We start from the raw sequence: 57,498 nt of genomic DNA on the forward strand, positions 1-57,498 counted from the left end.
CAGATCTGCGTGTTTGAGCAACTCGGTACTGGTGGTGCCGTCGTCCGGAAACACACTGATGCCGATGCTGGTGGTCATCACCATGCGTCTGCCGGCCAACTCGATGGGCTCTTTGAGTTTAAGCATGATGCGCTGGGCCATGCTTTGAGCTTCATCGCGGTGGTTGAGGCTGACTAAAATGCAGAATTCATCGCCGCCAAAACGCGCGACCACATCATCATGGCTGCGGATGGCACTTTTGATTTGGGTGGCGATGGTCTTGAGCAACTGGTCCCCGGCATCATGGCCCAGGCTGTCGTTGATGCGCTTGAAGTGATCAATGTCGAGAAACATCACCGCCAGCTTGCCGTTGTGTGCCGTGCGCTCGATCAGCTTTTCGGCAAAAATCTGGTTGAACCCGCGCCGGTTGATCAGATTGGTCAGCGGGTCGTAAAGCGCCACCTGCTGCAAGGACACGCGGGCCAGGTCAAGTTGGCTGAGCAGGGCGTTGACCCGTTTCAGGTCATGCTCTTTGTGCTGCAGTTTCTTGTCGACCAAGGCTGCGCTGATGCTGCAGCCAATCAGCAACAAGCTGATCAGGGCCACCATCAAGGCCAGTTGCCAGTGGTTGTTTTCAATGAATGCCTGACCGGTGTCGCCAGAAGGCGAGTAGGTGTGCATCGCCCACATGCCGATGAAGTGCACGCTGAGCAGGGCTGCTCCGGCAGCGAGGCTGATGGCGTATTTGAAAAGCTGATGGGGCAAACCGCTGGTTGAGAGCAGGCAAGAGGTCATCAGCAGCGCGCCATAGCTTGCAGCGACGGCCGTGAACAAGGAGAGAGCGATCAGCTGCGGTTGATAATGGCTCAGGTTGTTGGAGTGCATGGCTGACATGCCGACATAGTGCATGCAGCAAACAGCCACCCCAAAAACCAGCGCCGCCAGCTGTAGCCGGGCACGACTGGGGGCAGGGCTATTGAGGATTTGCATGGCGATGAGGGTGCCAATCCATGCAATGAATAGCGAGACGCTGGTGATGCCAAGGTCGTAGTGGGTTTCGGACTGGGATTCAAATGCCAGCATGCTGATGAAATGCATGGCCCAAATACCGCCTGCCAGGCAGCTGGCGCCAAGCCATCGCCACACGGTTTTTGCCATGGTTTTTTCGCTATTGGCAGTACGTTCCACCATGTGCAGCACGGCTAAAGCAGCCGCACAGGCCACCAGATAGGCGAGAAATACCAGATAAGGGTTATGGCTGCTGTAAAGCAGTTGTCGCCCGTTATCCATGTGCGGACCAAAAAACTGCAAGTCCAGCCATTCCATAGCGCGCCTCGGCACTGATTGCAGATTTGCTAGTCGTCAGGCGCTAGCTCGGTCTCAAGTATAGAGGCTGGAATTTTGGCTGTAGCAATGATGGCAAGATGATGTCTATCATTTTGTTATGAGGATTAGGATCGCTATTCCTCTTAGCGCTAAGGCGGCAAGGGGCAAGCCTCGCGCTGTTGATCACGAGGCTTGAAACCTGCTGCGTGAGCAGGTTGGGCTCCTGCTCAGGGGGAATCAATAAACCCGCTTGCCTTGCGCAAGCGGGTTTTCAATCAGCCTGCGACCAATACGCGAATGGCTTCAAGGCGCAGGGCGGCTTTCTCAAGCATGGCCAGGCTTTGTTCCCGTTGCTTGCGCAAGGCAACCAGTTCGCTGTCACGCACGCTCGGGTTAACCGCTTGCAATGCTGTCAGGCGTGCCAACTCTTCTTCAGTATCGGCGGCCAGGCGACGCTGTGCCTCGGCAACACGTTCTGCGTGGCGTGGCGCGATCTTGGCTTCACCGGCGTTGATCTTCGGCGTGAGGTTGTCACGCTGGGCCTGAATGAACTTGTTGGCGCTGGCACGGGGCACGCTTTCCAGTTGTTCGTTCAAGGTTTCGAAGGCCACGCGTGATGACAGGTCATTGCCGTTGGCGTCCAGCAGGCAGCGCAGAGCGGCAGGTGGCAGGTAACGGCCCAGCTGCAGCGAGCGCGGGGCAACCACTTCGCTGACGTAAATCAGTTCAAGCAGTACGGTTCCGGGCTTGAGTGCCTTGTTTTTGATCAGTGCGACAGCGGTGTTGCCCATCGAACCGGACAATACGAGGTCCATGCCGCCCTGCACCATCGGGTGTTCCCAGGTGATGAACTGCATGTCTTCGCGCGACAGGGCCTGGTTGCGGTCGTAGGTGATGGTCACGCCTTCGTCGTCGCCAAGGGGGAAGCTGGCGTCGAGCATTTTTTCGCTTGGCTTGAGGATCAGGGCGTTTTCCGAGTGGTCTTCACTGTCGATGCCAAAGGCGTTGAACAGGGTTTCCATGTAGATCGGCAGGGTGAATTGATCGTCTTGTTCAAGGATCGCTTCAACCAGCGCTTCGCCTTCGCCCGAGCCGCCGGAGTTCAACTCCAGCAGGCGATCGCGACCGGTGTGCAGTTCTTGCTCCAGACGCTCGCGTTCGGCGCGGGCTTCGTCGATCAATGCCTGCCACTCTTCATCGTCAGCAGCTTCAAGCAACGGCAGCAGGCGCGGGCCAAACGTGTGTTGCAGTGCGTTGCCGGTAGGGCAGGTATTGAGGAAGGCGTTCAGCGCTTCGTGGTACCACTGGAACAGGCGCTGTTGCGGGCTGGTCTCAAGGTACGGCACGTGGACTTCGATAATGTGTTTCTGGCCGATCCGGTCCAGACGACCAATTCGTTGTTCCAGCAGGTCCGGGTGGGACGGCAGATCGAACAGCACCAAATGATGAGCAAACTGGAAGTTACGACCTTCACTGCCGATTTCCGAGCAGATCAGTACCTGGGCGCCGAACTCCTCGTCTGCGAAGTAGGCCGCTGCGCGGTCGCGCTCAAGAATGTTCATGCCTTCGTGGAAGACCGTTGCAGGGATGCCGGAGCGCACGCGCAGGGCGTCTTCCAGGTCCATTGCGGTCTCGGCGTGGGCACAGATCACCAGCACTTTTGTGCGTTTGAGCATCTTCAGCGTGTCGGTGAGCCACTCGACCCGAGGGTCAAAGCGCCACCAGCGTTCTTCTTCACTGGCGTCCGGCTGGGACTGGAAGCTGACTTCGGGGTAGAGCTCGGCATGTTCGCCCAGCGGCAGTTCCAGGTATTCGTCCGGGCATGGCAGCGGATAAGCATGCAGCTTGCGCTCCGGGAAGCCCTGAATGGCTGCGCGGGTGTTACGGAACAGGACGCGGCCGGTGCCGTGACGGTCGAGCAGTTCGCGCACCAGGCGTGCGCTGGCTTCGGCATCGCCATCGTTAACGGCGGCCAGCAAGGTGTCACCCTCGGCGCCGAGGAAGCCGTGAATGGTTTTGTGGGCTTCAGGCGACAGGCGGCCTTTGTCCAGCAACTCCTGCACGGCCTGGGCGACCGGGCGATAGTTCTCGCTCTCGGCACGGAAGGCGGCCAGATCGTGGAAGCGGTTGGGGTCGAGCAGGCGCAAGCGGGCGAAGTGGCTGTCCTGGCCCAGTTGTTCCGGGGTAGCGGTCAGCAGCAATACTCCCGGGATCACTTCTGCCAATTGTTCAATCAAGGCGTATTCCGGGCTGACCTGGTCTTCGTGCCACACCAGGTGATGGGCCTCGTCGACCACCAGCAAATCCCAGTCCGCTGCAAACAAAGCATCTTGAGCCTTGGGGTCGTCGACCAGCCATTCCAGTGCAACCAGCGCCAGCTGGGTATCTTCAAACGGGTTGCTGGCATCGCTTTCGATGAAGCGCTCTTCGTCAAACAGCGCGACTTCAAGGTTGAAGCGCCGGCGCATCTCCACCAGCCATTGGTGCTGCAGGTTTTCCGGTACCACGATCAGCACGCGGCTGGCGCGGCCACTGAGCAGCTGGCGGTGGATGACCAGACCGGCTTCGATGGTTTTACCCAAGCCTACTTCGTCAGCCAGCAGGACCCGTGGTGCAATCCGGTCGGCAACTTCGCGGGCGATGTGCAACTGGTGGGCAATAGGTTGTGCACGCACACCGCCCAGGCCCCACAGTGGCGACTGCAACTGGCGGCTGGTGTGTTCAAGGGTGTGATAACGCAGGGAGAACCAGGACAGCGGATCGATCTGGCCGGCGAACAAGCGGTCGCTGGCCAGACGGAACTGGATGAAGTTCGACAGTTGGGTTTCTGGCAGGGTAACAGGCTCGTTTTGCTCGTTGAGCCCGTGATAGACCATCAGCCCGCCGACATCGTCGACTTCGCGCACGGTCATCTTCCAGCCTTCGAAGTGGATGATGGTGTCACCCGGCGAGAACCGTACGCGCGTGAGCGGTGCGTTGCGCAGCGAATATTGGCGGGTTTCGCCAGTGGCCGGATAGAGCACGGTCAACAAGCGACCGTCCTGTGCCAGAACGGTGCCTAAACCTAGCTCTGCTTCGCTGTCACTAATCCAGCGTTGCCCCGGTTGATACTGCTGCGCCATGCTGCCTGACTCCCGCTTCGAAAAAGCCGAGTATATTAACGGATCAGGGGCCTCAGTCCAAAGGACTCTCATAAAAAGCTGTTCGGCTTTACTTGGGCCGGTAGCGGTTTTCGATGAGTGGCTCACGTTGATCGAGCATCAGGAATAGGAGAACAATCGCCATGTTGCCGCCCATCCTGCCTCTGAGTGTAGTCCCCGTGACGTCTCAACAAGATCCGGTGCGCCCACGGCCGGACATTCCACCGGTGGTGCCCGCCCAGGCAGCTGCGGGTGAAAGCGCGATCAACCTGAGCGATCATGACAGCGAGCAGGCCACGCTGTTGCTGCGCGAGGAGCAGCAGCGTCAACAGCAAAAGCGTCGCAGTGAAGCAGAGGAACAGGAGGCTCAAAGCCCCCCTGATGCTGAAGATGCAGGGCCGCAATTGCCAGCGGTCGATGGCACACAGCGTCTGGGTTTGTGGGTTGATATAAAGGTCTGAGGCGATTTTTTCTGGTCAGGTGTGGCGCGGCGTCGCATTATTGGCCCATTGCCTGAGACCTTTGCGGTCTGCGGTGCACCGACTCAAACACTGACAGTGACCTGATTGCGCTATGAGCCAAGATAACAAGCTGGTCGACCTGGGTGCCGAACGCGCCAAACGGGTGCACGACCTTAAAGAAAAGAAGCTGAATGAAGTACGGCAAGCCTTCGAGCAAGCAATGCCGTTGGCAAAACCCGCAAAAAAGCCGAAGAAAAAACCTAAAAAGCGCTGAACAGCGGCGTTTTAGATGATCTGTGTCAAATATCCCGTCCAAGTCCCTGTCGCCGTGGATCACTATTGATCCTGGTCAAGTTCTACGCCTGCGCGTCTGGTTAATCTAGCTGCAACACACAACAGACCCGCAGGAGGCCGTCATGTTTCTCGATAATGTGGTTATCGCTGGAGTATTTACCGTCGGCCTCATGGTCTTGTTTTTCGCGGGACTGGGCATTTTTATCTGGAAAGACTCCCGCAAGCGCAAATAGCGCAGGTCTTTTCGGGGTATGAGCACGCAAGGCATTTTGGGCGACTTCGGTCGCCTATTTTTTTGCGTGGTTTTTTTGCCCGTACCCCAGGCATAAAAAAAGGTACGACCCGTGAGGGGCGTACCTTTTTTGTTCGACGCTAAATCAGGCGAGCATTTTCGATGCCAGCCAGAACAGCCCCGCAGACAGTGCGATGGTGGCCGGTAAGGTCAGCACCCACGCCATCAGGATGGTTTTGATCGTACTGCTTTGCAGGCCGCTCTTGTTGGCGACCATGGTGCCGGCAACACCCGACGACAGGATGTGTGTCGTCGATACCGGCAGGGCGAAGACATTGGCCAGGCCAATGGCAAAGGCCGTGGTGATCTGGGCCGCCATGCCTTGTGCATAGGTCATGCCTTGCTTGCCGATCTTCTCGCCGATGGTTTTCACCACGCGCTTCCAGCCAACCATGGTGCCCAGCCCGAGAGCCAGAGCAACTGCCAGAATCACCCAGAATGGCGCGTATTCAGTGGTGGCGGTCAGATCTTTGCGCAGTTTTTCGAGGTCCGCTTTTTCACGGGCTTCAAGTGCTGGCAACTTGCTGACTTTCTTCGCGGTGTCGTCCAGGCAAAGCAGGTAGCGACGGATCTCGATACGCTTTTCAGACGGGAGCGAGTGGTAGTCTGCTACGCCTTTAAGCGAGCTCAGTAGCGCGGCGATGGTCGGCTCGGTTTGCTGCGGGTTGCAGCTGAACTGATCCGGCAAGTCGTCTTTTACGCTTTTGCCCAGTGCCAGGAACTCGCTCAGGGAGGCGTTGTTACGCTGATAGAACTGGCTCAGGTGCAGGGTTGCATCGCGAGTCCGCTCGATCTGATAGGTGGTGCTGTTGAGGTCCAGAACGAACGCACTTGGCACGATGCCGATCAGAACCAGCATGATCAGGCCGATGCCTTTCTGGCCATCGTTGGAGCCGTGAACGAAACTCACCGCCATGGCCGAGATCACCAGAACCAGACGGTTCCAGAACGGCGGATGCTTTTTGTCGTCCAGTTTGCGGCGTTGCTCCGGGGTCTTGTGCATCTTGGAGTTAGGACGCCACCACTTGAGACCAACCAGCAACAGTCCCGCAATCACGAATCCGGCCATTGGCGAGAACACCAGCGAGGCGCCAATGTCGATGGCCTTCTGCCAGTTAACACCTTCACTCACCGGAATTCCGTTGATCAGGGCATTGGCCAGGCCGACACCGAGGATAGAGCCGATCAGGGTGTGTGAACTCGACGCGGGAATCCCGAAATACCAGGTTCCCAGGTTCCAGGTAATGGCAGCGGCAAGCAGCGAGAACACCATGGCCAGGCCATGTCCGGTGTTTACATTGACTAGGAGCTCTACCGGAAGCAGGTGGACGATGGCATACGCCACACCGACCCCGCCCAGCAGAACGCCGAGAAAATTGAACACACCGGAAAAGAACACCGCCAGATGAGGCGGCATGGCTTTGGTGTAGATGACTGTTGCTACCGCATTCGCGGTGTCATGAAAGCCGTTTATGAACTCAAATGCGAGAACAAAGGCTAGGGCGAAGAAGAGGCTGATAAGAACCCAGGCGTCCAATCCGCTTAATAGATCGATCATGAAGGTTTTCTGACACGGTCATAAAGGGGTGCGGATTATGCCAGAAAACCCCGCTAATCGATGCACTAGCTGTCCGTTGGTAACATCTATAAATGAAAAAACCAGTGAGGGCTATTCCCGGCAGAGAACCTGAACTCCTCTCCAAGCCGCTGATATCAAAGGCTGTACGCGTTCTTGCAGGGCTGATACCTGCCCTTGTGAAGGCTACGACTGAAGGATGAAATTTCTTCAATCCGGCCCGTGAGAAGGGGTAGTTTCAGCCTCGGCGTCACAAACCACAGCAATGCGCGCGCGAATGGCCAGTCGTCAGGGACCTCCAGCCGCGCTCAATAGCTGCATTCAGGCCAAAGGTTCAGGGTTCCTCTGGCTTGAGCTCTTGTTCAATTTTTTGAATTTCCTGGGAGAATGCCTGATCCAGCAGGCTGGCCCGTTTGCGCCAGGGTTTGCGCCAGGGTTTGCGCTCCGGTTCTGGCTGGGCAGCGTAGATAGTCACTTCGCCACCGTAAACATCCTTGTAACGTTGCTCCTGACGCTCAAGTTCTGCGCGCAGTTCGTCTTTCGTCACAGTATTACCTAATTGAGTTGAGATTAAATCCGGTGAACCATCGTGTACGAGAGGGCGTTCGATTTAACGTGTGTGCTCGCCTTGTGCACGGCCTGTAAGCAATGACAAGGTTAAACAAGCCGTTCTTTGCACGCCGCATGTCATCAACTAAAAATGCAGATCGCCACGGTAAGTGTTCACCCTCGAGGGGGACAACATGCAGTGCACTTGAATGTTAAGCCGCGGGGCTTGTTGAATTCACTCGGCGACTTGGATCCAATAACTGAGGGTGCTTGATTCTGTGCACTCACTTACTTAGGAAGCATGCTGGCCCAAGTAATGTTGCTACTATCGCCCAATAACTTCGGGCGCGTCAACTTTCGGGTGATCGGCGAGTCACGGCACTAAAAGCTTAACTAGATATGATACGAACCTTATCTATTAGTTGAGGGGGCGGGGAGTTGGCTGCACAAGTTTCAAGTCGGCGCCCGGGTTTAATCTGTGCGCTTTATACAGACGGTTTCTATCTGTGTCGGGCGCTTGACACATGAAATGTGAAAGGGCTGGTTTTTTAATAAAGACCGCAGGCGTTGATTAAGTGCGCTGATTGAAGATCATCGATCGGCATGTAAATGATCCCTCCATTACCCGCGCGGGCAAAGGCAGGGCAATGCCGAGTCGATTGCGATTATCGCCCGACAGTTCGATAATCGCCCTCTGTTGTATGGGTCAAACGCGTTCTGCGGGTTGGACAGGTGGTTAATAACAATAAATTCAAGCAGGGGGATTGAAGATGAATGATGTATTGCGCAATGCCGCTACCTGTATAGCGCCTCCGATTGTGGCGTCGCCCGCCAAGCGTATCCAGGCGTTCACCGGCGATCCCGATTTTATGGCGTCATTGGCCCGGGGGCTGGCGGTGGTGCAGGCCTTTCAGGAGCGCAAGCGCCATCTGACCATTGCCCAGATCAGCCATCGCACCGAGATTCCACGGGCCGCAGTGCGCCGCTGCCTGTACACCCTGATCAAGCTCGGTTATGCCACTACTGATGGCCGTACTTATTCGTTACTGCCCAAAGTACTGACTCTCGGTCATGCCTACCTGTCATCGACACCTTTGGCGGTGTCGGCCCAGCCGTATCTGGACCGCATGAGCGAGCAGCTGCATGAGGCCTGCAACATGGCGACCCTCGAGGGTGACGACATTTTGTACATTGCCCGTTCGGCTACCACTCAGCGCCTGATTTCGGTAGATCTTTCCGTGGGCGGGCGGTTGCCGGCGTATTGCACCTCCATGGGCCGCATCCTCCTGGCGGCACTGGATGATGTGACATTGCACGAGTACCTGGCCCATGCTGAGTTTCAGGCCAAGACCAGCCGTACTCTGCATACGCCCGAAGCGTTGCTTGAGTGTTTGCAGCAGGTGCGGGAACAAGGCTGGTGTGTGGTTGATCAAGAACTGGAGCAGGGCCTGCGTTCCATTGCAGTTCCGGTATATGACGCTTCCGGGCAAGTGCTCGCAGCCTTGAACGTCAGTACCCATGCCGCAAGAGTGAGCCGTACCGAACTGGAACAGCGCTTTCTGCCGATCATGCTGAGCTCCAGTCGCGACCTGAGTGCCCAGCTGTTCAGCTGAGGTGGGCGCACTAAGCGTTCGATAAACGCACAGTTAAGCGTTTATCGAATTGCATGCCGGCGGCGGGCTGATTATTGTCCGGGAGCGCCCTGGAATGCAGTCTGCCCAAGCATTCAACCAGGGTTCGCCCACTATAATAAAGAAGAGGCCGAACGCCATGAACACCCCCCACTTCCTGATCTGGAAGCAGTCTTCGACGGTCCTCCCAAGACCGGTTTGACATCCTCTTTTAGGTTTCTTGTGTGAGCAGCCGCTCCTTGGCAGGCTTTCGTTCACCTGCGTTTTCCCGGAATAAAAATAATGAATTCGTCTCAGTCTGCAGCAGGAAACTGCCTTGATGTGCAGTCCTTTATCAATACTCAGCCGCTCTCGCGTTACCAGTGGCGAGTAGTCATTCTGTGTTTTCTGATTGTCTTTCTGGATGGTCTGGACACCGCAGCCATGGGCTTCATCGCTCCGGCCCTGTCGCAGGACTGGGGGATAGACCGCGCCAGCCTTGGCCCGGTCATGAGCGCGGCGCTGATAGGCATGGTATTCGGAGCCTTGGGTTCGGGGCCGCTGGCTGACCGTTTCGGACGAAAAGTGGTGCTGGTGGCGGCCGTGCTGGTGTTTGGCGGGTTTAGCCTGGCCTCGGCCTACAGCACTAATGTCGATCAACTTCTGGTCTTGCGCTTTTTAACCGGCCTGGGCCTTGGCGCCGGGATGCCGAACGCCACCACCTTGCTGTCTGAGTACACACCGGAGCGCCACAAGTCGCTGTTGGTGACCAGCATGTTCTGCGGTTTCAATCTGGGCATGGCAGGCGGAGGTTTCATCTCGGCCAAATTGATCCCGATGTACGGCTGGCACAGCCTGTTGCTGATCGGCGGGATCTTGCCGTTGCTGCTGACATTGGTTCTGGTGGTGTGGCTGCCGGAATCTGCGCGTTTTCTGGTGGTACGCAATCGAAGTATTGAGCTGATTCGTAAAACCCTGGCACCCATTGCTCCGGCCATTGTTGCCGGCGCCACCCGCTTCAGCGTGCCCGAGCAGCAGACCGTCAAGGCGCGCAATGTATTTGCCGTGATCTTCTCCGGGACCTATAGCGCCGGCACCTTGTTGCTGTGGCTCACCTACTTCATGGGGCTGGTGATTGTGTATCTGCTCACCAGCTGGCTGCCGACCCTGATGCGTGACAGCGGGGCCAGCATGGAGCAGGCCGCGTTTATTGGTGCGCTTTTTCAGTTCGGCGGAGTCTTGAGTGCCGTGGGTGTGGGATGGGCGATGGATCGATTCAATCCGCACAAGGTAATAGGTGTGTTCTACCTGCTGGCTGGAGTGTTTGCCTACGCAGTAGGGCAGAGCCTGGGCAATATCACGATCCTGGCCACTCTGGTTCTGGTGGCCGGTATGTGTGTAAACGGCGCGCAATCTGCGATGCCGTCCCTGGCGGCGCGTTTTTACCCGACCCAAGGGCGGGCCACGGGCGTTTCGTGGATGCTCGGGATTGGTCGCTTCGGCGCCATTCTGGGGGCCTGGATGGGCGCAACCCTGCTGGGCTTGGGCTGGAACTTCGAGCAAGTGCTGACGGCGCTGGTGATTCCGGCAGCTCTGGCGACCACCGCGGTACTGATCAAAGGCATGGTCAGTCACGCCGATGCAACCTGATTGCGGGTTGATTAGTCAGCAAGCTAACTATGTGTTCGATTAGCGCACACATAGTCGATTATCGGATTGTTCAGGTTGAGTCGGCGGCTTAACCTGCCAGACATCATTTCGTTGCACCACGCCGTCAAGCATGTAATTGCCGCTCACCGCGGGCCGCTCGATGTTGAACTCAGCGGCTTGCGTGACCGCGCCTACAGCGCTGGCCCGTGGCCAACACCAGGAGAAGCCTGATGCGTGAAGTTTTTATCTGTGATGCGATTCGCACCCCCATTGGCCGTTTTGGCGCAGGTCTGGCCGCAGTGCGTGCCGATGACCTGGCGGCAGTGCCGATCAAGGCGCTGATCGAGCGTAATCCCGGGGTTAACTGGAACGAAGTTGATGAAGTATTTTTCGGTTGTGCCAACCAGGCCGGCGAAGACAATCGCAACGTGGCACGCATGGCTGCTCTGCTGGCCGGGCTGCCGGAAACCATTCCGGGCGTGACCCTTAACCGGCTGTGTGCCTCGGGTATGGATGCCATTGGTACAGCCTTCCGGGCGATTGCCAGCGGCGAGATGGAGCTGGCGATTGCTGGCGGCGTCGAGTCGATGTCCCGCGCGCCCTTTGTGATGGGCAAGGCGGACGCTGCCTTCTCGCGCAACATGAAGCTCGAAGACACCACCATCGGCTGGCGTTTTATCAACCCGCTGATGAAAGCTCAGTACGGTGTCGACCCGATGCCGCAAACCGCCGATAACGTTGCCGATGACTATCACATCTCCCGCGCCGATCAGGACGCCTTCGCCCTGCGCAGCCAGCAACGCACAGCCGCAGCCCAGGCTGCCGGCTACTTTGCTGAAGAGATAGTGCCGGTGCGTGTTGCACACAAAAAGGGTGAAACCGTCGTTGAACACGATGAGCATCCGCGCGCCGATACCACCCTTGAAACCTTGAGCAAGCTCAAGCCGGTCAATGGTCCGGACAAAACCGTGACTGCCGGCAATGCTTCAGGGGTGAACGATGGCGCCGCGGCACTGATTCTGGCCTCGGCTGATGCCGTCAAACGTCACGGCCTGACCGCCCGTGCCCGGGTACTGGGCATGGCCAGCGCCGCAGTGGCACCGCGGGTAATGGGTATCGGTCCGGTGCCTGCAGTGCGCAAGCTGGTTGAACGCCTGGGCCTGGCCGTCAGCGATTTTGACGTGATTGAACTCAATGAAGCCTTCGCCAGCCAGGGCCTGGCGGTTCTGCGCGAGCTGGGGCTGGCGGACGATGCGCCACAGGTCAATCCCAATGGCGGAGCAATTGCCCTGGGCCATCCGTTGGGCATGAGCGGTGCGCGAATTGTACTGACCGCATTGCATCATCTTGAAAAAACCGGTGGCAAAAAAGGGCTTGCCACCATGTGTGTCGGTGTCGGGCAAGGTCTGGCACTGGCCATCGAGCGGGTTTGACAGTCAGGCATTGAGCACAGGGCCGAACCACTGTCTCAGTCGTTCGGCTTACTTGTGGTTGTGGTGATAGTTGTTGCAAGGTATGTCTAACTGCAACTAAACCTGATGAGTAAAAAACATGACAACAGAAGCTCACTACACGGGAGAGGAACGTAGAAAAAGGATTTTTGCGATTGTCGGTGCCTCCTCCGGCAACCTGGTCGAATGGTTCGACTTCTACGTTTATGCCTTTTGCGCAATCTACTTCGCCCCGGCTTTTTTCCCCTCCGATGACCCGACCGTGCAGTTGCTCAACACTGCCGGCGTGTTTGCGGCAGGTTTTTTGATGCGTCCCATCGGTGGCTGGCTGTTTGGCCGGGTTGCCGACAAGCACGGGCGCAAGAACTCAATGATGATTGCGGTACTGATGATGTGCGCCGGTTCGCTGGTGATCACCTTCATGCCGACCTATGACACGATCGGTGCATGGGCTCCGGCTTTGTTGCTGGTGGCCCGACTCTTTCAGGGCTTGTCAGTGGGCGGGGAGTACGGCACCACCGCCACTTACATGAGTGAAGTGGCGCCCAAGGGCGAGCGCGGTTTTTTCGCCTCCTTCCAGTACGTGACCCTGATCGGCGGGCAACTGCTGGCAGTGTTGGTAGTGGTCGTGCTTCAGCAACTGCTGTCAGAGGACGAACTGCGGGCCTGGGGCTGGCGCATTCCGTTCTTCATTGGCGCCGTGGCGGCGCTGATTTCGCTATTGCTGCGTCGTACCCTTAAAGAAACCACGAGCGAGGAGTCGCGCAAGAACAAGGACGCCGGGAGCGTTGGCGCTTTGTTTCGTGATCACAAAGCGGCATTTATTACCGTGCTGGGCTACACCGCCGGTGGCTCGCTGATTTTCTACACCTTCACCACTTATATGCAGAAATTCCTGGTGAACACTGCCGGCATGCAAGTCAAAACTGCCAGTTACATCATGACTGGTGCGCTGTTCTTTTATATGTGCATGCAGCCGTTGTTTGGCATGCTGGCCGACAGAATCGGTCGGCGTAACTCGATGTTGTGGTTCGGTGCGCTGGGTACCTTGTGCACGGTACCGATTTTGCTGACATTGAAAACCATCACCAGTCCATTTCTGGCCTTTGTGCTGATTACCCTGGCCCTGGCTATCGTCAGTTTTTACACATCCATCAGCGGGTTGGTGAAAGCTGAAATGTTCCCTCCGCACATCCGCGCGCTGGGTGTCGGTATGGCCTATGCCGTGGCCAACGCCCTGTTTGGCGGTACGGCCGAGGTGCTGGCTTTCGCGCTGAAAGCCAAAGGTATGGAAAACACCTTCTACTGGTATGTGACAGTCATGATGGCTATCGCCTTCCTGTTCAGCTTGCGTCTGCCGAGGCAGCCCAAGTATCTGCACCACGATCTGTGATGTACCGCGCGCGTCCATAACCGGCGCGCGCCTTCAAAGGAAGGCTTATGAGTGACCGAAGGAGCAATCAACTGTTCGATGCCTACTTCACGGCCAAGTCCATGGGTGAGGTGTTTTCAGATCATGGCCGGGTGCAGGCCATGCTCGACTTTGAAGCGGCGCTGGCCCGGGCGCAGGCGCGGGTTGGCCTGATCCCCCAGGCAGCCGTTGCGCCGATTGACCGGGCGTGTCGCGCTGAACTGTATGACTTTGCGGCGTTGGGCCAGGCGATCGCCAGCGCCGGCAACTCGGCAATTCCATTGGTCAAGGCGCTGGGCAAACAGATTGCCAGCGCCGCACCTGAGGCCGAGCGTTATGTGCATCTGGGTGCCACCAGCCAGGATGTGATGGACAGTGGCCTGGTGCTGCAATTGCGCTCAGCCCTGGGCTTGATTGAGCAGGATCTGGCGCAATTGGGAGCCGTGCTTGCGCAACAGGCTTTGCGCTATGCGACCACGCCTCTGGCGGGGCGAACCTGGTTGCAGCAGGCGACTCCGGTCACCCTCGGCATGAAAATCGCTGGCTGGCTGGGTGCGGTTACTCGCAGCCGTCAGCGCCTCAAGGAATTAAAGCCGCGCTTGCTGTGCCTGCAATTTGGCGGTGCTTCGGGAACCCTGGCCGCCTTGGGCGATCAGGCGATGCCGGTGGCGCAGGCGTTGGCCGAGGAACTGGGGCTGAGCCTGCCGGATCAGCCGTGGCACACCCAGCGTGATCGGCTGGTGGAGTTTGGCGCGGTGCTGGGGTTGATTGCCGGCAGCCTGGGTAAGGTGGGGCGTGATCTCAGCTTGCTGATGCAGACCGAAGCAGGGGAGGTGTTTGAGCCCGCGGCACCGGGCAAGGGCGGCTCTTCGACCATGCCGCACAAGCGCAACCCCGTGGGCTCGGCGGTGTTGATCAGCGCCGCCACCCGGGTTCCGGGCTTGCTGAGTACCTTGTTCAGCGCCATGCCCCAGGAGCACGAACGTAGCCTGGGCTTGTGGCACGCCGAATGGGAAACCCTGCCCGAGATTTGCTGTTTGGTCTCGGGGGCACTGGTGCAGGCGTTGAATATTGCCCAGGGACTGGAAGTGGATGCCGAACGCATGCTGCACAACCTTGATTTGACCCACGGGCTGGTGCTGGCCGAAGCGGTCAGTATCGTGCTGGCACAGAAGGTAGGGCGTGAAACCGCGCACCATCTGCTGGAGCAATGCTGCAAGCGTGCGGTGGCCGAGCAGCGTCATCTGCGCTCAGTGCTGGACGACGAGCCGCAAATAAGCGCGCAGTTGAGCGCACAAGATCTGGATCGCTTGCTTGATCCGGCCAATTACCTCGGCCAGGCGGTGACATGGGTGGAGCGTGCCCGGGCTGAACATTTTGCATTGACGCCATAAAAGGAGAAGTTCGTGGGACCTATACAAGAAGGTGAACTGAACTACCGGCTTGACGGCCCGCAAGGCGCGCCGGTGCTGGTTCTATCTAACTCGCTGGGCACCGACCTGGGGATGTGGGACGCGCAAATCCCGGCGTTTACCGAGCATTTTCAGGTGCTGCGTTATGACACCCGTGGTCATGGCCAGTCACTGGTCAGCGAGGGCCCCTACAGTATTGAACAGCTGGGGCGTGACGTACTGGCGCTGCTGGATGCGCTGCATATCGAGCGTGCGCACTTTTGCGGGCTGTCGATGGGCGGGTTGATTGGTCAGTGGCTGGGCATCCATGCCGGCGAGCGCCTGAACAAGTTGGTGGTGTGCAACACCGCGGCCAACATAGGCGAGCCGTCGGTGTGGAACCCGCGAATCGAAATGGTACTGCGCGACGGTCCGGCGGCGATGGCCGGGCTGCGCGATGCCTCGATTGCCCGCTGGTTCACCGCCGATTACGCCCAGGCACATCCCGAGCAGGTCAAGCGCATCACCGACATGCTGGCCGCGACCTCGCCCCAAGGCTACGCCGCCAACTGTGCTGCGGTACGCGATGCTGATTTTCGTGATCAACTGGCGGCCATCAAGGTGCCTACCCTGGTTATTGCCGGTACCGAGGACGCCGTAACGCCGCCTTCCGGCAGTCACTTTATTCAAGAACAGGTAGCGGGCGCCCAGTACGCCGAGTTCCATGCCGCGCACCTGTCCAACGTGCAGGCGGGTGATGCCTTCAGCCAAAGAGTGCTGGCCTTCCTGTCAGCCGTTTAAGGAGCTGTTTTGTGGACGAGAAACAACGTTACGACGCAGGTCTGAGCGTACGCCGTGAAGTGCTGGGTGATGCCCATGTCGATCGCAGCCTCAATGCCCTGACCGAGTTCAATAGCGAATTTCAGGAAATGATCACCCGCCACGCCTGGGGTGATATCTGGACCCGCCCCGGCCTGACGCGTCACACCCGTAGCCTGATCACTATTGCGATGCTGATCGGCATGAACCGCAGCGAAGAGCTCAAATTGCATTTGCGTGCGGCGGCCAGTAACGGCGTGACCCGTGCCGAGATCAAGGAAGTGCTGATGCAGAGCGCTATCTATTGCGGTATCCCGGCGGCCAATGCCACCTTCCATCTGGCGGAGTCAGTGTGGGACGAACTGGGAGTCGAATCGCGGGAATAACAGCGCCTTCCTGCATTTCTGCAGGAGCGAGCTTTTAACAGCTCGCGAGCAAGCTCGTTCCTACAGGGGCAGCACTACTCAGAAACAACAAACCCGCCAATTGGCGGGTTTGTTGTTTAACCAGAGTGCATCAGGCCTTCGGTGGCTGATCCGAAACAGGCCGGTTTTGCCCGGTTTGTTCGAACCAGCCGCCACCCAGAGCCTTGTACAGCGTGACTTCACTGGTCAGCTGTGACAGGCGGTCGGTGATCAACGATTGCTGCGCGCTGAACAATGAACGCTGGGCATCGAGGAAGGTCAGGTTGCTGTCGATGCCAATCCGGTAGCGACGCTCAGCCAACCGGTAGTAATCCTGGTTGGCGTTCACGAAGTCGGTTTGTGCCTGCAACTGCTGGTTGTAGGTCTGACGAGCTGCCAGGCCGTCAGAGACTTCCTGGAAGGCCGTCTGGATGGTTTTTTCGTACTGTGAAACGGTGATTTCTTTCTGGATTTTCGAGTAGTCCAGGCTGGCGCGCAAAGCCCCTGCGTTAAAGATCGGCAGGTTGATTTGCGGCGAGAACAACCAGGTACCCGAACCGCCTTTGAACAGGCCCGACAGATCCGGACTCAAGGTCCCGGCATTGGCCGTGAGGCTGATGCTCGGGAAGAACGCTGCACGCGCCGCGCCGATGTTGGCGTTGGCGGCCAACAGCTTGTGCTCGGCCTCGAGGATGTCCGGGCGACGTTGCAGCAAGTCGGATGGCAGGCCGGCCGGTACTTCGCTCAACAGATCAGCTGCCAGTGGCTGGCTGGCCGGCAAGTTGTCCGGGATGGTGGTGCCGAGCAGCAGCGCGAGGCTGTTCTGATCCTGAGCGACCTGGCGGGTGTAGCGCGCCAGTTGCACCCGGGCATTCTCGACCGAGGTGCGCGACTGACTGACATCCAGTGCCGAGGCAACCCCTACTTCATTGCTGCGCAGGGTGAGCTTGTAGCTCTGATCGAACGCCTTGAGGGTGTCTTCGGTCAGCTTCAGCAGCTCTTTGTCAGCCTGCCAGGTCAGGTAGGCATTGGCGACACTGGCCACCAGACTGATCTGGGTGGTGCGTCGGGCTTCTTCGGTTGCAAAGTAGTTCTGCAACGCCTGGTCGCTCAGGCTGCGTATCCGGCCGAACAGGTCCAGCTCGTACGCGCTGACCCCGAGGGTCGCCGAATACTGGCTGGTGATACCGGCTTCGCCGGTTTGCGACAGGTTCGCCGGGGTCCGTTGACGGCTGCCGCTGCCATTGGCGCTAACCGCCGGAAACAGGTCGGCACGCTGGATACGGTACTGCGCGGCATACGCGTCGATGTTCAACGCGGCGACCCGAAGGTCGCGGTTGTTGACCAGGGCCGTTTGAATCAGCTGCTGCAGGGCCGGGTCATGGAAAAACTGACGCCAGCCTTGTTCTGCAGCGGCCTGGTTGGCCGCCTCGTTTGGCGAGTAGGCCGGGCCCTGCGGGTATTGCGCCGCTACCGGCGCCTCAGGGCGCTGGTAGTCCGGGATCAGCGAGCAGCCGCCCAGGGTAAATGCGGCGACAGCGAGGGCTAGAAGGGACTTGCTCATTGGCCAGCCTCGTTGTTTGGTGTTTTAGTCAGGTCCACTTTCTTCTCGGAATCTTTTTTGCTGCCAAAGGACGATACGGCGACAAAGAACAGCGGCACCCAGAACACGGCCAGTACTGTGGCGGTGATCATGCCACCGATTACGCCGGTACCAATAGCGTGCTGGCTGCCCGAGCCTGCGCCCGTGGAGATGGCCAGCGGGATCACACCCAGGACAAACGCCAGCGAGGTCATGATGATTGGCCGCAGACGCATGCGGCAGGCCTCAATGGCCGCCTCGGTCAGTGTTCGTCCCTGTTCATGCAGTTCCTTGGCAAACTCGACGATCAGAATGGCGTTTTTCGATGCCAGACCGATGGTCGTCAGCAGGCCTACCTGGAAGTACACGTCGTTGGACAACCCCCGCAGGCTGGTAGCCATAAGTGCACCGATAATCCCCAGCGGAACAACCAGCATTACCGCAATCGGGATCGACCAGCTTTCATACAGGGCTGCAAGGCACAGGAATACCATCAGCAAGGAAATTGCGTACAAGGCAGGTGCTTGCGAACCTGACAGACGTTCCTCGTAAGACAGACCTGTCCAGGAAATACCTACACCGGGCGGCAGCTTCTTGGCCAGGGCTTCGACTTCAGCCATGGCTTGACCGCTACTGTAGCCCGGGGCCGGAGCACCGAGTATTTCCATTGCTTCCACGCCGTTATAACGCGACAGCTTGGGCGGACCGTAGATCCATTCGCCCTTGGCGAAGGCCGAGAAAGGCACCATGGTTCCCTGGTCGTTGCGCACATACCACTTCTTCAGGTCTTCGGGGTTCATCCGCGAGTCAGCTTCGCCTTGCAGGAATACCTTCTTGACCCGACCGTGGTCGATGAAGTCGTTGACATAACTGGCACCCAGACCGATGGACAGGGTGTTGTTGATGTCCGAAAGACTCAGGCCCAGGGCGCGAGCGGCTTCATCGTCGATCAGCAGTTTGTATTGCGGCTCATCGTTCAAGCCGTTTGGACGCACACCGGCCAGAATCTTGCTTTGAGATGCCATGCCCAGGAACTGGTTGCGGGCCTCCATCAGCTTCTCGTGACCGATACCGGAACGGTCTTGCAGGTAAACGTCAAAACCTGTGGCGTTACCCAGCTCCATTACAGCTGGCGGGGCAAAGGCGAAGACCATTGCATCGCGGTAGCTGGAGAACACTTTCTGCGCCCGTGCGGCCAGCGCAAACACGCTGTTGTCCGCATCTCGTTCACCCCATGGCTTGAGCATGATGAACGCCAGACCAGAGCTCTGGCCGCGGCCGGCAAAGTTGAAGCCGTTCACGGTAAACACCGAAGACACAGCGCCCGATTCATCGGTCAGCAGGTATTCGCGCATCCGGTCTACCACCTGCTGAGTGCGCTCTGCAGTGGTGCCCGCGGGAGTTTGAACCTGTGCAAACAATACGCCCTGGTCTTCTTCCGGGAGGAAGGAGGTAGGGATACGGGTGAACAGGAACACCATACCAACCACAATCAGGACATAAGCCAGGAAGTACGGAGCCTTGTGACGCAGAATGCTGCCGACACCTTTCTCGTAGCGTTTCACGCCACTGTCGAAAGTACGATTGAACCAGCCGAAGAAACCGCGCTTGTTCTCGCCGTGATCTCCCTTCTGGATCGGCTTGAGCATGGTGGCGCACAGGGCCGGGGTGAAGATCAGTGCAACCAGTACCGACAGGCCCATCGCCGAAACGATGGTGATCGAGAATTGGCGATAGATCACACCGGTGGAGCCGCTGAAGAAGGCCATCGGCAGCAGTACCGCCGACAGTACCAGGGCAATACCCACCAGGGCGCCCTGGATCTGCTCCATGGATTTCTTGGTGGCTTCCTTGGGCGGTAGTCCCTCTTCGGACATTACCCGCTCAACGTTTTCAACTACCACAATCGCATCGTCCACCAGCAAGCCGATGGCCAATACCATGCCGAACATGGTCAGGGTGTTGATGCTGAAACCTGCAGCGGCCAGGATCCCGAAGGTACCCAGCAATACAACCGGTACTGTCATCGTGGTGATGATGGTGGCACGGAAGTTCTGCAGGAACAGGAACATCACCAGGAACACCAGGGCGACAGCTTCGACCAGGGTTTCGAGAACCCCTTCGATCGATGCCGAAACCACTGGCGTGGTGTCATACGGGTAAACGACTTTCATGCCTTCCGGGAAGAAGGGTTCCAGACCGTTGATGGTTTCACGCAATGCCTTTGCCGTGTCCAGGGCGTTCGAACCCGGGGCCAGCTTGATCGCGATACCCGATGCCGGTTTGCCGTTGAATTGCGCGCTGACGCTGTAGTTTTCACCACCCAGGGCAACATCGGCGACATCGCTCAGGCGTACCTGGGAACCGTCGGTGTTGACCTTGAGCAGGATCTTCTTGAACTCATCTGCAGTCTGCAGACGGGTTTTACCGATGATGGTCGCGTTCAGCTCCTGACCTTTTACCGCAGGCAGGCCGCCCAGTTGCCCGGAGGACACCTGTACGTTCTGTGCGCTGATGGCCGATTTAACGTCCACCGGAGTCAGGTTGTACTTGTTCAGCTTGAGCGGGTCGAGCCAGATACGCATGGCGTACTGGGCACCGAACACCTGGAAGTCGCCCACACCTTCGGTACGGGAGATCGGGTCCTGCATGTTGGAAACGATGTAGTTGGACAGGTCGTCCTTGTTCATGCTGCCGTCTTCAGACACCACACCGATAACCATCAGGAAGTTTTTCACTGCCTTGGTTACACGGATACCTTGCTGCTGAACCTCTTGAGGCAGCAGGGGCGTTGCCAGGTTGAGCTTGTTCTGCACCTGAACCTGAGCGGTGTCAGGGTCGGTACCTTGCTCGAACGTGGCGGTGATGCTCATGCTGCCGTCGGAGTTGCTTTCCGAGGACACATAACGCAAGTGGTCAATACCGTTAAGCTGTTGCTCGATTACCTGAACCACGGTGTCCTGCACAGTTTGCGCCGAAGCGCCCGGGTAGGTCACAGCGATCGAGATGGCAGGCGGTGCAATGCTCGGGTACTGGTTGATCGGTAGTTTGAGGATCGATAGAGCCCCGACCAGCATGATCACCAGGGCAATTACCCAAGCGAAAATCGGACGGTCGATAAAAAATTTCGACATGGTTTACTCCCCTTTACTGCCTGCAGCTTTTTCTGTTGCCGGGGCAGATGCCGGGGTTTCGCCTTGTGGTTTTTCCATGATTTTCACTTCAGCACCAGGCTTGATGAATTGCAGCCCGTCGACGATCAGGCGATCACCAGCGTTCAGGCCTTTTTCTACCAGCCAGTTGCTGCCCACGGTGCGCGAAGCTTGCAGCACGCGCAGTTCTACCTTGTTGTCCGGCCCAACGATCAAAGCTGTCGGTTGGCCCTTGAGGTTGTGGGTCACGCCGATTTGAGGCGCGAGAATCGCATCGCTGTTGATGCCAGCTTCCAGTTGCGCGTGGACAAACATGCCCGGCAACAGAGTGTCGTCAGGGTTCGGGAACACCGCGCGCAGGGTTACGGAACCGGTGGTTTCGTCAACCGATACTTCGGTGAACTCAAGGCGACCTTCTTGCTGGTACTCACTGCCGTCCGGAAGGGTCAGCTTGACCTTGGCGGCGTTATCTCCGGCCCTCTTCAAGCGGCCACTGGCCAGATCGCGGCGCAGCTCGAGCATTTCGACCGAGGATTGGGTCACGTCAACATAGATCGGGTCCAGTTGGGTGATCACTGCCAATGCGTCTGCCTGGCCACTGGTCACCAGTGCGCCCTCAGTAAACAGCGAGCGTCCGATACGGCCGGACAGCGGTGCCAAAACCTTGGTGTAGCGCAGGTTGACCTGGGCGGTATTCAAAGTTGCTTCGGCTTCGAGGCGGGCGGACTCGGCGTTGTCGTATTCCTGACGGCTTACGGCTTGTTCTGCAACCAGCTGCTTGTAGCGCTCAGCCAGGGACTTGGCCGACTGCAAAGTGGCCTTGGCGCTCAGGACGTTGCTTTCGTAGATGGCTGGATCGATCTGATACAGCTGCTGGCCGACTTTAACGTCACTGCCTTCTTTGAACAGGCGCTTGAGAATAATCCCGTTCACCTGGGGACGAACTTCTGCCGAGCGATAGGACGTAGTCCGGCCTGGCAGGTCATTGGTCAGGGTAAAAGGTTGGGTTTTCAGCGTCACGACGCCGACCTGAGGGATTTGTGGGGCAGGTGCCGCCTCTTCCTTTTTACATCCGCTGAGCAGCGAAGCTAGGGCGATGGCAGCAACCAGAGCGGTAACAGCTGGCTTGAATTGCATGAAAATCCTCGGGTCAGGCACGCGAAAGCGCACAAGAATAGTGGAAGGGTAAAGAAAGCTGTTCCGGGTGGATAAGTAGCTTGCCAAGGAATATACTTACATTCACGGCTGTTTGTAAATAGCGGCGGCGTGCCGCAGCATGCGTCACAAGGCCCTTTTCTATGTTTGAAGTAGTCCGGGATAAGGCATAACAAACGCCACCCGATGTTGGTTTGGACGAGCGGCCGCAATTGTCCAGATCCTCCTGATTGAGGTTTGTATTGCCATGGTCCGTCGTACCAAAGAAGAAGCTCAGGAAACCCGGAGCAAAATCCTCGAAGCTGCCGAGCAGGCCTTTTATGAGCGGGGTGTTGCGCGTACCACGCTGGCTGATATTGCAGCACTGGCGGGTGTAACCCGTGGCGCGATTTACTGGCATTTCAGTAACAAGGCCGACCTGGTGCAGGCCATGCTGGACAGCTTGCATGAGCCCCTGGATGAACTGGCCAAAGCCAGTGAAAGTCAGGACGAACTTGATCCGCTCGGGTGCATGCGCAAGCTGCTGGTTCATTTGTTTCGCCAGGTTGCCATCGATCCACAAACCCGGCGTATCAATGAGATTTTGTTTCATAAGTGCGAATTCACTGACGAAATGTGTGACCTGCGCCGTCAACGCCAAGTGGCGAGTGTCGACTGTAACAGTCGAATCGAGCTTGCCCTGAATAATGCCATCCATCGCGAGCAACTCCCGAAGACCCTTGACGCCCGCCGCGCGGCTATCTGTCTGCACGCCTATATCGACGGTATTCTCGGCCAATGGCTGCTGGTCCCCGATAGTTTTGAGCTGCACAAGGAAGCTGAGACCTGGGTCGACACAGGGATAGAGATGCTGAGCCTGAGCCCAAGCTTGCGCAGCCGAGAGCAAATTGGTGAAGAGTCTAGTCCGATCGAACGATAAGGCGAGGGAAGATTCAACTCTGCTTTCGGTATGGCTTCGAGATGCCTTTATATACGTCTAGGGCGCGGCTTTAAAGATAGCGAGCTATGTATTTTGTAATGCAATTGTTAAGCCCCCCGTCGATCCTGGGTCAAGTCGGCTCAGTCTGTACGTCAGTGCTGACAACCTGGGGGCTGCGGGTATTTATTTCTGCGCCTCTGTCACTCATCCCTAGAGTTCGCGCGTCTGCTTCCCCTACACTCGAAGAGCGCTTGGGTCGATGGCCGGAGCAGCCAAAATCGCAGAGCGGGCGACTGCCAGTATGTTTGTGCGCTCTGGACGAAAGCAAAGATGCTGCGACCGGGATGCAGGCGTCGTGGCCAATTCGAGGAATAACCAGTGAACAAGATCTACTCGAGTGCCGAATCCGCCTTGCAGGGGATCGTCGAAGACGGGATGACCCTGGCAGTGGGTGGTTTTGGGTTGTGCGGCATCCCGGAGGCCCTGATTGCAGCCTTGCGTGACACGGGCAAGCGTGAGTTGACGGTTATTAGTAACAATGCGGGCGTGGACGGGTTCGGACTTGGCCAACTGCTGACGACCCGTCAGATCCGCAAAATGATTTCTTCTTATGTAGGCGAGAACAAAGAGTTTGAGCGCCAATATCTGGCCGGCGAGCTTGAACTGGAGTTTACCCCCCAAGGTACTCTGGCCGAGAAGTTGCGTGCAGGCGGCGCGGGTATCCCGGCGTTTTACACCAAAACCGGTTACGGCACCCTGGTGGCAGAAGGCAAGGAAACGCGTGAGTTCGATGGCGAGTGGTTTGTCATGGAGCGTTCACTGCGTGCCGACGTAGCGCTGGTCAAAGCCTGGAAGGCCGATAAATCCGGCAATCTGTTATTCAACAAAACCGCGCGCAATTTCAACCCGCTGGCTGCAATGGCGGCCAAGGTCTGTGTGGTTGAAGTAGAAGAAATCGTCGAAACAGGTGAGATCGAACCTGATCAGGTGCATTTACCGGGGATTTACGTACAGCGTCTGGTACTTAATCCCACTCCGGAAAAACGCATCGAACAACGCACTGTGCGGAGCGCCTGAACATGGCCTGGACTCGTGAAGAAATGGCGCATCGCGCCGCCCAAGAATTACAGGACGGTTTTTACGTCAACCTTGGTATCGGTTTGCCGACTTTGGTAGCCAACTATATACCCGAGGGCATGGATGTCTGGCTGCAAAGTGAAAACGGCCTGCTGGGCATTGGCCCGTTTCCTGGTGAAGACGAAGTGGACGCGGACCTGATCAACGCCGGCAAGCAAACCATCACCACGTTGCCTGGCAGCAGTTTTTTCAACAGTGCCGACTCGTTCGCGATGATTCGCGGCGGGCATATCAACCTGTCGATCCTGGGGGCGATGCAGGTCTCCGAAAAAGGCGATCTGGCGAACTGGATGATTCCGGGCAAGATGGTGAAAGGCATGGGCGGTGCCATGGACCTGGTCGCTGGAGTCAAACGTGTGGTGGTGCTTATGGAACACACCGCCAAGGGTGGCACGCACAAGCTGCTTAAGCAGTGCGATCTGCCGCTGACAGGGGTGGGGGTGGTTGACCGTATCATCACCGATCTGGCCGTGCTTGATGTGACCGATCAAGGGCTAAAGCTGGTTGAGCTGGCCTCAGGCGTGACGCTGGAAGAGCTCAAAGAGGCGACCGGCTGCGCCATTAATGGCTAACCGGATGACTGGCGGGCGGCGGTCGCATCGCCGGCAAGCCGGCTCCCGCACTGGAGCTGTGGCGGGCTGAGGGATTGATATCCCGCCCGCTGCTTGTGGGAGCCGGCTTGGCGGCGATACAGGCGGTGCGATAGCTGTGCCAAAAACGCAAAAAGCCCCGGCTCGCAGGAGACGGGGCTTTTTGCTGCAGCGTGAATCAGCGTTCCAGATCTTTGATCTTGCCTTTCACACCATCAAACTCTTCCGCGTCCGGCAGAGCGTCTTTCTTCTCAGTGATGTTTGGCCAGATTTCAGCCAGCTCAACATTCAACTGAATGAATTCTTGCATGTCAGCGGGCACTTCATCTTCAGAGAAGATGGCTTGCGCCGGGCATTCAGGCTCACAAAGCGCGCAGTCGATGCACTCATCCGGGTGAATCACCAGGAAGTTCGGGCCTTCGTAAAAGCAGTCCACCGGACAGACTTCTACGCAGTCGGTGTACTTGCACTTGATGCAGTTGTCGGTGACGACGAAGGTCATTTCTAATTTTCTCCTCAGGCGGCGGCAGCGAATCCCTTCCAGGACGGGTTCGCCGGGCTCGGGAGTGATATCTACAGACCAGGCTAAAAGGTCAGTAGCATCCCGAACCGCGCGCGATTCTATCAGCTTGAACGCATCAGCGTTAGATGCGTGTCTTTAATGTGTAGAGCAAATCAAGTGCTTTACGTGGCGTCATGTTGTCCAGATCGAGCTTGGACAGGTCGTCCAGCACCGGATGCGGCAGGCTGGCAAACATGTCGCTTTGCTGTGGCGGTGATTTTTTACCGGGCGTCGGACGGGGTGCTTCATGGGGCAGACTGGTGGTCTCCAGACGGCTCAAGTGCTCGCGGGCCCGGGTGATGACTTCGGGCGGCACGCCGGCCAGCTGGGCTACCGCCAGGCCATAGCTCTGACTCGCCGGGCCCGGCAATACATGGTGCAGGAACACGATTCGCTCATTGTGCTCGGTTGCGCTCAAGTGCACGTTGGCCACCAGCGGCTCATTTTCGGGCAGTACGGTCAGCTCGAAATAGTGCGTGGCAAACAGGGTGTAGGCGCGCAATTGGGCGAGACGTTCTGCCGCAGCCCAGGCCAGTGACAGGCCGTCGAAAGTACTGGTGCCGCGTCCAACTTCATCCATCAGCACCAGGCTGCGCTCGGTGGCGTTATGCAGGATGTTGGCGGTTTCGCTCATTTCAACCATAAAGGTCGAACGCCCGCCCGCCAGGTCATCGCTGGAACCGATTCGGGTGAAGATCCGGTCCACCAGCGACAGCTCGCAACTGGCAGCAGGAACGAAGCTGCCTATGTGCGCCAGCAGTACGATCAATGCGGTCTGGCGCATGTAGGTCGATTTACCGCCCATGTTAGGACCGGTAATCACCAGCATGCGGGTGTTGTCATCCAGCGCCAGGTCGTTGGCCACGAACGGCGTAGTCAACACTTGCTCTACCACCGGATGGCGGCCCTGGTTGATGCGCATGCAGGGTTCGTCAACAAAGCGCGGGCAGTTCAAATCGAGGTTCAGCGCGCGTTCGGCCAGGTTGCTCAGGACATCCAGCTCAGCCAGGGCAGCGGCGGTGTCCTGCAGCGGCGGCAGCTCACCGATCAGGGTTTCGAGCAATGCTTCGTAGAGCATTTTCTCCCGGGCCAGTGCACGGCTTTTCGCCGACAGGGCTTTGTCTTCGAAAGCTTTGAGTTCCGGGGTGATAAAACGCTCGGCGCCTTTTAGCGTCTGGCGGCGGATGTAATCAGCCGGGGCTTGCTCGGCCTGCTTGCTTGGCAGCTCGATAAAGTAGCCATGTACCCGGTTGTAACCGACCTTGAGGTTGGCCAGGCCGGTTCGGGCTTTTTCCCGGGCTTCCAGATCGATCAAAAACTGTCCGGCGTTTTCGCTCAGTGATTGCAGCTCATCCAGCTCGGCGTCATAACCGGTTTTCAATACCCCGCCATCGCGGATCACCGCCGGCGGGTTGTCGTTAATTGCTTTTTCCAGCAATGCCGCCAGCTCTGGATAGGTACCGGTGCTGGTGGCCAATTGCTGCAGGTGTGGTGCTTCGAGCCCGATCATCGCGTCTTGCAGTTCGGGCAGGGCACCCAAGGCATCGCGCAAGCGCGCCAGATCTCGCGGGCGCGCATTACGCAGGCCGATACGGGCCAGAATGCGCTCCAGATCGCCAATCTCTTTAAGCTGCGGCTGCAGTTTTTCGAAACGGTAGCCATCCAGCAAGCAGGTAATCGACGACTGGCGGGCCAGCAGCACAGGCAAATCGCGCAATGGGCGGTTCAGCCAGCGGGTCAGCAAACGGCTACCCATTGACGTCTGGCAGCGGTCCACCACGGACTGCAATGTATTGTCGCGACCACCGGCCAGGTTGGTGTCCAGCTCCAGGTTGCGTCGACTGGCACCGTCGAGCACCACGGTATCGTCGAGGCGTTCATGACGCAGGCTGCGTAAATGGGGCAGGGCGGTACGCTGGGTTTCCTTGGCGTAACTGAGCAAGCAACCGGCAGCGCCAATGGCCAGGGTCAGGTTCTCGCAACCGAAGCCTTTAAGGTCTTGGGTTGAAAACTGTTGGCACAGACTTTTCAGCGCCGAGTCGCGCTCAAAGTCCCAGGGTGCACGGCGTCGAACGCCACGGCGTTTTTCCGCAGGCAGGCCTTGGGGCCAATCGTCCGGGATCATCAATTCAACCGGGTTGATGCGCTCCAGCTCGGCCAGCAGGTTTTCCCAGCCTTTGATTTCCAGTACCGAGAAATTGCCACTGGTGATGTCCAGTACCGCCAGACCAAACAAGCGTTCGTCGCCCAGCACCGCTGCAATCAGGTTGTCACGACGCTCATCTAGCAGCGCCTCATCGCTGACCGTACCCGGGGTGATGATGCGCACCACCTGGCGGTCAACCGGGCCCTTGCTGGTCGCCGGATCGCCGACCTGTTCACAAATCACCACCGACTCGCCGAGTTTTACCAGCTTGGCCAAATACCCTTCGGCGGCATGGTAAGGAATCCCGCACATCGGAATCGCCTGCCCGGCCGACTGCCCGCGCGCCGTGAGGGTGATGTCCAGCAACTTGGCGGCTTTCTTCGCGTCTTCATAGAAGATCTCGTAGAAGTCGCCCATGCGATAGAACATCAACTGATCAGGGTGCTGGTTTTTCAGGCGCCAGTACTGCTGCATCATCGGTGTGTGGCTGGAGAGGTCGGAGCTGTTTTTACTCATGAGAGGCTTAGGCGGATTCGTTTTGAAAGTGGGGAAAGGCAGGCGCGCAGCCTGAGATTTTCATAATGGTCGCAAGGTTAACATGTCAGCTACCCGCATCTACAGAGGGACTCCGGGCTGCTATTAATAGAAGAAATTGCGTTTGCCATCTGCAAACAGCGCCAGCACTATTCCCGTCATGTCTAAACGAACTGTTTCAACTGTCCTCAACGAACTGCTGGTTCGTCACCGGATCAGCGCCATGGCGCTGCACCGCAGTACCGGTGTGCCGCAGTCCACGCTGTCGAGAATTTTGAGCGGCAAGATTGCCGATCCCTCTGATCGGCACATCTCCAGAATTGCCGAATACTTCCGCATCAGTACGGATCGGCTGCGGGGTCGGGACGATAGTCATCTGCTTGTCCCGAGCGAGCACCTGCACCCGGAGTTGCATGATATCTGTCTGTGGGATGACGACACCCCGGTGGCGGATGACGAAGTCTCCATTGCGTTCCTGCGTCAGGTGGAGCTGGCAGCCGGGACGGGGCGCTTTGCCATTGAAGAGAGCGAGCGTGCCCGGCTGCGTTTTGGCAAGCGCAGCCTGCGCCACAATGGCGTGGAGTTTGACCAGGCAAAGTGCGTGACAGTGCGCGGCGACAGCATGCTGCCGGTGTTGCGCGATGGTGCAACGGTTGGCGTCAATGCAGGCAAGCGCATGCTCGATGAGGTCGTCGACGGTGATCTGTATGCGATCAATCACAACGGTGAGCTGCGGGTAAAGCAGCTCTATCGTCTGGCAGGCGGGATTCGTTTGCGCAGCTTCAACCGGGATGAATACCCGGATGAAGACTATGCCTACAACGATCTGGAGGATGAACAACTGGTGATCCTCGGACATGTGTTCTGGTGGGGGATGTACGCTCGCTAGCGCAAATTTCAAAAAAAAGCCCACATGAACGTGGGCTTTTTTTTGTCTTTTTAAAGACCAATCCTACGGTCTGCGCCCTCTTTGTTGGCTTGTACAGGTGCGCTGAAAAATATATGCACTGATGCATTGACTGTATATCCATACATGCATAGTCTTTGCTTCATGGCAGTTTTCAAGTGCAGGGAGGCGACGTAACCGATAGCGCCCGCTTTCAGTCCAGGCCAGAAACTGGCGCTTATCAATTAAGGAATCAGGAGTGATGACATGCTGAATGAACCGCAACTACTGCTGGAGATGCCGGTTTTGCTGGTCATTCTTCTTGCCCTGGTGGGTGGCATTTTTGGTGAAATGTGGCGGGCCGACAAAGACGGCGCCAGCGGATGGTTGCTGGTGCGGCGCCTGGCCCTGCGTTCGGGGGCCTGCATGGTGTGCGGTGTCTCGACTTTCATGCTGCTGTACGCGGCAGGGATGTCTATCCTGGCGGCCGGTGCTTTTGGTTGCCTGACCGCTTTGGCCGGAGCGGATGCAGCCATCAGTCTGTACCAGCGCTGGGCGGCCAAGCGGCTTGGGGTCGATGGCTCTGCCGATTCTCGGATTGAACCGTAAGAGCGGTAGCTTTTTCCTGTGGGATGTCTGTCATGACAGTGGAGCCGTCTTGCAACACCCGGCTGCTCGTGTAGGTTATGGCGCTTACTGACCCCATCGGGAGAGAACCATGGACCCAATATCTCGACTCGCAGCTGAACTTGGGCACCAGTTACAAACTCTGAACGCTCAAGTAACGACCGCCGAGTCCTGCACCGGGGGGGGCATTGCAGAAGCCATCACCCGAATTGCCGGCAGTTCCGCCTGGTTTGAGGCGGGTTTTGTAACCTACTCCAATCAGCAAAAGACCCGGCAGCTGAATGTCCCGCAACCTTTGTTTACCCAGGTAGGCGCAGTCAGTCGCGAGGTCGTCGAGGCGATGGTGCGTGGCGCGCAGGTGCAAAGTGCTGCGCGGTTTGCCGTAGCGGTAAGTGGTGTTGCCGGGCCGGGCGGCGGTTCGCTGGACAAGCCGGTTGGTACTGTCTGGCTGGCGTGGGGGGTTGGCAATGAGGTTTCGGCCGAGCGCAGGCACTTTGCCGGGAATCGCGATGAAGTACGTCGGCAAACGGTGATTGCCGCTCTGGAAGGGCTAATACGCCGAACGGTACGAGAAATAAAAAATCAGGGGTAGGCGATCGTTTATCGCTGTGGAATAATACTGGCTACTTATACAGTTATCGGCCGTCAGGCCTTATTGATTACGAGAGGACTTTAATGGACGACAACAAGAAGAAAGCCTTGGCTGCGGCCTTGGGTCAGATCGAACGTCAATTCGGCAAGGGCGCCGTGATGCTCATGGGCGATCAGGAACGCCAGGCAGTTCCGGCGATCTCTACCGGTTCGCTGGGTCTGGACATCGCACTGGGCATTGGCGGTCTGCCTAAAGGCCGTATTGTTGAAATCTACGGTCCAGAGTCTTCGGGTAAAACCACGCTCACCCTGTCGGTGATTGCCCAGGCGCAAAAAGCCGGTGCAACTTGCGCCTTCGTTGATGCCGAGCACGCTCTTGATCCTGAATACGCAGCCAAGCTGGGTGTGAACGTTGATGACCTGCTGGTCTCCCAGCCAGACACCGGTGAGCAGGCTCTGGAAATCACCGACATGCTGGTGCGTTCCAATGCAGTAGACGTGATCATTATCGACTCCGTTGCTGCACTGACGCCCAAAGCTGAAATTGAAGGCGACATGGGTGACATGCACGTCGGCCTGCAAGCCCGTCTGATGTCGCAAGCGCTGCGTAAAATCACCGGTAACATCAAGAACGCAAACTGCCTGGTGATCTTCATCAACCAGATCCGGATGAAAATCGGCGTGATGTTCGGTAGCCCGGAAACCACCACGGGTGGTAACGCGCTGAAGTTCTACGCTTCGGTTCGTCTGGATATCCGCCGCACCGGCGCGGTGAAAGAAGGCGACGTGGTTGTCGGTAGCGAAACCCGTGTCAAAGTGGTCAAGAATAAGGTTGCCCCGCCATTCCGTCAGGCTGAGTTCCAGATTCTTTACGGCAAGGGCATCTACCTCAATGGCGAGATGATCGACCTGGGCGTTTTGCACGGCTTCGTCGAGAAAGCGGGCGCCTGGTACAGCTATAACGGCAGCAAGATCGGCCAGGGCAAGGCCAACTCCGCCAAGTTCCTGGACGACAATCCTGATATCAAGGACACCCTTGAGAAGCAGCTGCGTGAAAAACTGCTGGGTCCAAAGACCGATAGTGAGCTTGCAGAAATAAAGAGCATGCCAAAGATGAGCAAGGCTGCCAAAGAAGCTGCAGCGCTGGCTGAAGCCGAAGAAATGGAAAACGCTAACGACAGCGATAACTGATAGACACCATGACGGCTGTTCTGGATAACCTCGTCGCGGTACGACGAACTGCAATGGACCTGCTCGCGCGACGTGAGCACGGTCGAGTCGAGCTGACGCGCAAGCTGCGTCAGCGAGGCGCTTGCCCCGACATGATCGATATCGCCCTCGACCGTTTAACGGAAGAGGGGCTGTTATCGGAGTCGCGCTACCTCGAAAGTTATATTTCCTACCGTGCCGGTTCTGGTTATGGCCCTTTGCGTATTCGCGAAGAGCTTAACCAGCGTGGCTTGCCCCGTGGGGATGTCGAGGAAGCGTTGCGCGAATGCGGCTTCAACTGGCAAGAAAAGCTGGAAGATACCTGGCGGCGCAAGTTTTCCGGGCAGATGCCGGACGATGCAAAAGAGCGTGCTCGCCAGGGGCGCTTCTTGAGTTACCGGGGTTATCCGCTTGAAATGATCGGCCGTCTGCTAAGTGGCCGAGAGTTCGATGACTGATAGCACTCAGTGTTGCTCTGTCATATAGCCTTCTGCTGCATTCCGGACACAAAGGTGCTACTTGTCGGCGCGAACTTGTTGCAGGAGCGAGTTTGCTCTGCGAGCTGATCCTGAGTTGAAACACTCGGATCAGCTCGCAGAGCAAACTCTGTTCCTGCAGGACGTTTGAAGTGTTTGACGAACGCTTACCTTTTTACCGAGTTACTGACTCACTCAGTACTGGCCCGGGTCCATTATCTACTTCAGCCCAGTTCTGCGGCAGGTTGATAAAATCGATCAACTCTCGCAGTCGCCCTTGATTACGGCCACTAAATGCAAAGCTCAGGCAGGTGAGGTGGCTGAACTTGGGGTCTTCATGTTCAAAGCCTTCATAGCCCTGTTGCACGTAACTGCCGCTCAGGCAGATATCGGCAAATGTCTGCTGTATATGTTGCAGAGCCGAAATGCTCACGGGGCGCTTCATGCGTATCACAAAGTCTTTGGTCAACCAGCGGCTTGAATGGAAGTTGCTGTAGAACTGATTGATCTCGGCCACGGCCTCCTCGGCTGTATGGACCAGGCGCATCAACTTCAAATCATTGGGCAGAATGTACTGGTGGGCCTCCAGTTGATTGCGAATGAAGTCCAGGGCGCTTTGCCAGAATGTTCCACCGGGCATATCCAGTAACACCACGGGTACCAGGGGCGTTTTGCCGGTTTGCATCAATGTCAGTACTTCCAACACTTCATCCAGGGTGCCAAAGCCGCCCGGGCACATGACCAGCGCATCTGCTTCTTTTATGAAAAACAGCTTGCGGGTAAAGAAGAAGTGAAATGCCAGCAGGTTGGCCGTGCCGTTGATGGTGGGGTTGGCCCGTTGCTCAAACGGCAGGGTGATATTGAAGCCCAGGCTGTGTTCCAGCCCTGCGCCTTCATGGGCCGCCGCCATGATGCCGGCGCCGCCTCCGGTAATCACCATGAAATCTGACTTTGCCAGGGTTGCGCCCACCTGGCGGGCCAGTGCATACAGCGGGTGCTCAACGGGTGTGCGAGCCGAGCCGAAGACTGTCACTTTACGCTGGCCCTTGAACTGCTCCAGCACGCGGAAGGTTTTTTCGAGTTCGCGAATGGCTTGCAGGGTTATCTTGGCATTCCAGCGATCAAAGTCGTCGTGGGCCATGCGCAATATGGTCAGGATCATCTCGCGATAAAGCGGGCGATTAGGGCTATTTGACGCAATCTGCTGCAATTGTTCATCGACCTGTCGCGCAAGGTCCAGGCCCTGGCTTTCGAGAAGCGCGAGTGGCTCATTGGGTTGATCAGGCATGTACTTCTCCTTGTGTACAACATCCAGGATGGCGCCGCAAACGGGGCTGGCGCGCAGACACTTAGTGTCCAGCTGATGGCTTGATCATGGTCTTGCCGCATCCTGACTGGCAATAGCTAATTGCCTGATGTGCATGAAGAATGGTCGCTGCAGTGCAAGGGGGAGGAGGCAGGGGTCACACGCCGTATGGAGTTACGGCGTGTTGACGCAATGAAGAGAAAATCAGTTTTTCCGCTGGCAATTGTCAGCGCCGATGTCCTGGACCAAGACCGACTTGCCGGTTTTATATTCCGTGATAGCGAAGCGCATTGTGGCGCCCTTGGCCATCAGTTTGCGGAAGTTCGGGTTGCTGCACACGCTGCGGCCCAGTTGTGGCACTGCGGCTTCCGGGGCGGAACGCATTTGTGCAGCCAGGGTCGGGCTGGCTTCCAGATTGTTGATCAATACCGTGCCATCGACGGTAAAACCTTTATCCAGAAGGTCGGCATTGATTGCGCGCGGCTTTCCTTCATTACTTTTTTCAGCCACCTGCTGCAGGTTTTTATTCAGATTGAATTCTGCAAGAGAGGCCGCTTGTGCGCCCAATGGCAGTGCAAGCAATAGAGCTACGGCTGGAATAATGGTGCGCAACATGAATCTCTCCTGATTGACGTGACGCAGGGTTTGACCCGTCATAGATCTGTGCGTTCAGTGGCGCAGGAGTATAAGGCCAGCATGAGCTGACAGGAAATGCCAAAGGTCATGGGGGCGAGTGCCGGCGCTCTGCCTCTGTTAGACTTCGCGCCTTTCTATTGTTTATCTGCTTGTGCGCCACTCATGGCGAATAAGCGGTTGGCGCCTTAAGTAAAAAACCATGACCCAGATGACCTTTTCCCCTAATGCAGTGGCCCGTTTACGAGACGAGCGTGAAGAGGAGAGCACCAAACCCTATTTGTCGCGGGGGTCACGGGCACCGCGTTGCCATACCTGTCGCGTTATAGAAAGCCATTGCCTGTGCAGTTGGCGGCCCAGGGTTAACGCGCGCTCGGGTGTGTGCCTGATCATGACCAAAAAGGAAGTGTTCAAGCCCAGCAATACAGGTTGGCTGATCGCTGATGTGGTGAGTGACAACTTCGCCTTTATCTGGTCGCGAACCGAGACCGATGAGGCGTTGCTCGCTTTGTTGTCTGATCCGCAGTGGCAACCCTATCTGGTATTCCCCGGAGAATATGTCGAGCCAGGACGTGTGACCCACACGGTGGATATCGACAGCAGCAAGCGCCCGCTGTTTATCTTGCTCGACGCTACCTGGACTGAAGCGCGCAAGATATTTCGCAAGAGTCCGTACTTCGATGCCTTGCCTATTTTAAGCCTGCTGCCGGAGAAACTCTCACGCTACCGTTTGCGCAGATCCACCCGCAGTGAGCACCTGTGTACCGCCGAAGTGGCCAGTTTGTGCCTCGATCTTGCGGGCGATAGCGACGCATCCACGGCGCTGGACGCGTATTTCGATGTCTTCAGCCAGCATTATCTGGATGCCCGGAATCAACTGCCGATGAATGAGTCCAGCGCGGCGCATCTGGAACTGGGTACTTTTTGTAAAAGACCTTCCCAGGAATCGGTCTCAATAGACTAAAGAAGTAGCGCTACAATTTTCGCGCAAATGCAGTTGAGTGCCCGAGAGGGTGAGGATGATAGCGTCGTGATGGCTTCAGTTTGGATCGGGACCTCAAGTTTTCAACTTGACCACCCCAGTCGTGCTGGGCATGCTTGGCGCCGATTCGGCTGCAACTGCTGCTAAAGCGCCCATATTTTCCGACGTTTAGCGTAAATCGCGCCCTTTGATGCACAGTATTTGCGCTGTTGCTCGAATTGCCTTAGCGAGTACTGGAATACATCAGGGCTCGCCTGAAAAACAGGATCATTTAAAAAATGGCCACATACGAAATCCTGATAGCCGACGACCATCCACTGTTTCGCAGTGCCTTGCATCAAGCCGTGACTATGGGGCTGGGTTCTGATGTTCGTCTGGTTGAAGTCGCCAGTATTGCCGAGCTTGAAACACAGCTGGCAGTAAAGGCCGATTGGGATCTGGTACTGCTCGACTTGAACATGCCCGGCGCCTATGGTTTTTCCGGGCTGGTATTGCTGCGTGGCCAGTACCCGCAAATTCCGGTGGTGATGGTTTCAGCCCAGGAGGAAGCCTCGATCATGGTGCGCTCCCGTGAGTTTGGAGCCAGTGGCTTTATCCCCAAGTCCAGCTCGCTGGAAGACATTCAGAAGTCGGTACGGGCTGTGCTGGATGGCGATGTGTGCTGGCCGCCCCAGGCGTTTGAGGATGTACAGGTGTCAGCCGAGGCCAAGGCTGCGAGTGAGGGCCTTGCCAGTCTCACGCCCCAGCAGTTCCGGGTGCTGACCATGGTCTGCGAGGGTCTGCTGAACAAGCAGATCGCCTATGAGCTGAGTGTTTCCGAAGCGACCATCAAGGCGCACGTAACCGCCATTTTCCGTAAACTGGGGGTTCGTACCCGGACCCAGGCCGCGTTACTCTTGCAGCAACTTGAATCAATTTCGAGCCATTAAACTTGCCGCTCTTCACGTTTTTTTGACAAAGCGTGAACTAGCGTTCCCCTCTCATTTTTTACGCAGTAGCCTCTCTATGTCGCCTTTTAAAGGTAAAACCGGATTTAAACGGATTTTGAATGCCGGCGGCTACTCGCTGGACGGTTTGCGCGCGGCCTTTACCGGTGAAGCCGCTTTTCGCCAGTTGGTACTGCTCAATGTCGTGTTGATCCCGCTGAGCTTCTTTCTGAATGTCAGCCGGGTAGAGCGCGCCTTGTTGATCGCGGTATGCCTGCTGGCACTGATCGTTGAATTGCTGAACTCGGCGATCGAAGCGGCCATCGACCGCATCTCGCTCGATCTGCACCCGCTGTCCAAAAACGCCAAGGACATGGGCAGCGCCGCCCAGTTTGTGGTGCTGACCATGATTGCCGTGGTGTGGGCAGTGATTCTGCTTTAAGCGATTGTCGGCAATACGATCTCGTCGCTGCGCTGCACCCCCGCGGTGAAAGCGCGGCACAGTTCCAGAAATTCGCGCATGGCCGAGGTCTGATACTTCTTCTTGTGCCAGATAAAGAAGAACTGCCGGGCCAGATCCAGGTCGGGGGTCTCTACAGCGACCAGACTGCCGCGTCGAAAGGCGTCACGTAATGCCAGGCGAGAGATGCAGCCTATCCCCAGGCCTGACTCCACGGCGCGTTTGATTGCTTCGGTATGTTCCAGTTCGAGACGGATATTGAGCGTGCTTTGGTGATGGCGCATCGCCTGATCAAATGTCAGACGGGTGCCGGAGCCTTGTTCGCGCAGAATCCAGGCTTCATGGGCCAGCTCTTGCAGGGAGGCATGGCCGCGCGCAGCCAGTGGATGTTGTGGGGCGCAAAACACCACCAGTTCATCTTCAACCCAACTCTGGACTTCGATGTCGGGGTGGCTGCAATCGCCTTCAATCAGACCCAGATCAATTTCATAATGCGCAACTTGCTGCACGATATGCGCAGTGTTTTGCACAATCAGTTTCACCTGGCTTTCCGGGTGAGCCTGCATGAAGCTGCCGATCAGCAAGGTGGCCAGGTAATTGCCAATGGTCAGGGTCGCGCCCACGGTCAATGAACCAAAGCCGGACTTGCCGTTGAGCAGGTCTTCGATTTCCTTGGCCTGATCCAGCAGGGCGACTGCCTGTGGCAGCAGTTGGCGGCCCAGCGCGTTGAGGCTTAAGCGTTTGCCTGCGCGATCGAACAACTGGCAGCTGGTCTGGCGCTCGAGTTCGGTGATTGAAGTACTGGCAGCAGATTGAGATAGGGCCAACAAGCCGGCAGCGCGAGACACGCTCTCCTGCTGGGCGACGGCAACGAATACCTGGAGTTGTCTGAGAGTAAATCGCATATCGATATAACCGATAACCCTTATCTTAATAATTCAGTTAACAGATATTGTCGTCGCCATTAGAATGTTATGCAATCGCGCCCATAGTCAGCGCTGGCGAATTTAGGAGCCCCGTACATGAGCAACATGAACCACGAACGTGTCCTCAGTGTTCATCACTGGAACGACACCCTGTTCAGCTTCAAGTGCACCCGTGACCCGGGCCTGCGCTTTGAGAACGGTCAGTTCGTGATGATCGGCCTGCAACAGCCCAATGGCCGTCCGCTTATGCGTGCCTATTCGATTGCCAGCCCGAACTGGGAAGAGCATCTGGAGTTCTTCAGCATCAAGGTGCCGGATGGCCCGCTGACTTCCCAGTTGCAGCACTTGAAGGAAGGCGACGAGATCATCATCAGCAAAAAACCGACAGGCACCCTGGTGCTTGACGATTTGAAGCCGGGCAAGCATTTGTATCTGCTGAGCACCGGTACGGGCCTGGCGCCATTCATGAGCGTCATCCAGGATCCGGAAACCTACGAGCGTTTCGAAAAAGTGATCCTGTGCCACGGTGTCCGTTACGTCAACGAAGTTGCTTATCGCGAGTTCATCACCGAGCACTTGCCACAGAACGAGTTCTTCGGCGAAGCGCTGCGTGACAAGTTGATCTACTACCCGACCGTGACCCGTGAGCCATTCGAAAACGAAGGCCGCCTGACCGATCTGATGCGCAGCGGCAAGCTGTTCAGCGATATTGGTTTGCCACCGATCAACCCGCAGGACGACCGCGCCATGTTGTGCGGCAGCCCGAGCATGCTTGATGAAACCAGCGAAGTGCTCAACAGCTTCGGGCTGAAAGTTTCGCCGCGTATGCGCGAGCCGGGTGACTACCTGATCGAGCGCGCCTTCGTCGAGAAGTAAGCGTCGCCGATTGAAAAATGTGGGAGCTGGCTTGCCAGACTCCCACATTTTGTTTGCGGCTACTGCTTCGGGATCACTTCCAGCACACGTATCACATCCGGCTGCGGGTAATGCCAGCGTACGTCCAGATCCCAAAAGCGGGCACCGTATTCGCGCTCTGGAGCAGGAATCTGGTAGGCCGGGCGTGGGTCCTGGGCCAGGCATTGTTCAATCAGCTCCACCAGCGGCTCTTGCAGGCGCAGGGCCTGGCTGTGTGCCTGTTGCAGGGCAGAGTCAGTCCAGTGCACGGGAATCAGCACCGGCGCGGCGCTGGCCATGCTGTTGCTGGCACTATCGATGATATCGGCGTAGGGCACGTACGGTTTGATGTCGAGAATAGGCGTCCCGTCCAGCAGGTCAATTCCCGAGATAAACAGCCGACCGGCTTCAACCCTGTCCAGCTTCACCACGGACTGGCCTATGCCATTGGGGCGATGGGTGGCGCGGGTGGCAAACACCCCCAGCGACTTGTTGCCCCCCAGGCGCGGCGGACGCACCTTGAGCCGGGGTTTGTCTTCCAGTGCCTGATGGAACACAAACAGCAGCCAGACATGGCTGACCTGCTCCAGGCCCTGCACGGCATCGCCTTGATCGAAGGGCGCGACCAGCTCCAGCACGCCACGGGCGGCCGGGGTCAGTTGCGGCTGGCGCGGAATGGCGAATTTCTCTTTGAAGCAAGAGCGCACAAAACCGATCGGGGAGACGCTGTAGGTCAAAAGTCATGCCTCTGTAGGAGCGAGCTTGCTCGCGATCGCATCACTGCGGTTATCCAGAACAATCGGGTTGTCTGCATCGCAGGCAAGCCAGTTCCTACAGGATTTATGGCGCCTGAAGGCCGAGTATCAGCCGCGAATGCGCAGGGTCAGACCCTTGAGGAAGTTGCGCAGCAACTGGTCGCCACAGGTGCGGTAGTTGGTGTGGCCGAATTTACGGAACAGGGCGCTCAGCTCGGGCTTGGAGACTGGAAACTCCGAAGCCTTGAGGATGGCGTGCATGTCGTCTTCCTTGAGTTCAAAAGCGACGCGCAGTTTTTTCAGGATCACGTTGTTGGTCACCGGCACTTCAATCTTGACCGCTGGACGGCTGTCATCCTTGCCGCGCTTGAAAATCACCAGACCATCAAGGAAGTGCGCCATCACTTCGTCAGGGCAGCGCACAAAACCTTCTTCTTCGTCTTTTTTCAGGTAGGTCAGGACGTCTTCTTTAGTGACGTCCAGGCCACCCAGTTTGATGATTTCCACGACCTTGTTGTCGCTGATGTCGAGCATGTAGCGCACGCTGCGCAGTACGTCGTTATGAATCATTTGGTCAATCCTGATATTCAGCAGTGAGCACCGCAGGCGTTGCTGCGGTGTCGAAATGTTCGGGGCGGTGCGCTATTTAGAACTTTTCTTTGGTCGTCATGTAGCGCCATTGGCCTGTAGGCAGCTTGCCCATCGAGACCCCGCCAATGCGAATCCGGCGCATGGAAATGACGGTAAGGCCTACAGCCTGACAGAACAGTGCAATAACGCCCGGTTGAGGGTTTTTCATTGCAAAGCGTAGGCGGTTTTCACTCTGCCAGCTGGCTTTAACCGCAGGCAGCTCGCGACCTTTGTAGGTCATGCCGTGATTGAGCCGGTTCAAACCGTGGGGAGCCATCTCGCCAGAGACTTCGACCACGTATTCCTGCTCGATTTTGTTGGCGTCGGCGGTCAGCTTGCGGACGATTTTCCAGTCCTGGGTAAACACCAGCAGGCCGCTGGCGTTGGCCTGGAGTTCGTTGCCAACGCTCAGGCGCAGAAAGTGGCCCTTGAGCGGACGCTTGCCGTAGCGGTGCTCTTCGCTCAGTGACTCGGGGCCGATCAGGGCCATGGCGCTGTCAGTATCCAGGCCTGGCGGAGCGTTCAGCAAAATGGTCACAGGCTCGGGGGCCGTGGCCTTGGCTTGCGGGTCCAGCTCGACTTTTTGGTTGTCGACCTTGAATTGCGGCTCGTCGATGACTTCGCCATCTACCGTGACCCAGCCACCTTCAATGAACAGTTCGGCCTCACGGCGGGAGCAGCCGACGAGTTCGATGAGGCGTTTGGAGAGACGTATCGGTTCAGACATGACAGGGGCCGTAAAGGAATTGGGCGGCTATTGTACCCGCCTGGCGCCGGTTAAGCCCGGCAACATTTGCCTTATGCGCGTGTTGGGCGCTTATACCGCAGGTGCAGTAGCGGATAAGGCTGGCCCATGCCGTCTTTTTCGCTGCGTCCGACCACCTCAAAGCCCTGCTTGAGGTAAAAGCCGATGGCTTGCGGGTTTTGCTGATTGACGTCCAGTGCCTGTGCATTCAGTTCGTCGATGGCGAATTTGAGCAGGCACTTGCCAATGCCCTGGCCCCGGAAGTGCGGGTGGATGAAGAGCATTTCAACCTTGCCCGCAGCTACTCCGGCAAAACCGCTGATGCGTTTGCTGACAGGATCCTTGCAGCAGATCAGCATCACGGCGTCCAGATAATGGTCTTTGACCAGTTGGCGCAGTTGTTGAATATAACTGTCGGGCAAAAAGTCATGGGTGGCGCGAACCGAGGCTTCCCACACGTCAGTCAATTCTTCGAAGTCCGTAAGGCGGGGTGTATGGATAGCCCATTTCTGTTGCATCGTGCATGTCTCCTGACGATGGAAGCGACAGGTTTACGATAGCCGTAAAAAAAGCCCTGACGCCAGGGCGGCAGGGCTTTTTGAGACGCGGTCGCTGTTTAGATGACTTCAGCCCACAAGTCATACTCGTCAGCATCGGTCACACGGCACATGATCTTGTCGCCGGGCTTGATGTCTTTTTCGGTGGCGATAAATACGTTGCCGTCGATTTCCGGAGCGTCGAAGAAGCAACGGCCAACAGCGCCTTGCTCGTCTACTTCGTCAATCAGGACTTCGATTTCCTTGCCGATTTTCATCTGCAGGCGGGCCGCGCTGATGGCCTGCTGGTGGGCCATGAAGCGGTCCCAGCGGTCCTGCTTGATGTCATCCGGCACGATGGCCGCGTCCAGCAAGTTGGCCGGAGCACCTTCCACAGGGGAGTACTGGAAGCAACCTACGCGATCCAGTTGCGCTTCTGTCAGCCAGTCGAGCAGGTACTGGAAGTCCTCTTCGGTCTCGCCCGGGAAGCCGACAATGAAGGTCGAGCGGATGATCAGGTCCGGGCAGATGACGCGCCAGTTCTTGATGCGGGCCAGGGTCTTGTCTTCAAATGCCGGGCGCTTCATGGCCTTGAGCACTTTCGGGCTGGCGTGCTGGAACGGGATGTCCAGGTACGGCAGGATCTTGCCGGCGGCCATCAGCGGAATCAGCTCGTCAACGTGCGGGTACGGGTAAACGTAGTGCAGGCGTACCCAGACACCCAGCGAGCTCAGTGCTTCGCAGAGTTCGGTCATGCGGGTCTTGACCGGCGCGCCGTTCCAGAAACCGGTACGGTATTTCACGTCTACGCCATAGGCGCTGGTGTCCTGGGAAATCACCAGCAGCTCTTTGACGCCGGCCTTGACCAGGCGCTGGGCTTCGTCGAGGACGTCGCCTACCGGGCGGCTGACCAGTTTGCCGCGCATCGACGGGATGATGCAGAAGCTGCAGCTGTGGTTGCAGCCTTCGGATATCTTCAGGTACGCGTAGTGACGCGGCGTCAGTTTGACACCTTGAGGCGGCACCAGGTCGATCAGCGGGTTGTGGTTCAGGTTGGGCGGCACGGCGTCGTGCACGGCGTTGACCACTTGCTCGTACTGCTGCGGGCCGGTGACGGCCAGCACGCTCGGGTGAACATTGCGGATGGCGCTTTCTTCCACGCCCATGCAGCCGGTCACGATAACCTTGCCGTTTTCCTTGATGGCTTCACCAATCACTTCCAGTGATTCAGCCTTGGCGCTGTCGATGAAACCGCAGGTGTTGACCACCACGACATCGGCGTCCTGGTAGGTAGAGACGACATCGTAGCCTTCCATACGCAGCTGCGTGAGGATGCGTTCGGAGTCGACCAGGGCTTTGGGGCAACCCAGGGAGACGAAGCCGACCTTGGGGGCGGCTGGCGTGGTAACGGTGGACATGGCGAACCTCGGTATGTAGTGACGTTACATGCCCGTAAAGGCTGCACGACGAACGGGCGCTTGATGCGCCTCTGATCAAAAAAAGTGCGCAATTTTAGCTATGGTCAACGCAGTTGACCAGCGTTATACAGGGATTTACGACGAGTGCTGCGCTATGCTGCGCGCCGTTGCGAAAATAGGGTTTTTAAACAGCGCGATTTCGTCAATGTGAGTCGGAAAATCAGCGCATGCTGCTGATCAAAAGTGGCGCAAACCATTAAGAAGCACGGTCCGTGATCGTAGGAGTGGTTGATGGGGCAGGTAAGTAGTCAGGCTGCAGAAGACGGTCACGCAAAGGTAAAGCCCATCGGGATGCTGGTTGCTGCAGTTGGCGTGGTGTACGGCGATATCGGCACCAGTCCGCTGTACACCCTTAAAGAGGTGTTTTCGGGCGGCTACGGAGTACAGGTCAGCCACGATGGCGTGTTCGGCATTTTGGCGTTGATCCTGTGGTCGCTGATCTGGGTCGTGTCGATCAAGTACGTTCTGTTTATCCTGCGGGCCGACAACGAGGGCGAGGGCGGGATCATGGCCCTTACCGCGTTGGCGCGACGGGCTGCTGCGCCTTATCCCAGGCTGCGCTCGGTGCTGGTCATTCTGGGTTTGATCGGGGCTTCGCTGTTTTACGGCGACAGCATGATCACTCCGGCGATCTCGGTACTGTCTGCTGTCGAAGGGCTTGAGCTGGCGTTCACCGGGCTGGAGCGCTGGGTGGTGCCCCTGTCCCTGGTCATCCTGATTGCGCTGTTTTTGATCCAGCGCCGGGGTACCGCCATGCTGGGCAAGCTGTTTGGCCCGATCATGGTGCTGTGGTTTGTGGTGCTGGGCGGACTCGGGATACACGGCATCTTGCAGCATCCTGAAGTGCTGAACGCGCTGAACCCGGTGTGGGGTGTACGTTTCTTTGTCTCTCACCCGGGCATGGGCGTTGCCATTCTGGGCGCCGTGGTGCTGGCTTTGACGGGGGCCGAAGCGCTGTATGCCGACATGGGGCACTTCGGGCGCAAGCCGATTGCCCGGGCCTGGTTCATTCTGGTATTGCCGGCGCTGGTGCTGAACTACTTCGGCCAGGGGGCTTTGTTGCTGGAAAACCCGGAGGCGGCCCGCAACCCTTTCTATCTGTTGGCACCCAGCTGGGCACTGATCCCGCTGGTGGGCCTGGCTACCCTGGCGACCGTGATTGCATCCCAGGCCGTGATTTCCGGTGCGTTCTCCTTGACCCATCAGGCCATTCAGCTGGGTTATGTACCGCGTATGCATATCCAGCACACCTCCAGTGCCGAGCAGGGGCAGATTTATATCGGAGCAGTGAACTGGTCCTTGATGGTCGGGGTTATTTTGCTGGTGCTGGGCTTTGAGTCCTCCGGCGCTCTGGCTTCGGCCTATGGTGTGGCCGTGACCGGGACCATGCTGATCACCAGTATTCTGGTATCGGCGGTGATGCTGCTGCTGTGGAAGTGGCCGCCAGTTCTGGCGGTCCCGGTGTTGATCGGCTTTCTCCTGGTGGACGGCCTGTTCTTTGCCGCCAACGTGCCGAAAATTGTCCAGGGCGGTGCATTCCCGGTACTGGCGGGGATTGTGCTGTTCATCCTGATGACCACCTGGCGGCGCGGTAAACAGCTATTGGTCGACCGTCTTGATGAAAGCGCGTTGCCGCTACCGCTGTTCATCAGCAGCATCCGGGTGCAGCCGCCGCATCGGGTACAGGGTACGGCCGTGTTTCTGACCGCCCGGCCAGATGCCGTGCCCCACGCGCTGCTGCACAACCTGTTGCACAACCAGGTGCTGCATGAGCAGGTGGTATTGCTGACCGTGGTCAACGAAGATTCGCCGCGGGTGCCTGCCCAGAGGCGTTTCGAGGTGGACTCTTATGGCGACGGCTTCTTCCGGGTGATCTTGCACTTCGGCTTTATGGATGAGCCGGATGTGCCTGAAGCGTTGAAACTGTGCCATCTCGACGAGCTGGATTTCAGTCCTATGCGCACCACCTACTTCCTGAGCCGGGAAACGGTGATTGCCTCCAAGATTGTGGGCATGGCGCGTTGGCGCGAGACGCTGTTTGCCTTCATGCTGAAGAACGCCAACGGCAACCTGCGATTCTTCAGGCTGCCCGTCAACCGGGTAATTGAGCTGGGAACCCAGGTCGAGATGTAGCGCTGTCGAGATGACCAAAAAAAGCCCCGGTTCGTGAGAACCGGGGCTTTTTTGTTGCTGACTGCTGCAGGGTTGCGGGGGGTTACGGTGCGGTTGCCTGATGCTTCTTGATGACGTCTACCAGGCGCTGGGCCAGAGCCGGGTAGTTCTCGTCAAAGTGATGGCCCCCTGGCAGCTTCATGCTTTCACCGACGGCGGTCTTGGCAGTGCAGCCGCTTTCATCGACTTCTTCCGCGCCATAAATGCACACCACTTTGGCGGCAGGCAGCCTGGACATCTCTTCGCCGGTATCGGCTTCTGCGCCGGCTTTGCCAAGCCAGCCGTCGACGTGGATTTCAAAGCTGCCGCTACGGGCAAAAGCCAGCAGGATGATGGCGTCAACGCGCTTTTGCTCGGCTTCAGGCAGGCGGTTGAAGGTGGCAGGCAACACGTCGGCACCAAATGAATAGCCGACCAGTACAAAGCGCTGGGTACCCCACTTTTGCCGATAGTGCTGCATCAGCTCGGTCAGATCGGTAGCGCTTTGCTCCGGGGTCTTGTGCTGCCAGTAGTAGCGCAGCATGTCGATGCCGACCACCGGGTAGCCGATCTTCGCCATCTCGCCGGCCACGTCGCGGTCCAGGTCGCGCCAGCCGCCGTCACCGGACAGGAACAGGGTCACGGTGCTGTTTTGCTGGCCGGCCGGTACTTCGACCACAGGCATGTTCAGCCCGCCGTTTTCATCCCCCACCAGTATTTTGCGCAGCTCATTGCTGAGTACTTGGGGGTAGTGAATGTCGTAGTCGCTGATGCTGGTCTGAGCATTCGGTTGATCGCGTACGAAGGCGGCGCTCGGGTCGTCAGGGTTGTCGTTCCAGGCCACCAGCCAATTGCCGTGTGCCGCCGACTTGGGCAAGGGCAGGGTGCAGCCGGGTTGTTCGAGCATGAAACCGACTGACACGGCTTGTGCCTTGTCATCGGTTTGCCCGGCCAGCCAGCGCCAGGCCAGGGTTGCGCCAGGACCTATGCCACTGACCAGCGTGGCAGGGCCGTCAAGCTGTTGCAGTGCGTTCTGCAGGGTCTGTTGCTGCAGGGTGCAATCTTCCTTGGGCAGGATCACCTGCACCAGTTGTGCTTTGCCGCCACGGCTCAAGGCCATCAGCTGGGTGTCGCTCAGTGCTTCTTCGACCGGAGTGGCTATTACGATCCGGGCCCTGGCTTTCTGGCCGGGTATCACTTTGGTCAGGGTCGAGCCGTCGGTTTGGCTCAGGTGTTCTATCGTCGGTTCCGGGGCAGGACGACTCCAGAACCAGTAGCCGCCTGCTGCAAGCGCGACCAGAACTATCAAGGTAAGCAATAAAAACCGCCAGGAACGATGTTTCATTAACGTTTCACCAATCCAGTCAAGCCGCCTGCAATCAGGGCGGCGGTATCAGCCAGTGCCACCAGCGGATCAAGTCCTGCGGGCACGGCCATATAACGAGGTTCCCAGTCAGGCTGGAATTTGTCTTTAAAGCGACGCAAACCCTGGAAGTTGTACAGGTGCTCGCCGCGCTGGAACAACATCGACCCCAGACGCTGGGTCAAAGGCGCTCCGCGACGCGGTTGCAGACCGGACAGGGGTACCATTCCCAGGCTGAAACGTGCGTATCCATGCTTTTTATAATGTTGAATCAGGCCGACCATCATGAATTCCATGGTCAGTTTTGGGGCCTCCGGGTGGGCGCGCATCAGGTCGAGGCTCGACAGTTCATGACTGTGGGTCTCAAGCAGGTTGGCGAAAGCCACCGGTTTGCCTTCAAAGCGGATAATGGCCACGCGAAAGTGCTTGATGTACTCGGTGCTGAATCTTCCGAGGGAAAAGCCTTTTTCGCGCACGTTCTTGCCCGTCAGCCAGGCATCGGAAATCACCTTGAGCTCATCCATCGGCGCCTCTCCCGGCTCATGGATTTCCAGTGACAGGCCATCACGTGTGCCGCGATTCCAGGTGTAGCGCAGGTCTTTCATCTCTTTGCCTTTGGCTTCGAGATCAAAACGGTGCAAGTCGACCCGGGCTTCTTCGCCGAGTTTGATCGCGGTCAGGCCAATGTCCATATAGAACGGCAGGTTCTCGGCACGCACTTGATAAAACACCGGCCGGGCGTGGTAGATATCGCACAGGTCACGGAACTGCCAGATCAGCTCGGCCCGGGGCTGGTTAGGCCCGATGGGGTCATACAGTGCCACCAGGCTGCGGCCTCGGCGGGCGTACATCAGGAAGGCGTTGTCGTCCGGATGGAACAGCAGGGCCTTGTCGCCGGTCAGGGCCAGGCCGCCATCGGGCTGATCGGAGGCCAGGAGGATTTTCTCGGCCCTTTCCAGCTCCCCGGCGTCCGGCAAGTGGATTACCGGGCGCGCGGTGCGCAGCAGCCAGGTCAGCGAAACAATCACCAGCAGCACTGCCGCGCCCATCAGTGAGCGCAGGCCCCGCGGGGCGTCAGAATCAAGGGTGAACTGCCACCACAGCTGATGGCTATAAGGAACGTCTTGATAGGCGAACAGCAGCAGCCAGATCGAGGCACCCAGGACGCAAATGCTGGCCACCAGATACAGTGGCGAAAAGGGTAGTTCGGTCAGGCGGCTCGGGCGGTAGAACGAGCGGCGAAACAGTCCCAGCAGGCTGGCGGTGAGAACCAGAATGGAGGCTTCCTCCCAGTCAAAGCCTTTGAGCAGGGAAAGCACGGCGCCCACCAGCAGCAAAATGGTGGTCAGCATCCAGGCTGCCGACAAGCGCCGGCGCAGGCCCTGGGCCAGTAGCAGGCACAGAACCCCGATCAGGCTGGCGCCGAAGTGCGAGGCGTCAATCAGGCGATGGGGGATCAGGAAGCCGATGTGTTCCAGGCGGGTGTCGATCTCGGGAGTGGCGCCCGAGAACAGCAAAACCACCCCGGACATAAACACCAGAACAGCCAGGACCGGTGCCGCGAGGCCTGAGGCCACCCGCAGGCTTTGGCGGGTATGAATCAGTCGTTGGGCTTCGTTGATCAGCAGCATCAGGCATGCGACCAGCAGCGGCATGATCACATAGATCATGCGATACAGCAGCAGGGCCGCAGCCAGGGGTGCGGCACCCAGTTGGTTGGCAAAGGCGGCAAGCAAGATGGCTTCAAAGACCCCGACGCCGCCCGGCACATGGCTGAGTACGCCGGCAGCCAGCGCCAGCAGATAAACCAGCAGGAATGGACCAAAAGGCGGTGCTTCAGGCAGCAATAAATACAGGACTGTGGCCGCAACGGCGACATCCAGTGCCGTAATGACCAGCTGCAACAGGGTCAGGCGCGGGCTTGGCAGACGCAGCGTGCGGCGTCCGGCCTTTACCAGCAGGTTGTCGGGGATCGGCTGCTCGGGCAGGCGACGTCGATAAATACCCAGCGCCAACAAGCCGAATAACGCCAGAACCGCAAAAGCGATCGCCCCCAATAGATAGGCGGGAATATGCAAGGCGGCGGAGGCCGCAGGCAGGTTGCTCAGGGTTGCCAGCGCCGCCAGGGGCGGTAGTGCGCAGCCCAGGGACAGGCTGGCAAACAGCGTCATATGGGCGACTTCAGAGGCGCCAACACCATGTCGTGCATACAGGCGATAACGCACAGAGCCGCCGGACAACAGTGACAGGCCGATGGCGTTGCCAATGGCAAAGGCGGTAAAGCCCCCTAGGGCCAGGGTTTTGGGGGGTAGCTTGACCCCTGCATAACGACTGGCGGACCACTCGTAGCCGAGCAAAATCACGAATCCTGCGGCCGTCGCAGCCAGGGCGCCGAGGAGGGCGGGCTTGGGGACTTCCAGAATTGAGTCTTGCAGGGCATATAGATCAAGCTCGCTGAGCAGATGCCGGCACGCGATCAGCGCAATCGCAAACAACAGTAAAGTGAGTGCAAGGCCAATGGGTTGACGGTATTTGCTCAACAAATCCAGCCAGCGCAAACGAGTTGCGGCAATCGGGTGGGCTGCTGTAACGGCTTCTTTAAGTTCTGGCGAGTTATCGGGCATCAATCACCTCGTGGATCGTGCGCGACAGGATGGGGGCATAAACTCAAGTTACCAATCCTTTTGGCTAAAGTTTTTCAAAATATTGCCAGTTGTTTGTCTGAGGTTCAGGTTTGGCGTTTGAAAAAAAGGTAATTGCCGGCCCACAGCATAGTCGAACGGATTTTCAGAAATATGATGTTTATTTTTCGCTGGTCGTCTATTGCAGACTTTTCGAGCACGCACAAAAAAGGCCACTCTTTCGAGTAGCCTTTTTTGATGTTTGGTTGCGGGAGCCGGATTTGAACCGACGACCTTCGGGTTATGAGCCCGACGAGCTACCAGACTGCTCCATCCCGCGTCTGTGGGGTGGATTCTACAGCGAATCGCCGGGCTGTCAACCCCTGAATCTCGTAAGCGATTGAAATGTCCGGATTTAATCCTGCGCCTCCGGTCGGGGAGGGGGAGCAAAAACACCCGGGCACAAAAAAGGCCACTCTTTCGAGCAGCCTTTTTATGTTTGGTTGCGGGAGCCGGATTTGAACCGACGACCTTCGGGTTATGAGCCCGACGAGCTACCAGACTGCTCCATCCCGCGTCTGTGGAGCGCACTCTACAGTGATGCGCTGGGGAGTCAACCTTTAATGCGAAAATGCACTAAATAAGATCAATGCAGCTGGTTTTCAGGCGACGGCCTGATCCTGGTCGGCTCGATCCTGCAGGAGAGCTCCCCGGTCTTCAAGATTGTTCCGCTGTACAAGGGGAGAGGTTGTTGCGAGCAGATCGCTCTTTGTGCGGCGGGTCATAAAACAGGCGCGCACAAAAAAGGCCACTCTTTCGAGTAGCCTTTTTCGATGTTTGGTTGCGGGAGCCGGATTTGAACCGACGACCTTCGGGTTATGAGCCCGACGAGCTACCAGACTGCTCCATCCCGCGTCTGTGGGGTGGATTCTACAGCGATACGCTGGGCTGTCAAACCTTAATTTAGAAAAAAGTGTTCTGGTTCAATCGCTTAGATAAAAGTGCGGGTTATAAAAACGGCTACAGGGCAGGTAGCGTATGGGGTCCAGCTCTATTAGAGGGTGTAATTCGATTAGAAAAACAAATTCATGAGCGGTATTTCCCACGCCTGTCGGGGAGAATCCACACTACTGGTGCTATATACAGTTCCCGGTGACATACTGATCTTCTGTATTGCCTACCCTATAAAGAACACCGCCCTACATGACCCAGCGCAAAATCATCCATGTCGACTGTGACTGTTTCTACGCCGCTATTGAAATGCGTGATGATCCGAGTCTGGCGAACAAGCCCATGGCAGTCGGCGGCTCGGCTGACCATCGTGGGGTTATTTCTACCTGTAACTATGAAGCGCGGGCTTTTGGCGTGCGTTCGGCGATGGCGTCCAGACATGCACTGAAATTGTGTCCGGATCTGGTCATCGTCAATGGCAGGATGGATGCCTATAAAGAAGCCTCCAGAGAGATACACGGCATCCTGCGTGATTACACCGAGCTGATTGAGCCGCTGTCGCTGGATGAGGCCTATCTGGATGTGTCTGACAGTCCGCATTTTGCCGGCAGCGCTACGCGTATCGCCCAGGATATCCGGCGCCGTGTGTCCAACCAGTTGCACATCACCGTGTCTGCCGGTGTGGCGCCCAATAAATTCCTGGCCAAGATCGCCAGTGACTGGAAGAAACCCAACGGACTATTCGTGATCACTCCGGATCAGGTCGAGGATTTTGTCTCGGCGTTGCCGGTCAATAAGCTGCATGGGGTGGGCAAAGTCACGGCCGACAAGCTTGGACGGCTGGGGATTGAAACCTGCCTGCAATTGCGGGACTGGAACAAGCTGGCGCTGGTGCGTGAATTCGGTAGTTTCGGTGAGCGATTGTGGGGTTTGGCACGCGGGATAGATGAGCGTCTGGTGCAGAGCGACAGCCGACGTCAGTCGGTCAGTGTTGAAAATACCTACGATACGGATTTGCCTGATCTGGCCAGCTGTCTAAGCAAACTCCCCGAGCTGCTCGCGACCCTTAATGGACGCATTGCCCGCATCGACAGCAGTTATCGTCCCGGCAAGCCGTTCGTTAAAGTGAAATTTCACGATTTCACCCAGACCACACTGGAGCAGTCCGGTGCGGGGCTTGATCTTGAGAGTTACCAGGATTTATTGAGTCAGGCATTTGCACGCGGTTCCAAGCCCGTTCGATTGCTCGGGCTTGGTGTGCGTTTGCAGGACTTGAACAACGGGTTTGAACAGCTGGAGCTGTTCAGGCGTTAGCTGATCCCGGGATCAGCCACCAGCCGACCGGCATTTTTGGTCAAGGATTGAAGGAATTCACGTTGTAACTCGGGATCGTTACGGGTGAGTTCGATCAGGCTTTGTTCCAGTTCGCTGGCTTCTTCTTCCAGACCCAGTTCCGACAGGCGCTTGACCCGATGCACCCATTGGTTGACGTCGTCACCCTCAAGGTCGTCGTAGATCAAGTTGTGCGCTTCCAGCAGCTTTCCGCGCAGGCCACTGCTGATCGACAGGGTCGAGTCCGAGTGGGTCTCGTCCTGGGCATCCTCAACCATGATGGTTAATTTGCCGATGTGATTCAGGTCCTGCTCGGCAAAAGGGCTGTCCAGCAGGTTGAGGCGCAACACGCCATTGCGGTCGGTGGTGAGTTCGTGGGTCTGTTTGCCGGCTTTTACCACCACCGGACGCTCAGCCCATGGCAGGCTCGAATATTCCAGGCGCTTGTCGCGCTGAACATCCTCGATCCCTGCCAGGTTCTGCTCGGCGCGACCGTGGGACTGTACGTTCATCGCCGGGTTCACGCCGGCGAAACCGTAGTTGATCCAGTCTTTGGTCACGCTGTCAGGCAGTTGCCCAAACATGAACACGTTCAGCACATTGGCGCCCACCCCGGCGACAATCGCCACCGCACCCAGTGGCACTTCATAGATCTCGCGCCAGGGCTGATAGGGCGTGTAGCGGTCGTAATGACGGGTGACATCGAACTCAGTGACTTCAAAAGTCTTTTGTTCGTTGATGCGCACACGGCGTTGCGGCAGCTCCAGCACCGAAGGTGAACCGACATCAATCTGCAGGCTGTGGGCCAGTAGTTTGCGCTCGATGCGCTCCTCGTGTTCGCTGCGTTGCGACATGTGATTGGCACAGCCGCTCAGCAGCAGGGCGCCGCACATGGCGGCGCCCCCGAGGGTCAGGGTGTTTCGATTGAACATGACGTCTCTATCTGGATTCAGCGGCTGATGCGCGCCTGAAGGAATGCAAGGACATCGGCAACGGGCAGGGCTTGCGCTTCTGCTTCGGTACGGCTCTTGTATTCCAGGTTGCCTTCGGCCAGGCCACGGTCACTGACGACGATCCGGTGCGGAATACCGATCAGTTCCATGTCGGCGAACTTGATGCCAGGGCTGGTTTTCTTGTCGCGGTCGTCCAGCAGAACTTCAAAACCGGCGGCCGTGAGTTGGGCGTAAAGGTTGTCAGTCGCTTCGCGAACGGCTTCGGTTTCATAGCGCAGTGGTACCAGTGCCACCTGGAAAGGTGCCAGGGCATCGCTCCAGATAATGCCGCGCTCGTCGTTGTTCTGCTCGATGGCAGCAGCGACCACACGGGAAACCCCAATGCCGTAGCAGCCCATTGCCAATGTCACGGGCTTGCCGTTCTCGCCCAGTACCTGGCACTTCATCGCTTCGCTGTACTTGGTGCCCAGCTGGAAGATGTGACCGACTTCGATACCGCGTTTGATTTCCAGCGTGCCTTTGCCGTCCGGGCTCGGGTCGCCAGCCACCACGTTGCGCAGGTCGGCAACGGTAGGTACAGGCAGATCGCGCTCCCAGTTCACGCCGAAGTAGTGCTTGTCATCGATGTTGGCACCGACGCCGAAGTCGCTCATCAGCTCGACCGAACGATCAATGATGCATGGCAGTGGCAGGTTCAACGGGCCCAGGGAGCCTGCGCCTGCGCCAATGGCGTCACGCAATTCTGCGTCCGAAGCCATGGTCAGCGGGCTGGCCACCAGCGGATGGTTACCGGCCTTGATTTCGTTCAGCTCGTGATCGCCGCGAATGACCAGTGCGATCAGTTTGCCTTCTTCGGCAGCGTGAACGATCAGGGTCTTGACGGTTTTCTCGATCGCCAGGTTGTAGCCTTCAACCAGTTGAGCAATGGTCTTGGCGTCAGGCGTGTCGACCAGGCGCAGTTCTTCGGTGGCTGCCGCGCGCGAGGTTTCAGTCGGGATGGCTTCGGCTTTTTCGATGTTGGCCGCGTAGTCCGAAGCATTGCTGAACACGATGTCATCTTCGCCAGACTCGGCCAGCACGTGGAATTCGTGGGAGCCGGCACCGCCGATGGAGCCGTTGTCAGCTTCTACCGGGCGGAAGTTCAGGCCCAGACGGGTGAATACATTGCAGTAGGCCTGGTGCATGCGGTCATAGGTGACCTGCAGCGAAGCGTTGTCGGCATGGAACGAGTAGGCGTCCTTCATGATGAATTCGCGGCCGCGCATCAAACCGAAGCGCGGACGGATTTCGTCACGGAATTTGGTCTGGATCTGGTACAGGTTGATCGGCAACTGTTTATAGCTGTTCAGCTCGTTGCGGCACAGATCGGTGATGACTTCTTCGTGGGTCGGGCCCACGCAGAATTCGCGGCCGTGGCGATCCTTGAGGCGCAGCAACTCGGGACCGTACTCTTCCCAGCGGCCTGATTCCTGCCACAACTCAGCCGGTTGAATGCTCGGCATCAGCACTTCGAGAGCGCCGGCTGCGTTCATTTCTTCGCGAACAATGGCTTCGGCCTTGCGCATGATCCGCAGGCCCATGGGCAGCCAGGTGTACAGGCCGGAAGCAAGTTTGCGAATCATGCCGGCGCGCAGCATCAGCTGATGGCTGATAACGACCGCGTCGGAAGGCGTTTCTTTCTGTGTGGCGAGCAAATATTGACTGGTGCGCATGGTTAGTCGTTGCCGTGCTGATGACTAGAAATGACTGGGCATTGTACGGCCGAGATGGGTTGGCGTACAGGGCGGACGGGGGAGCTGGAATCCCCCGGGCTGTTATGGGACTTTTTCGAGATTTACCGGGGGGTTGAGGCGTGCCCGGCGGCTTTCCTGATACCAGTGCAGACTGATCAGCAGCAGGGTGGGGACCCCCATGACGGCAGTGATGATGAAGAAGTTGTGATAACCGAACTTTTCCACCAGGACCCCTGAATAACCGCCCATCAGGCGCGGTAGCAGCAGCATGATTGAGCTGAGCAGGGCGTATTGGGTAGCGGAAAACTTGAGGTTGGTCAGGCTCGACAGGTACGCCACGAACGCCGAAGTCGCCAGGCCGGAGCTGAAGTTGTCCAGTGAAATGGTGACAACCAGCATCTGCAGGTTGGGGCCCATGTCGGCCAGCAGCATAAACAGCAGGTTGGTGCCTGCCGAAGCCGCACCGCCAATCAGCAGGATCGGCAAGATGCCGAACCGCACGATCAGCAAGCCGCCCATGCCGGCGCCAACCAGGGTCATGATCAGGCCGAAAATCTTGCTCACGCCTGCGATCTGATCCTTGGTGAACCCTTGGTCGATGTAGAAAACGTTGGCCATGACCCCCATGACGGTGTCCGACATGCGATAGGTGGCGATCAGCCCAAGCAGCAGAAAGGCTTGCCAGCGATACCGCAGGATGAAGTCGTTGACCGGTGTCAGCACCGGCGCGAGTCCGCGACGGCCTATGGACGACAGGCAGAGCACAGTGAGCAGGGTGTAGAGGATGGCGCGCAGAAAAGCCCGGTCTTCGAGTACCAGGTTGACCGGGCTCACGCCTTCAAACAATACCCCGGCAAAGTCGGTGTTATAGAGCTGGGTGAACATCGCCGGAACCGAGACCAGGAGCACGATCAGGACAAAAACCGACGCCAGCTGGTGACCAAAGCTATAACGTCCTGCCTGCAGCTGGGTGCGTAGTGGTACCGGTGGTTCGCGCATGAAAAAGGTGGTCAGCAGCGCCGGAACCATCAGCAGTCCGAAGAGCACATAGGTGCCGGTCCAGGCGGAGTGCTTATAGTTGAAGCCCGTTGAACCGAAACCTTCGGCAAAAAACAGGGCGCCAGCAGTGGCCAGCAAGGCCGCCACCCGGTAACCGGACATGTAGCTGGCTGCCAGCGCGGCCTGACGGCTGTCGTCGGCAATTTCCAGGCGGTAGGCGTCCACGGCAATGTCTTGGGTGGCAGACGCGAACGACACGACAACAGCAATGGCAATCAGCCAGGAAAGATGTTTTTGCGGGTCGCAAAAGCCCATGCCGATCAGGCCGAGGATCACCAGGGTCTGGGACAACACCAGCCATGAGCGGCGTCGGCCAAGTTTTCCGAGGAGCGGCAGGCGCCATTGATCGAGCAGCGGCGACCACACCCATTTAAAGGCGTATGCCAGACCGATCAGGCTTGCATAGCCAATAGTTTCCCGAGCCACACCGGCTTCGCGCAACCAGACAGAAAGCGTTGAAAACACCAGCATGTACGGTAAACCGGCGGCAAAACCGAGCAGCAACAGTACAAGGGTTGAGGGGCTGGAATAGGCAGCTAGCGCTTCGCGCCAGGTTTTACGGGGCATGGACTCGAGTCTGCCTCTGATTGCGGAATCAAAGGGCGCACTCTAACCGTAGTGCTCTATCGGGCGCCAGCCATGGCGTTGTAAATCCACCCGACTATTCACAATCATCAGGCCTTCGCTGCGCAAACGCGCCCGCTGCTCATCACCTGAGGGGCTACCTGCTGGCAAACTGATGCGCCCCCCGGCGGCCAGTACCCGGTGCCAGGGCAGGCGGGAACCTTCGGGCAGCTGGCTGAGTGTGCGCCCCACCCAGCGTGCCGCCCGGCCCAGGCCCGCCAGTTCGGCGAGCTGGCCATAGGTCACCACATAACCCGGGGGAACCTGCATGAGTGTCGAATACAACGCCGTACGGCGGATTTCGGCGGGGGATGGCTGGTGGCTGGTGGCTGTACTCATAGGTGAACCGGATTAAGTGACAGGACCTTAAAAAATAAAGCAGATGCTTTGTTCATCGATCCCGGGAAATGAACTACAGGGGATACATCCGGTCTTTCTTTGCCTGGGGTGTGTCCATCAGGATAATGCCGGCACTTTTTCGCAAATCTGAGTTTCGCATCTGCTTATGTTGTCCAGAACCCTGTTATGCCTTGCTGTCTTGAATGTGTCTACGCCTTTGCTTGCCGATACAGTGTGGTTGAAAAATGGTGACCGCCTGAGCGGCAAGATCAAAGTGTTTGATGGTGGCAAGTTGCTCATTCAGACCGAATACGCAGGGACTATTCCCGTTGACTGGAAGCAAGTCAAAACCCTGGAAAGCGATCAGGAATTGCTGGTCAAGCAGGATGCTTATGTTGGCGAGAAGGCCAAGTCGCTAACGGCGGCAGGGGACGGCAAGGTCACCCTGGCCAACGGAGAAGCACCGAAAACGGTAGAACTGTCCAGCATCGAGCAGATCATCAAGCCCAAGCCAGTGATTGAAGATCTGGTCTGGAAGGGTAACGTCGATGTCGCGCTGGACTACAAGCGTGCCGAGAAAAAGACCGACGACTACGACATCGACTTCAAGACCACTGCCCGCCATGGGGCCTGGCGTCACCATGCCGAAGGTGAGTACAACCGCGAGTTCCAGAACGACGTGGTGACCACCGATAACTGGAGCGCCGAATATGCCCTTGACCATTTCATTGACGAAAAATGGTACTGGCAAGGCCGGCTGACCTACAAAAGAGACAAAGTGGAAGACATTTCCCGCCAGCGCACTGTGGGTACTGGCCCGGGCTACCAGTTCTGGGATGACGAGCTGGGGTCTTTCTCCCTGGGTTCACTGTTGAACCGCACTGACTATGAATACTCCGACGGCCAAAAGGACAACTTCTACTCATTGGCCATGAAGTGGGACTACAACCGCTTTCTGTTGGGCAAAACGGTTTCGCTCTTCACCAACGGAGAGTTGGGCAAGCCTCTGGAAGGCGCTTCGGATTACAGCCTGGATGCCGAAATCGGCCTGCGTTACAAAGTCACCGAGTGGGCTTCGTTAAACCTCAAGGCTGAAAAAGATCTGATCGGCAGCGGTGGGGGCAATGACAATACGCTCAACAAAACCCGCTACAGCGCGGGTTTTGGCGTGACCTGGTGATTGTTTGAGCGCTGGGCCAGGCAGTGGGCGCCGGCTTGCCGGCGATACGGATAACCCGCTTGCTCTAATGCCTGAGCGAGCAAGCGGGCCTCCTGCAGCAGGCGGAGCAGGTTAGATGCGCAGACCGCCATCGAGCTCCAGAATCCGCCCGCTGTAGTAGTCGTTCTCAAAGATGTAGGCCGCCGAATGGGCGATTTCTTCGACTTTGCCCATGCGCTTGAGGGGAATGCCGGCAGTCATTTTTTCCAGGGCTTCGGGTTTCATGCCCAGGGTCATTTCGGTTTCGATGAAGCCGGGGGCAATTCCGGCAACGCGAATGCCGTACCGCGCCAGTTCCTTGGCCCAGGTGACTGTCGCAGCCGCTACCCCGGCCTTGGCCGCAGAGTAGTTGGTTTGCCCGACGTTACCTGCGCGCGAGATCGACGAGATATTGATGATCGCGCCCTGCTGGTTCAGCTCGATCATTTTTGCCGCCACCTCACGGGTGCACAGGAAAACCCCGGTCAGGTTGACGTCGATTACCGCCTGCCATTGCGCCAGACTCATCTTGGTCATGACGCCGTCCTTGACCTTCAGCAACAGGCCGTCGCGCAAGATCCCGGCGTTATTGATCAGGCCATTGATCGCACCAAAGTCTTCTGCAATCTGGGTAACGGTCCGGGTAACCTGCTCTTCGTCCGCGACATTGCACAGATAGGCTCGGGCCTCGATGCCCTGAGCCTGGCAAGCTGCCACGGCCAGTTCGAGTTTTTCCGGGTTCAGGTCAACCAGCGCCAGTCTGGCGCCCTTGGCCGCCAGATACTCGGCCATGGCACGACCAAGTCCTTGGCAACCGCCAGTGATAATGATTACTTTGTCTTTCAGTTGCATAACAGCCCTCGGCAGCAAATCAGAGTGAGTCCTCGCAGGCCTTTGAAATGCGCCCTGAACTCGTCCGTTTTCGGCGGATTTTTTATTAAGGAGTCACAAGTTGAGCGTTGAAGCTGCCAAGCATGCCCGAGA

Annotated in this window: 50 protein-coding genes and 3 tRNA genes (2 of these 53 running past the window's edge); 26 read left to right on the top strand and 27 right to left on the bottom strand. The window is 57.6% G+C overall.

The genetic code is table 11. The features are described from left to right. Positions 1-1,305 carry the 5' portion of a putative bifunctional diguanylate cyclase/phosphodiesterase gene (locus tag JQ848_RS05135; protein WP_202210323.1) on the bottom strand. The gene continues 900 nt to the left of window position 1, outside the view, so the window shows 1,305 of its 2,205 coding nt (coding positions 1-1,305); the start codon lies at positions 1,303-1,305; the stop codon falls past the left edge of the window. A 275-nt stretch (positions 1,306-1,580) separates the two neighbouring features. Then, a complete protein-coding gene (gene rapA, locus JQ848_RS05140; protein ID WP_202210324.1) occupies positions 1,581-4,427 on the bottom strand; it encodes an RNA polymerase-associated protein RapA in 2,847 nt (948 codons plus the stop codon). A gap of 161 nt (positions 4,428-4,588) precedes the next feature. On the opposite strand from rapA, the gene JQ848_RS05145 reads away from it, so the two are divergent. The 3 genes from JQ848_RS05145 (at position 4,589) to ccoM (ending at position 5,433) form a co-directional block, all read left to right on the top strand. Continuing rightward, positions 4,589-4,906, top strand: a complete 318-nt coding sequence (locus tag JQ848_RS05145) for an aspartate-semialdehyde dehydrogenase (protein ID WP_160626868.1) — start codon at positions 4,589-4,591, stop codon at positions 4,904-4,906. A gap of 112 nt (positions 4,907-5,018) precedes the next feature. Next, positions 5,019-5,180: a hypothetical protein gene (locus JQ848_RS05150; RefSeq protein WP_003443098.1), complete on the top strand. Its 162-nt coding sequence runs from the start codon at positions 5,019-5,021 to the stop codon at positions 5,178-5,180. A 142-nt stretch (positions 5,181-5,322) separates the two neighbouring features. Then, positions 5,323-5,433, top strand: a complete 111-nt coding sequence (gene ccoM, locus JQ848_RS22875; protein WP_003443097.1) for a cytochrome c oxidase subunit CcoM — start codon at positions 5,323-5,325, stop codon at positions 5,431-5,433. 144 nt (positions 5,434-5,577) lie between these two features. Here ccoM and JQ848_RS05155 read toward each other — a convergent pair whose 3' ends face one another. Beyond that, the gene (locus JQ848_RS05155; protein WP_003443096.1) at positions 5,578-7,050 is read right to left on the bottom strand and encodes an inorganic phosphate transporter; all 1,473 of its coding nucleotides are present in this window, start codon (positions 7,048-7,050) and stop codon (positions 5,578-5,580) included. A gap of 352 nt (positions 7,051-7,402) precedes the next feature. Continuing rightward, entirely contained in the window at positions 7,403-7,615 is a 213-nt protein-coding gene (locus tag JQ848_RS05160; RefSeq protein WP_202210325.1) for a hypothetical protein, read from the bottom strand. Positions 7,616-8,387: 772 nt separating this feature from the next. On the opposite strand from JQ848_RS05160, the gene pcaR reads away from it, so the two are divergent. The 7 genes from pcaR (at position 8,388) to pcaC (ending at position 16,335) form a co-directional block, all read left to right on the top strand. Continuing rightward, a complete protein-coding gene (gene pcaR / locus JQ848_RS05165) occupies positions 8,388-9,230 on the top strand; it encodes a pca regulon transcriptional regulator PcaR (RefSeq protein ID WP_003443092.1) in 843 nt (280 codons plus the stop codon). Positions 9,231-9,530: 300 nt separating this feature from the next. Beyond that, positions 9,531-10,877: a 4-hydroxybenzoate transporter PcaK gene (locus JQ848_RS05170; RefSeq protein ID WP_202210326.1), complete on the top strand. Its 1,347-nt coding sequence runs from the start codon at positions 9,531-9,533 to the stop codon at positions 10,875-10,877. Positions 10,878-11,104: 227 nt separating this feature from the next. Next, entirely contained in the window at positions 11,105-12,310 is a 1,206-nt protein-coding gene (gene pcaF, locus JQ848_RS05175) for a 3-oxoadipyl-CoA thiolase (protein WP_177412971.1), read from the top strand. A 118-nt stretch (positions 12,311-12,428) separates the two neighbouring features. Continuing rightward, the gene (locus tag JQ848_RS05180) at positions 12,429-13,721 is read left to right on the top strand and encodes an MFS family transporter (RefSeq protein ID WP_003443087.1); all 1,293 of its coding nucleotides are present in this window, start codon (positions 12,429-12,431) and stop codon (positions 13,719-13,721) included. Between the two features lie 47 nt (positions 13,722-13,768). After that, a complete protein-coding gene (locus tag JQ848_RS05185) occupies positions 13,769-15,133 on the top strand; it encodes a 3-carboxy-cis,cis-muconate cycloisomerase (RefSeq protein ID WP_202210327.1) in 1,365 nt (454 codons plus the stop codon). A 12-nt stretch (positions 15,134-15,145) separates the two neighbouring features. After that, positions 15,146-15,931: a 3-oxoadipate enol-lactonase gene (gene pcaD / locus JQ848_RS05190; protein WP_202210328.1), complete on the top strand. Its 786-nt coding sequence runs from the start codon at positions 15,146-15,148 to the stop codon at positions 15,929-15,931. An 11-nt stretch (positions 15,932-15,942) separates the two neighbouring features. Then, positions 15,943-16,335, top strand: a complete 393-nt coding sequence (pcaC, locus tag JQ848_RS05195) for a 4-carboxymuconolactone decarboxylase (RefSeq protein ID WP_003443064.1) — start codon at positions 15,943-15,945, stop codon at positions 16,333-16,335. Positions 16,336-16,465: 130 nt separating this feature from the next. Here the strand turns inward: pcaC and adeC are convergent, their stop codons facing one another. Genes adeC through JQ848_RS05210 form a run of 3 tightly spaced genes read right to left on the bottom strand, consistent with a single transcriptional unit; the run spans position 16,466 to position 22,224 of the window. Further along, positions 16,466-17,917, bottom strand: a complete 1,452-nt coding sequence (gene adeC, locus JQ848_RS05200) for an AdeC/AdeK/OprM family multidrug efflux complex outer membrane factor (protein WP_003443061.1) — start codon at positions 17,915-17,917, stop codon at positions 16,466-16,468. Beyond that, positions 17,914-21,069, bottom strand: coding sequence for an efflux RND transporter permease subunit (locus JQ848_RS05205; RefSeq protein ID WP_003443058.1), 3,156 nt, complete (start codon positions 21,067-21,069; stop codon positions 17,914-17,916). Before JQ848_RS05205 ends, adeC begins: the two co-directional genes overlap by 4 nt. A 3-nt stretch (positions 21,070-21,072) precedes the next feature. Further along, the gene (locus tag JQ848_RS05210) at positions 21,073-22,224 is read right to left on the bottom strand and encodes an efflux RND transporter periplasmic adaptor subunit (protein ID WP_003443055.1); all 1,152 of its coding nucleotides are present in this window, start codon (positions 22,222-22,224) and stop codon (positions 21,073-21,075) included. Positions 22,225-22,489: 265 nt separating this feature from the next. Here JQ848_RS05210 and JQ848_RS05215 point away from each other — a divergent pair, with 265 nt between their 5' ends. The 3 genes from JQ848_RS05215 to JQ848_RS05225 all read left to right on the top strand — a co-directional run bounded on the left by JQ848_RS05215 (position 22,490) and on the right by JQ848_RS05225 (position 24,870). Then, positions 22,490-23,161 carry a TetR family transcriptional regulator gene (locus JQ848_RS05215; RefSeq protein ID WP_003443052.1) on the top strand — a complete coding sequence of 224 codons (672 nt, stop codon included), beginning with the start codon at positions 22,490-22,492 and terminating at the stop codon, positions 23,159-23,161. Positions 23,162-23,539: 378 nt separating this feature from the next. After that, complete coding sequence (locus tag JQ848_RS05220) at positions 23,540-24,238, top strand: CoA transferase subunit A (RefSeq protein WP_003443050.1); 699 nt, start codon at positions 23,540-23,542, stop codon at positions 24,236-24,238. 2 nt (positions 24,239-24,240) lie between these two features. After that, entirely contained in the window at positions 24,241-24,870 is a 630-nt protein-coding gene (locus JQ848_RS05225; RefSeq protein ID WP_160626872.1) for a CoA transferase subunit B, read from the top strand. 196 nt (positions 24,871-25,066) lie between these two features. Here JQ848_RS05225 and fdxA read toward each other — a convergent pair whose 3' ends face one another. Then, complete coding sequence (gene fdxA / locus JQ848_RS05230; protein ID WP_003443045.1) at positions 25,067-25,390, bottom strand: ferredoxin FdxA; 324 nt, start codon at positions 25,388-25,390, stop codon at positions 25,067-25,069. 142 nt (positions 25,391-25,532) lie between these two features. Continuing rightward, positions 25,533-28,112 carry a DNA mismatch repair protein MutS gene (gene mutS / locus JQ848_RS05235; RefSeq protein ID WP_010655682.1) on the bottom strand — a complete coding sequence of 860 codons (2,580 nt, stop codon included), beginning with the start codon at positions 28,110-28,112 and terminating at the stop codon, positions 25,533-25,535. A gap of 178 nt (positions 28,113-28,290) precedes the next feature. Between mutS and JQ848_RS05240 the strand changes: the two genes are divergently transcribed. The 5 genes from JQ848_RS05240 (at position 28,291) to recX (ending at position 31,901) form a co-directional block, all read left to right on the top strand. Beyond that, complete coding sequence (locus tag JQ848_RS05240) at positions 28,291-29,019, top strand: LexA family transcriptional regulator (RefSeq protein ID WP_083912790.1); 729 nt, start codon at positions 28,291-28,293, stop codon at positions 29,017-29,019. A gap of 264 nt (positions 29,020-29,283) precedes the next feature. Next, positions 29,284-29,625, top strand: a complete 342-nt coding sequence (locus JQ848_RS05245; protein WP_003443035.1) for a phage holin family protein — start codon at positions 29,284-29,286, stop codon at positions 29,623-29,625. Between the two features lie 109 nt (positions 29,626-29,734). Beyond that, a complete protein-coding gene (locus tag JQ848_RS05250; RefSeq protein WP_003443032.1) occupies positions 29,735-30,235 on the top strand; it encodes a CinA family protein in 501 nt (166 codons plus the stop codon). Between the two features lie 83 nt (positions 30,236-30,318). Further along, entirely contained in the window at positions 30,319-31,425 is a 1,107-nt protein-coding gene (recA, locus tag JQ848_RS05255) for a recombinase RecA (protein ID WP_160626874.1), read from the top strand. Positions 31,426-31,433: 8 nt separating this feature from the next. After that, positions 31,434-31,901: a recombination regulator RecX gene (gene recX / locus JQ848_RS05260; protein WP_003443026.1), complete on the top strand. Its 468-nt coding sequence runs from the start codon at positions 31,434-31,436 to the stop codon at positions 31,899-31,901. Positions 31,902-32,094: 193 nt separating this feature from the next. Here the strand turns inward: recX and JQ848_RS05265 are convergent, their stop codons facing one another. Then, entirely contained in the window at positions 32,095-33,207 is a 1,113-nt protein-coding gene (locus tag JQ848_RS05265) for an LOG family protein (RefSeq protein WP_003443023.1), read from the bottom strand. 222 nt (positions 33,208-33,429) lie between these two features. Then, positions 33,430-33,840, bottom strand: a complete 411-nt coding sequence (locus tag JQ848_RS05270) for a PA3611 family quorum-sensing-regulated virulence factor (RefSeq protein WP_003443021.1) — start codon at positions 33,838-33,840, stop codon at positions 33,430-33,432. Positions 33,841-34,069: 229 nt separating this feature from the next. On the opposite strand from JQ848_RS05270, the gene JQ848_RS05275 reads away from it, so the two are divergent. From JQ848_RS05275 to JQ848_RS05285, 3 genes are all read left to right on the top strand, one after another. Beyond that, positions 34,070-34,822: a tRNA-uridine aminocarboxypropyltransferase gene (locus JQ848_RS05275; RefSeq protein WP_029612271.1), complete on the top strand. Its 753-nt coding sequence runs from the start codon at positions 34,070-34,072 to the stop codon at positions 34,820-34,822. A 296-nt stretch (positions 34,823-35,118) separates the two neighbouring features. Then, complete coding sequence (erdR, locus tag JQ848_RS05280) at positions 35,119-35,769, top strand: response regulator transcription factor ErdR (RefSeq protein WP_003443017.1); 651 nt, start codon at positions 35,119-35,121, stop codon at positions 35,767-35,769. 76 nt (positions 35,770-35,845) lie between these two features. Next, positions 35,846-36,208, top strand: coding sequence for a diacylglycerol kinase (locus JQ848_RS05285; RefSeq protein ID WP_003443016.1), 363 nt, complete (start codon positions 35,846-35,848; stop codon positions 36,206-36,208). On the opposite strand, the gene JQ848_RS05290 is transcribed toward JQ848_RS05285, so the two are convergent. Next, entirely contained in the window at positions 36,205-37,131 is a 927-nt protein-coding gene (locus tag JQ848_RS05290) for a LysR family transcriptional regulator (protein WP_003443015.1), read from the bottom strand. The two genes, JQ848_RS05285 and JQ848_RS05290, sit on opposite strands and share 4 nt — an antisense overlap. 117 nt (positions 37,132-37,248) lie before the next feature. On the opposite strand from JQ848_RS05290, the gene fpr reads away from it, so the two are divergent. Next, a complete protein-coding gene (gene fpr, locus JQ848_RS05295) occupies positions 37,249-38,028 on the top strand; it encodes a ferredoxin-NADP reductase (protein WP_003443014.1) in 780 nt (259 codons plus the stop codon). Between the two features lie 59 nt (positions 38,029-38,087). On the opposite strand, the gene tsaA is transcribed toward fpr, so the two are convergent. From tsaA to rimO, 5 genes are all read right to left on the bottom strand, one after another. After that, complete coding sequence (gene tsaA / locus JQ848_RS05300; protein ID WP_202210329.1) at positions 38,088-38,783, bottom strand: tRNA (N6-threonylcarbamoyladenosine(37)-N6)-methyltransferase TrmO; 696 nt, start codon at positions 38,781-38,783, stop codon at positions 38,088-38,090. A 126-nt stretch (positions 38,784-38,909) separates the two neighbouring features. Next, positions 38,910-39,371: a YehS family protein gene (locus JQ848_RS05305; RefSeq protein ID WP_003443012.1), complete on the bottom strand. Its 462-nt coding sequence runs from the start codon at positions 39,369-39,371 to the stop codon at positions 38,910-38,912. A gap of 76 nt (positions 39,372-39,447) precedes the next feature. Beyond that, positions 39,448-40,158, bottom strand: coding sequence for an rRNA pseudouridine synthase (locus JQ848_RS05310; RefSeq protein ID WP_003443011.1), 711 nt, complete (start codon positions 40,156-40,158; stop codon positions 39,448-39,450). A gap of 71 nt (positions 40,159-40,229) precedes the next feature. Next, positions 40,230-40,694 carry a GNAT family N-acetyltransferase gene (locus tag JQ848_RS05315; protein WP_202210330.1) on the bottom strand — a complete coding sequence of 155 codons (465 nt, stop codon included), beginning with the start codon at positions 40,692-40,694 and terminating at the stop codon, positions 40,230-40,232. A gap of 98 nt (positions 40,695-40,792) precedes the next feature. Then, positions 40,793-42,130 (bottom strand): 30S ribosomal protein S12 methylthiotransferase RimO, encoded by a 1,338-nt coding sequence (rimO, locus tag JQ848_RS05320; protein ID WP_003443009.1) that lies wholly within the window; start codon positions 42,128-42,130, stop codon positions 40,793-40,795. Between the two features lie 291 nt (positions 42,131-42,421). Here rimO and JQ848_RS05325 point away from each other — a divergent pair, with 291 nt between their 5' ends. Next, complete coding sequence (locus JQ848_RS05325) at positions 42,422-44,323, top strand: potassium transporter Kup (protein WP_003443008.1); 1,902 nt, start codon at positions 42,422-42,424, stop codon at positions 44,321-44,323. An 82-nt stretch (positions 44,324-44,405) separates the two neighbouring features. Here the strand turns inward: JQ848_RS05325 and JQ848_RS05330 are convergent, their stop codons facing one another. The 5 genes from JQ848_RS05330 to JQ848_RS05350 form a co-directional block, all read right to left on the bottom strand. Continuing rightward, positions 44,406-45,686, bottom strand: a complete 1,281-nt coding sequence (locus JQ848_RS05330; protein WP_202210331.1) for a virulence factor family protein — start codon at positions 45,684-45,686, stop codon at positions 44,406-44,408. Continuing rightward, positions 45,686-48,328: a bifunctional lysylphosphatidylglycerol flippase/synthetase MprF gene (gene mprF, locus JQ848_RS05335; RefSeq protein ID WP_161718206.1), complete on the bottom strand. Its 2,643-nt coding sequence runs from the start codon at positions 48,326-48,328 to the stop codon at positions 45,686-45,688. Before mprF ends, JQ848_RS05330 begins: the two co-directional genes overlap by 1 nt. Positions 48,329-48,588: 260 nt before the next feature. Next, positions 48,589-48,665, bottom strand: a tRNA-Met gene (locus tag JQ848_RS05340). A 160-nt stretch (positions 48,666-48,825) separates the two neighbouring features. Further along, positions 48,826-48,902 (bottom strand) — tRNA-Met (locus JQ848_RS05345). A gap of 261 nt (positions 48,903-49,163) precedes the next feature. Further along, positions 49,164-49,240: transfer RNA gene (locus tag JQ848_RS05350), tRNA-Met, on the bottom strand. A gap of 288 nt (positions 49,241-49,528) precedes the next feature. Between JQ848_RS05350 and dinB the strand changes: the two genes are divergently transcribed. Further along, the gene (dinB, locus tag JQ848_RS05355) at positions 49,529-50,590 is read left to right on the top strand and encodes a DNA polymerase IV (protein WP_003443002.1); all 1,062 of its coding nucleotides are present in this window, start codon (positions 49,529-49,531) and stop codon (positions 50,588-50,590) included. Here the strand turns inward: dinB and JQ848_RS05360 are convergent. The 4 genes from JQ848_RS05360 to JQ848_RS05375 form a co-directional block, all read right to left on the bottom strand. Continuing rightward, a complete protein-coding gene (locus JQ848_RS05360) occupies positions 50,587-51,540 on the bottom strand; it encodes a hypothetical protein (RefSeq protein ID WP_003442999.1) in 954 nt (317 codons plus the stop codon). The two genes, dinB and JQ848_RS05360, sit on opposite strands and share 4 nt — an antisense overlap. Before the next feature lie 17 nt (positions 51,541-51,557). Then, positions 51,558-53,273 carry a proline--tRNA ligase gene (locus JQ848_RS05365; protein ID WP_003442995.1) on the bottom strand — a complete coding sequence of 572 codons (1,716 nt, stop codon included), beginning with the start codon at positions 53,271-53,273 and terminating at the stop codon, positions 51,558-51,560. A 102-nt stretch (positions 53,274-53,375) separates the two neighbouring features. Continuing rightward, positions 53,376-54,920, bottom strand: coding sequence for an AmpG family muropeptide MFS transporter (locus JQ848_RS05370; RefSeq protein WP_003442994.1), 1,545 nt, complete (start codon positions 54,918-54,920; stop codon positions 53,376-53,378). A 42-nt stretch (positions 54,921-54,962) separates the two neighbouring features. Beyond that, positions 54,963-55,316, bottom strand: coding sequence for an MGMT family protein (locus JQ848_RS05375; RefSeq protein ID WP_003442993.1), 354 nt, complete (start codon positions 55,314-55,316; stop codon positions 54,963-54,965). A 166-nt stretch (positions 55,317-55,482) separates the two neighbouring features. Between JQ848_RS05375 and JQ848_RS05380 the strand changes: the two genes are divergently transcribed. Then, complete coding sequence (locus tag JQ848_RS05380; RefSeq protein ID WP_003442992.1) at positions 55,483-56,496, top strand: DUF481 domain-containing protein; 1,014 nt, start codon at positions 55,483-55,485, stop codon at positions 56,494-56,496. A 111-nt stretch (positions 56,497-56,607) separates the two neighbouring features. Here JQ848_RS05380 and JQ848_RS05385 read toward each other — a convergent pair whose 3' ends face one another. Then, positions 56,608-57,366 carry an SDR family oxidoreductase gene (locus tag JQ848_RS05385; RefSeq protein WP_202210332.1) on the bottom strand — a complete coding sequence of 253 codons (759 nt, stop codon included), beginning with the start codon at positions 57,364-57,366 and terminating at the stop codon, positions 56,608-56,610. 100 nt (positions 57,367-57,466) lie between these two features. On the opposite strand from JQ848_RS05385, the gene JQ848_RS05390 reads away from it, so the two are divergent. Further along, positions 57,467-57,498: the 5' portion of a HugZ family pyridoxamine 5'-phosphate oxidase gene (locus JQ848_RS05390; protein WP_003442987.1), read on the top strand. The gene runs 694 nt beyond the window's last position; the window shows 32 of its 726 coding nt (coding positions 1-32); it begins with the start codon at positions 57,467-57,469; its stop codon lies beyond the right edge, outside the window.

The sequence above is a fragment of the Pseudomonas paraversuta genome, assembly GCF_904067025.1.
In the GTDB taxonomy this organism is placed as follows: domain Bacteria; phylum Pseudomonadota; class Gammaproteobacteria; order Pseudomonadales; family Pseudomonadaceae; genus Aquipseudomonas; species Aquipseudomonas paraversuta.

Bases quoted from the DNA above. Each gene is read 5' to 3' on its own strand.
- rapA (WP_202210324.1), bottom strand. From the start codon at position 4,427: ATGGCGCAGCAGTATCAACCGGGGCAACGCTGGATTAGTGACAGCGAA.
- JQ848_RS05145 (WP_160626868.1), top strand. From the start codon at position 4,589: ATGTTGCCGCCCATCCTGCCTCTGAGTGTAGTCCCCGTGACGTCTCAA.
- JQ848_RS05150 (WP_003443098.1), top strand. From the start codon at position 5,019: ATGAGCCAAGATAACAAGCTGGTCGACCTGGGTGCCGAACGCGCCAAA.
- ccoM (WP_003443097.1), top strand. From the start codon at position 5,323: ATGTTTCTCGATAATGTGGTTATCGCTGGAGTATTTACCGTCGGCCTC.
- JQ848_RS05155 (WP_003443096.1), bottom strand. From the start codon at position 7,050: ATGATCGATCTATTAAGCGGATTGGACGCCTGGGTTCTTATCAGCCTC.
- pcaR (WP_003443092.1), top strand. From the start codon at position 8,388: ATGAATGATGTATTGCGCAATGCCGCTACCTGTATAGCGCCTCCGATT.
- JQ848_RS05170 (WP_202210326.1), top strand. From the start codon at position 9,531: ATGAATTCGTCTCAGTCTGCAGCAGGAAACTGCCTTGATGTGCAGTCC.
- JQ848_RS05180 (WP_003443087.1), top strand. From the start codon at position 12,429: ATGACAACAGAAGCTCACTACACGGGAGAGGAACGTAGAAAAAGGATT.
- JQ848_RS05185 (WP_202210327.1), top strand. From the start codon at position 13,769: ATGAGTGACCGAAGGAGCAATCAACTGTTCGATGCCTACTTCACGGCC.
- adeC (WP_003443061.1), bottom strand. From the start codon at position 17,917: ATGAGCAAGTCCCTTCTAGCCCTCGCTGTCGCCGCATTTACCCTGGGC.
- JQ848_RS05205 (WP_003443058.1), bottom strand. From the start codon at position 21,069: ATGTCGAAATTTTTTATCGACCGTCCGATTTTCGCTTGGGTAATTGCC.
- JQ848_RS05210 (WP_003443055.1), bottom strand. From the start codon at position 22,224: ATGCAATTCAAGCCAGCTGTTACCGCTCTGGTTGCTGCCATCGCCCTA.
- JQ848_RS05215 (WP_003443052.1), top strand. From the start codon at position 22,490: ATGGTCCGTCGTACCAAAGAAGAAGCTCAGGAAACCCGGAGCAAAATC.
- JQ848_RS05225 (WP_160626872.1), top strand. From the start codon at position 24,241: ATGGCCTGGACTCGTGAAGAAATGGCGCATCGCGCCGCCCAAGAATTA.
- fdxA (WP_003443045.1), bottom strand. From the start codon at position 25,390: ATGACCTTCGTCGTCACCGACAACTGCATCAAGTGCAAGTACACCGAC.
- mutS (WP_010655682.1), bottom strand. From the start codon at position 28,112: ATGAGTAAAAACAGCTCCGACCTCTCCAGCCACACACCGATGATGCAG.
- JQ848_RS05240 (WP_083912790.1), top strand. From the start codon at position 28,291: ATGTCTAAACGAACTGTTTCAACTGTCCTCAACGAACTGCTGGTTCGT.
- JQ848_RS05245 (WP_003443035.1), top strand. From the start codon at position 29,284: ATGCTGAATGAACCGCAACTACTGCTGGAGATGCCGGTTTTGCTGGTC.
- JQ848_RS05250 (WP_003443032.1), top strand. From the start codon at position 29,735: ATGGACCCAATATCTCGACTCGCAGCTGAACTTGGGCACCAGTTACAA.
- recA (WP_160626874.1), top strand. From the start codon at position 30,319: ATGGACGACAACAAGAAGAAAGCCTTGGCTGCGGCCTTGGGTCAGATC.
- recX (WP_003443026.1), top strand. From the start codon at position 31,434: ATGACGGCTGTTCTGGATAACCTCGTCGCGGTACGACGAACTGCAATG.
- JQ848_RS05265 (WP_003443023.1), bottom strand. From the start codon at position 33,207: ATGCCTGATCAACCCAATGAGCCACTCGCGCTTCTCGAAAGCCAGGGC.
- JQ848_RS05270 (WP_003443021.1), bottom strand. From the start codon at position 33,840: ATGTTGCGCACCATTATTCCAGCCGTAGCTCTATTGCTTGCACTGCCA.
- JQ848_RS05275 (WP_029612271.1), top strand. From the start codon at position 34,070: ATGACCTTTTCCCCTAATGCAGTGGCCCGTTTACGAGACGAGCGTGAA.
- erdR (WP_003443017.1), top strand. From the start codon at position 35,119: ATGGCCACATACGAAATCCTGATAGCCGACGACCATCCACTGTTTCGC.
- JQ848_RS05285 (WP_003443016.1), top strand. From the start codon at position 35,846: ATGTCGCCTTTTAAAGGTAAAACCGGATTTAAACGGATTTTGAATGCC.
- JQ848_RS05290 (WP_003443015.1), bottom strand. From the start codon at position 37,131: ATGCGATTTACTCTCAGACAACTCCAGGTATTCGTTGCCGTCGCCCAG.
- fpr (WP_003443014.1), top strand. From the start codon at position 37,249: ATGAGCAACATGAACCACGAACGTGTCCTCAGTGTTCATCACTGGAAC.
- JQ848_RS05305 (WP_003443012.1), bottom strand. From the start codon at position 39,371: ATGATTCATAACGACGTACTGCGCAGCGTGCGCTACATGCTCGACATC.
- JQ848_RS05310 (WP_003443011.1), bottom strand. From the start codon at position 40,158: ATGTCTGAACCGATACGTCTCTCCAAACGCCTCATCGAACTCGTCGGC.
- JQ848_RS05315 (WP_202210330.1), bottom strand. From the start codon at position 40,694: ATGCAACAGAAATGGGCTATCCATACACCCCGCCTTACGGACTTCGAA.
- rimO (WP_003443009.1), bottom strand. From the start codon at position 42,130: ATGTCCACCGTTACCACGCCAGCCGCCCCCAAGGTCGGCTTCGTCTCC.
- JQ848_RS05325 (WP_003443008.1), top strand. From the start codon at position 42,422: ATGGGGCAGGTAAGTAGTCAGGCTGCAGAAGACGGTCACGCAAAGGTA.
- JQ848_RS05330 (WP_202210331.1), bottom strand. From the start codon at position 45,686: ATGAAACATCGTTCCTGGCGGTTTTTATTGCTTACCTTGATAGTTCTG.
- mprF (WP_161718206.1), bottom strand. From the start codon at position 48,328: ATGCCCGATAACTCGCCAGAACTTAAAGAAGCCGTTACAGCAGCCCAC.
- dinB (WP_003443002.1), top strand. From the start codon at position 49,529: ATGACCCAGCGCAAAATCATCCATGTCGACTGTGACTGTTTCTACGCC.
- JQ848_RS05360 (WP_003442999.1), bottom strand. From the start codon at position 51,540: ATGTTCAATCGAAACACCCTGACCCTCGGGGGCGCCGCCATGTGCGGC.
- JQ848_RS05365 (WP_003442995.1), bottom strand. From the start codon at position 53,273: ATGCGCACCAGTCAATATTTGCTCGCCACACAGAAAGAAACGCCTTCC.
- JQ848_RS05370 (WP_003442994.1), bottom strand. From the start codon at position 54,920: ATGCCCCGTAAAACCTGGCGCGAAGCGCTAGCTGCCTATTCCAGCCCC.
- JQ848_RS05375 (WP_003442993.1), bottom strand. From the start codon at position 55,316: ATGAGTACAGCCACCAGCCACCAGCCATCCCCCGCCGAAATCCGCCGT.
- JQ848_RS05380 (WP_003442992.1), top strand. From the start codon at position 55,483: ATGTTGTCCAGAACCCTGTTATGCCTTGCTGTCTTGAATGTGTCTACG.
- JQ848_RS05385 (WP_202210332.1), bottom strand. From the start codon at position 57,366: ATGCAACTGAAAGACAAAGTAATCATTATCACTGGCGGTTGCCAAGGA.